General features: G+C 73.4%; 49 protein-coding genes and 2 pseudogenes (1 of these 51 running past the window's edge). 27 read left to right on the top strand and 24 right to left on the bottom strand.

Translation table 11 applies throughout. The annotated features are described in order from the left end of the window. The 3 genes in view from ACFC02_RS17265 to ACFC02_RS17255 are tightly spaced (at most 49 nt apart) and all read left to right on the top strand, a layout consistent with a single transcriptional unit that may run on beyond the window. Nucleotides 1–951: the 3' portion of a nitroreductase family protein gene (locus ACFC02_RS17265; RefSeq protein WP_376357351.1), read on the top strand. 363 nt of this gene lie to the left of the window's left edge; 951 of the gene's 1,314 nt are visible here — the last part of the coding sequence; its start codon lies off the left edge, out of view; its stop codon occupies nt 949–951. Between the two features lie 49 nt (nt 952–1,000). Then, nucleotides 1,001–2,425: a hypothetical protein gene (locus ACFC02_RS17260; protein ID WP_376357349.1), complete on the top strand. Its 1,425-nt coding sequence runs from the start codon at nt 1,001–1,003 to the stop codon at nt 2,423–2,425. Further along, entirely contained in the window at nt 2,418–4,394 is a 1,977-nt protein-coding gene (locus ACFC02_RS17255) for a TOMM precursor leader peptide-binding protein (protein ID WP_376357347.1), read from the top strand. Before ACFC02_RS17260 ends, ACFC02_RS17255 begins: the two co-directional genes overlap by 8 nt. Before the next feature lie 232 nt (nt 4,395–4,626). Here the strand turns inward: ACFC02_RS17255 and ACFC02_RS17250 are convergent, their stop codons facing one another. Continuing rightward, on the bottom strand, nt 4,627–6,081 hold the full coding sequence (locus tag ACFC02_RS17250) for an MFS transporter (RefSeq protein WP_376357345.1): 1,455 nt from the start codon (nt 6,079–6,081) through the stop codon (nt 4,627–4,629). A 105-nt stretch (nt 6,082–6,186) separates the two neighbouring features. Here ACFC02_RS17250 and ACFC02_RS17245 point away from each other — a divergent pair, with 105 nt between their 5' ends. Further along, nucleotides 6,187–6,900: a TetR/AcrR family transcriptional regulator gene (locus ACFC02_RS17245; protein WP_376357343.1), complete on the top strand. Its 714-nt coding sequence runs from the start codon at nt 6,187–6,189 to the stop codon at nt 6,898–6,900. 174 nt (nt 6,901–7,074) lie between these two features. Further along, complete coding sequence (locus tag ACFC02_RS17240; RefSeq protein ID WP_376357341.1) at nt 7,075–7,896, top strand: restriction endonuclease; 822 nt, start codon at nt 7,075–7,077, stop codon at nt 7,894–7,896. 64 nt (nt 7,897–7,960) lie between these two features. On the opposite strand, the gene ACFC02_RS17235 is transcribed toward ACFC02_RS17240, so the two are convergent. The 3 genes from ACFC02_RS17235 to ACFC02_RS17225 form a co-directional block, all read right to left on the bottom strand. Further along, a complete protein-coding gene (locus ACFC02_RS17235) occupies nt 7,961–9,337 on the bottom strand; it encodes a diaminopimelate decarboxylase (protein ID WP_376357340.1) in 1,377 nt (458 codons plus the stop codon). Nucleotides 9,338–9,562: 225 nt separating this feature from the next. After that, entirely contained in the window at nt 9,563–11,239 is a 1,677-nt protein-coding gene (locus tag ACFC02_RS17230; protein WP_376357338.1) for a PucR family transcriptional regulator, read from the bottom strand. 168 nt (nt 11,240–11,407) lie between these two features. Further along, complete coding sequence (locus tag ACFC02_RS17225; protein ID WP_376357337.1) at nt 11,408–11,572, bottom strand: hypothetical protein; 165 nt, start codon at nt 11,570–11,572, stop codon at nt 11,408–11,410. A gap of 124 nt (nt 11,573–11,696) precedes the next feature. On the opposite strand from ACFC02_RS17225, the gene ACFC02_RS17220 reads away from it, so the two are divergent. Both ACFC02_RS17220 and ACFC02_RS17215 read left to right on the top strand, forming a co-directional pair. Next, nucleotides 11,697–12,926, top strand: coding sequence for a cytochrome P450 (locus ACFC02_RS17220; RefSeq protein ID WP_376357336.1), 1,230 nt, complete (start codon nt 11,697–11,699; stop codon nt 12,924–12,926). Nucleotides 12,927–12,955: 29 nt separating this feature from the next. Continuing rightward, nucleotides 12,956–13,150 (top strand): ferredoxin, encoded by a 195-nt coding sequence (locus tag ACFC02_RS17215; RefSeq protein ID WP_360970604.1) that lies wholly within the window; start codon nt 12,956–12,958, stop codon nt 13,148–13,150. 231 nt (nt 13,151–13,381) lie between these two features. Here ACFC02_RS17215 and ACFC02_RS17210 read toward each other — a convergent pair whose 3' ends face one another. Together ACFC02_RS17210 and ACFC02_RS17205 are read right to left on the bottom strand one after the other, a co-directional pair. Next, entirely contained in the window at nt 13,382–14,155 is a 774-nt protein-coding gene (locus tag ACFC02_RS17210) for an HAD family hydrolase (protein ID WP_376357333.1), read from the bottom strand. Nucleotides 14,156–14,412: 257 nt separating this feature from the next. Beyond that, complete coding sequence (locus tag ACFC02_RS17205; protein ID WP_376357331.1) at nt 14,413–15,372, bottom strand: ScbA/BarX family gamma-butyrolactone biosynthesis protein; 960 nt, start codon at nt 15,370–15,372, stop codon at nt 14,413–14,415. A 111-nt stretch (nt 15,373–15,483) separates the two neighbouring features. On the opposite strand from ACFC02_RS17205, the gene ACFC02_RS17200 reads away from it, so the two are divergent. Together ACFC02_RS17200 and ACFC02_RS17195 are read left to right on the top strand one after the other, a co-directional pair. Next, nucleotides 15,484–16,122: a ScbR family autoregulator-binding transcription factor gene (locus tag ACFC02_RS17200; RefSeq protein ID WP_376357329.1), complete on the top strand. Its 639-nt coding sequence runs from the start codon at nt 15,484–15,486 to the stop codon at nt 16,120–16,122. Between the two features lie 120 nt (nt 16,123–16,242). Further along, a complete protein-coding gene (locus ACFC02_RS17195; RefSeq protein WP_376357327.1) occupies nt 16,243–17,145 on the top strand; it encodes an HD domain-containing protein in 903 nt (300 codons plus the stop codon). 281 nt (nt 17,146–17,426) lie between these two features. Here ACFC02_RS17195 and ACFC02_RS17190 read toward each other — a convergent pair whose 3' ends face one another. Together ACFC02_RS17190 and ACFC02_RS17185 are read right to left on the bottom strand one after the other, a co-directional pair. After that, nucleotides 17,427–17,822 (bottom strand): DUF4440 domain-containing protein, encoded by a 396-nt coding sequence (locus tag ACFC02_RS17190; RefSeq protein ID WP_376357325.1) that lies wholly within the window; start codon nt 17,820–17,822, stop codon nt 17,427–17,429. Between the two features lie 319 nt (nt 17,823–18,141). Next, complete coding sequence (locus ACFC02_RS17185) at nt 18,142–18,990, bottom strand: LysR family transcriptional regulator (protein WP_376357323.1); 849 nt, start codon at nt 18,988–18,990, stop codon at nt 18,142–18,144. Nucleotides 18,991–19,094: 104 nt separating this feature from the next. Between ACFC02_RS17185 and ACFC02_RS17180 the strand changes: the two genes are divergently transcribed. Beyond that, nucleotides 19,095–19,898: an SDR family oxidoreductase gene (locus tag ACFC02_RS17180; RefSeq protein ID WP_376357321.1), complete on the top strand. Its 804-nt coding sequence runs from the start codon at nt 19,095–19,097 to the stop codon at nt 19,896–19,898. 372 nt (nt 19,899–20,270) lie between these two features. Here the strand turns inward: ACFC02_RS17180 and ACFC02_RS17175 are convergent, their stop codons facing one another. After that, nucleotides 20,271–21,281 (bottom strand): helix-turn-helix transcriptional regulator, encoded by a 1,011-nt coding sequence (locus ACFC02_RS17175; RefSeq protein ID WP_376357319.1) that lies wholly within the window; start codon nt 21,279–21,281, stop codon nt 20,271–20,273. 141 nt (nt 21,282–21,422) lie between these two features. On the opposite strand from ACFC02_RS17175, the gene ACFC02_RS17170 reads away from it, so the two are divergent. Further along, complete coding sequence (locus tag ACFC02_RS17170) at nt 21,423–21,845, top strand: VOC family protein (protein WP_376357317.1); 423 nt, start codon at nt 21,423–21,425, stop codon at nt 21,843–21,845. Nucleotides 21,846–22,008: 163 nt separating this feature from the next. Next, nucleotides 22,009–23,145: a winged helix DNA-binding domain-containing protein gene (locus ACFC02_RS17165; protein WP_376357315.1), complete on the top strand. Its 1,137-nt coding sequence runs from the start codon at nt 22,009–22,011 to the stop codon at nt 23,143–23,145. Here the strand turns inward: ACFC02_RS17165 and ACFC02_RS17160 are convergent. Further along, nucleotides 23,094–24,140 carry an aldo/keto reductase gene (locus ACFC02_RS17160; RefSeq protein WP_376357313.1) on the bottom strand — a complete coding sequence of 349 codons (1,047 nt, stop codon included), beginning with the start codon at nt 24,138–24,140 and terminating at the stop codon, nt 23,094–23,096. The two genes, ACFC02_RS17165 and ACFC02_RS17160, sit on opposite strands and share 52 nt — an antisense overlap. Nucleotides 24,141–24,243: 103 nt before the next feature. Here ACFC02_RS17160 and ACFC02_RS17155 point away from each other — a divergent pair, with 103 nt between their 5' ends. Beyond that, a complete protein-coding gene (locus tag ACFC02_RS17155) occupies nt 24,244–24,870 on the top strand; it encodes a TetR/AcrR family transcriptional regulator (protein ID WP_376357311.1) in 627 nt (208 codons plus the stop codon). Nucleotides 24,871–24,981: 111 nt separating this feature from the next. Here ACFC02_RS17155 and ACFC02_RS17150 read toward each other — a convergent pair whose 3' ends face one another. Further along, entirely contained in the window at nt 24,982–25,644 is a 663-nt protein-coding gene (locus ACFC02_RS17150; RefSeq protein ID WP_376357309.1) for a response regulator, read from the bottom strand. Then, nucleotides 25,641–26,861: a sensor histidine kinase gene (locus tag ACFC02_RS17145; protein ID WP_376357307.1), complete on the bottom strand. Its 1,221-nt coding sequence runs from the start codon at nt 26,859–26,861 to the stop codon at nt 25,641–25,643. The genes ACFC02_RS17150 and ACFC02_RS17145 overlap by 4 nt, the downstream gene beginning before the upstream one ends. A gap of 145 nt (nt 26,862–27,006) precedes the next feature. On the opposite strand from ACFC02_RS17145, the gene ACFC02_RS17140 reads away from it, so the two are divergent. After that, nucleotides 27,007–27,585: a class I SAM-dependent methyltransferase gene (locus ACFC02_RS17140; RefSeq protein ID WP_376357305.1), complete on the top strand. Its 579-nt coding sequence runs from the start codon at nt 27,007–27,009 to the stop codon at nt 27,583–27,585. A 101-nt stretch (nt 27,586–27,686) separates the two neighbouring features. Further along, nucleotides 27,687–29,450, top strand: coding sequence for an Ig-like domain repeat protein (locus ACFC02_RS17135; protein ID WP_376357303.1), 1,764 nt, complete (start codon nt 27,687–27,689; stop codon nt 29,448–29,450). A gap of 108 nt (nt 29,451–29,558) precedes the next feature. Here the strand turns inward: ACFC02_RS17135 and ACFC02_RS17130 are convergent, their stop codons facing one another. The 5 genes and pseudogenes from ACFC02_RS17130 to ACFC02_RS17110 all read right to left on the bottom strand — a co-directional run. Continuing rightward, a complete protein-coding gene (locus ACFC02_RS17130) occupies nt 29,559–30,464 on the bottom strand; it encodes a class I SAM-dependent methyltransferase (RefSeq protein ID WP_376357301.1) in 906 nt (301 codons plus the stop codon). Between the two features lie 69 nt (nt 30,465–30,533). Further along, entirely contained in the window at nt 30,534–31,637 is a 1,104-nt protein-coding gene (locus ACFC02_RS17125; RefSeq protein WP_376357299.1) for an NAD(P)-dependent alcohol dehydrogenase, read from the bottom strand. Then, complete coding sequence (locus ACFC02_RS17120) at nt 31,634–33,043, bottom strand: aldehyde dehydrogenase family protein (protein WP_376357297.1); 1,410 nt, start codon at nt 33,041–33,043, stop codon at nt 31,634–31,636. The genes ACFC02_RS17125 and ACFC02_RS17120 overlap by 4 nt, the downstream gene beginning before the upstream one ends. 8 nt (nt 33,044–33,051) lie before the next feature. After that, complete coding sequence (locus tag ACFC02_RS17115) at nt 33,052–33,807, bottom strand: (5-formylfuran-3-yl)methyl phosphate synthase (RefSeq protein WP_376357367.1); 756 nt, start codon at nt 33,805–33,807, stop codon at nt 33,052–33,054. A 270-nt stretch (nt 33,808–34,077) separates the two neighbouring features. Continuing rightward, nucleotides 34,078–34,272: pseudogene (locus ACFC02_RS17110) on the bottom strand (MerR family transcriptional regulator); the annotation flags it as partial. A 363-nt stretch (nt 34,273–34,635) separates the two neighbouring features. Between ACFC02_RS17110 and ACFC02_RS17105 the strand changes: the two are divergent. The 4 genes from ACFC02_RS17105 (at nt 34,636) to ACFC02_RS17090 (ending at nt 40,083) form a co-directional block, all read left to right on the top strand. Continuing rightward, the gene (locus ACFC02_RS17105) at nt 34,636–35,562 is read left to right on the top strand and encodes a carbohydrate ABC transporter permease (protein ID WP_376357295.1); all 927 of its coding nucleotides are present in this window, start codon (nt 34,636–34,638) and stop codon (nt 35,560–35,562) included. 5 nt (nt 35,563–35,567) lie between these two features. Beyond that, complete coding sequence (locus tag ACFC02_RS17100) at nt 35,568–36,512, top strand: carbohydrate ABC transporter permease (protein WP_376357293.1); 945 nt, start codon at nt 35,568–35,570, stop codon at nt 36,510–36,512. A 105-nt stretch (nt 36,513–36,617) separates the two neighbouring features. Further along, nucleotides 36,618–37,955 carry an ABC transporter substrate-binding protein gene (locus ACFC02_RS17095; protein ID WP_376357291.1) on the top strand — a complete coding sequence of 446 codons (1,338 nt, stop codon included), beginning with the start codon at nt 36,618–36,620 and terminating at the stop codon, nt 37,953–37,955. A 58-nt stretch (nt 37,956–38,013) separates the two neighbouring features. Then, a complete protein-coding gene (locus tag ACFC02_RS17090; protein ID WP_376357289.1) occupies nt 38,014–40,083 on the top strand; it encodes a beta-galactosidase in 2,070 nt (689 codons plus the stop codon). Here ACFC02_RS17090 and ACFC02_RS17085 read toward each other — a convergent pair whose 3' ends face one another. Beyond that, on the bottom strand, nt 40,084–40,467 hold the full coding sequence (locus tag ACFC02_RS17085) for a VOC family protein (protein WP_360970561.1): 384 nt from the start codon (nt 40,465–40,467) through the stop codon (nt 40,084–40,086). 55 nt (nt 40,468–40,522) lie between these two features. On the opposite strand from ACFC02_RS17085, the gene ACFC02_RS17080 reads away from it, so the two are divergent. Continuing rightward, a complete protein-coding gene (locus ACFC02_RS17080; protein WP_376357287.1) occupies nt 40,523–41,155 on the top strand; it encodes a class I SAM-dependent methyltransferase in 633 nt (210 codons plus the stop codon). Between the two features lie 102 nt (nt 41,156–41,257). Here the strand turns inward: ACFC02_RS17080 and ACFC02_RS17075 are convergent, their stop codons facing one another. After that, nucleotides 41,258–42,220, bottom strand: coding sequence for a zinc-binding dehydrogenase (locus ACFC02_RS17075; protein WP_376357285.1), 963 nt, complete (start codon nt 42,218–42,220; stop codon nt 41,258–41,260). A gap of 223 nt (nt 42,221–42,443) precedes the next feature. Between ACFC02_RS17075 and ACFC02_RS17070 the strand changes: the two are divergent. From ACFC02_RS17070 to ACFC02_RS17055, 4 genes and pseudogenes are all read left to right on the top strand, one after another. After that, nucleotides 42,444–43,082: pseudogene (locus tag ACFC02_RS17070) on the top strand (TetR/AcrR family transcriptional regulator); the annotation flags it as partial. A gap of 2 nt (nt 43,083–43,084) precedes the next feature. After that, nucleotides 43,085–43,933 carry a LysR family transcriptional regulator gene (locus ACFC02_RS17065; RefSeq protein WP_376357283.1) on the top strand — a complete coding sequence of 283 codons (849 nt, stop codon included), beginning with the start codon at nt 43,085–43,087 and terminating at the stop codon, nt 43,931–43,933. Between the two features lie 514 nt (nt 43,934–44,447). Then, nucleotides 44,448–45,626 (top strand): cytochrome P450, encoded by a 1,179-nt coding sequence (locus ACFC02_RS17060; RefSeq protein WP_376357365.1) that lies wholly within the window; start codon nt 44,448–44,450, stop codon nt 45,624–45,626. Between the two features lie 395 nt (nt 45,627–46,021). Next, nucleotides 46,022–46,912, top strand: a complete 891-nt coding sequence (locus tag ACFC02_RS17055) for a CAP domain-containing protein (RefSeq protein ID WP_376357281.1) — start codon at nt 46,022–46,024, stop codon at nt 46,910–46,912. Nucleotides 46,913–46,916: 4 nt separating this feature from the next. Here ACFC02_RS17055 and ACFC02_RS17050 read toward each other — a convergent pair whose 3' ends face one another. Beyond that, nucleotides 46,917–48,170 carry a carboxylesterase family protein gene (locus ACFC02_RS17050; protein WP_376357279.1) on the bottom strand — a complete coding sequence of 418 codons (1,254 nt, stop codon included), beginning with the start codon at nt 48,168–48,170 and terminating at the stop codon, nt 46,917–46,919. 246 nt (nt 48,171–48,416) lie between these two features. After that, the gene (locus ACFC02_RS17045; protein WP_376357277.1) at nt 48,417–49,007 is read right to left on the bottom strand and encodes a TetR/AcrR family transcriptional regulator; all 591 of its coding nucleotides are present in this window, start codon (nt 49,005–49,007) and stop codon (nt 48,417–48,419) included. 162 nt (nt 49,008–49,169) lie between these two features. On the opposite strand from ACFC02_RS17045, the gene ACFC02_RS17040 reads away from it, so the two are divergent. Further along, a complete protein-coding gene (locus ACFC02_RS17040; protein ID WP_376357275.1) occupies nt 49,170–50,219 on the top strand; it encodes an aldo/keto reductase in 1,050 nt (349 codons plus the stop codon). An 86-nt stretch (nt 50,220–50,305) separates the two neighbouring features. On the opposite strand, the gene ACFC02_RS17035 is transcribed toward ACFC02_RS17040, so the two are convergent. Continuing rightward, the gene (locus tag ACFC02_RS17035) at nt 50,306–51,874 is read right to left on the bottom strand and encodes a UbiD family decarboxylase (protein ID WP_376357273.1); all 1,569 of its coding nucleotides are present in this window, start codon (nt 51,872–51,874) and stop codon (nt 50,306–50,308) included. A 104-nt stretch (nt 51,875–51,978) separates the two neighbouring features. Then, nucleotides 51,979–52,584: a non-oxidative hydroxyarylic acid decarboxylases subunit B gene (locus ACFC02_RS17030; protein ID WP_376357271.1), complete on the bottom strand. Its 606-nt coding sequence runs from the start codon at nt 52,582–52,584 to the stop codon at nt 51,979–51,981. A 162-nt stretch (nt 52,585–52,746) separates the two neighbouring features. On the opposite strand from ACFC02_RS17030, the gene ACFC02_RS17025 reads away from it, so the two are divergent. Beyond that, entirely contained in the window at nt 52,747–53,661 is a 915-nt protein-coding gene (locus tag ACFC02_RS17025; RefSeq protein WP_376357269.1) for a helix-turn-helix transcriptional regulator, read from the top strand. A gap of 28 nt (nt 53,662–53,689) precedes the next feature. Here ACFC02_RS17025 and ACFC02_RS17020 read toward each other — a convergent pair whose 3' ends face one another. Beyond that, entirely contained in the window at nt 53,690–54,385 is a 696-nt protein-coding gene (locus ACFC02_RS17020) for a TetR/AcrR family transcriptional regulator (protein ID WP_376357267.1), read from the bottom strand. A 102-nt stretch (nt 54,386–54,487) separates the two neighbouring features. Between ACFC02_RS17020 and ACFC02_RS17015 the strand changes: the two genes are divergently transcribed. Further along, nucleotides 54,488–56,074, top strand: coding sequence for a methylmalonyl-CoA mutase (locus ACFC02_RS17015; RefSeq protein WP_376357265.1), 1,587 nt, complete (start codon nt 54,488–54,490; stop codon nt 56,072–56,074). The last annotated feature ends 130 nt before the right edge of the window (nt 56,075–56,204 follow it).

The raw sequence follows: 56,204 nt of genomic DNA, 5'->3' as shown, positions 1-56,204 counted from the left end.
GCCTTCGGTCTGTGCCACTACCTGCCGACGGCCCACGCCCTGGAACTGCTCACCGGCACCGACCTGCGCGCCGACCTCGCGTGCTCGCTGGCCCTGCCGCCGCGGGAGCGACCGGAGTTGCTGCTGCTGATCAGTACCCGGCTGGAGGCGAACCTGGCCCGCTACGGCCCGTTCGGCCACCGTCTGCAGGCGCTCGACACCGGCGTACTGACCGGGCAGGCGCTCACCCTGCTGGAGCCGGCCGGCGCCGCACCGTGCGCGCACGCGCTCGTCGCGGACGAGGAGTCGGGCCGCCTGCTCGGCCTCGACCCGGAGGCGGAACGCGTCCACGCGGTCGTCACCGCCGGGCCGGTCGGCGCGATCGCGCCCGACGCTCCGCTGCTGCGCCGCCGTACGGCCCGGTCCGGTTTCGAGCCCGCGCCCGTCCCGCTGGCCGCCGTGCTCGCCGTCCTGGACCAGGCGGCCCGGCCGGTGCCCCTGGACCACACCGTGCCCGCCGACCTCGACCTGTACGTGGTCGCCAACCGCGTCACCGGGCTGGCAGCCGGCTGCCACCGGCGCGACCCGCGCTCCGGACACCTGGTCCCGGTCGCCGACGGCGTCGGCGCCCGGCGGCTTTTCCCACCCGGCGGACCGGGTGAGCTGGCCGGTTTCGAGGCCGCCTGCGCGGTGGTGGTGACCGGCGACTACGACTCGGGCTACCCGGTGTACGGGGACCGCTGGTACCGGATGCTCAACCTGCGGGCGGGCGTCCTCGGCCAGCGGATCGGCCTGGCCGCGGCCCGCGCCGGGCTCGGCGCCGGACTCCGCTGCGACGTCGACACCAGGGCCGCCGACGCCGCCCTGCGCGCGCCCCGCGACCGTACGACGCTGCTGGCGGCCCTGATCGGCCCGGAGCGCGGCGCCGGGACACCGGCCCACCAGCTTCTCGGGCCGGGAGGTCCGCGGTGACCTCCCCGGGCCCGTCGACCGCAGCGTCCCCTCCCCGGCCGAGGACACAGTGATCACCTCCGACTCCGTTCCCCTCCTGCGCCCCGACGTCTTCCTCACCCCGAGCGGCAGCGGCACCGTCCACGTGCGCTCCAGTCGCGGCACCGATCTGATCGCCGCCCCCGGCATCGCCGGATGGCTGGACCGGCTCACACCGTTCCTGGACGGCACCCGCACGGTGGAGCAGTTGCTGGGCGGCCTCGACGAGGCCCGTCGCGCGGTGGTCCTGCGCGTCCTGCGGATCGCCGACGCGCACGGACTGCTCGCGGACCTGTCGGCCCCCGGCCCGGGCCCGCGCGCCGCCGCCTACCCGGGGCTGCGGGTCCTGCTCCTCGGCGCCCCGGCCGGCGCCCGCGCGCTGGCGCACGCGCTGCGGCTGACCGGCCTGCCCGGCACCACCGCGGTCGCCGACCACGCGGCGGCCCGCGCCGCCGTGGCGGCCGGCGGGCATGACGCACTGCTGCTGGTCTCGGCGGGCGGCGATCCGCGGTCCGTCGCCCGGCTCGACGAGGACTGCCGCGCGCACGGTCTGTGGTTCGCCGCCGCCGTCCACGGCACCGGCGCCTGGTGGCTGGGCCCGTCCCTCGCGCCGGGCGCCGACCGCACCGCCGGCGGCTGGCTGGGCGCCTGGCTGCGCGTCCACGGCTCCGAGGCCGCCGACCGTGCCGCGGACACCCCTCACTCCATTCAAAGCCTGGCCGACGGCGCCCAGTTGGCCGCCACGCTGCTGGCGTACCGCTTCCAGCAGGCCTTCCTCGACCCGGGCGCGCCCGAACCGCTCGTCCGCCTGGACACGGCGACCCTGACCACCACCCGCCACCGCTACCGTCCCCATCCGGCCGCGCTGCCCGCCGCCCCGCAGTCCGCCGAGCGGTTCCTCGCCGGGATCGCGGCCCTGCGCGACGGTCCGGCGGTGGACGCCGAGGAGTTCTCCCGGCGCGCCGCCGACTGCATCGACCCGCGTGCCGGGCTGCTCGCGGACCTGGACGAGGGCGCGCTGCCGCAGTTCCCCCGCCACGCGTCCGGTGCCCTGGTCCGCGACCCGCGCACCGGCCGGGCCGCGCACCGTGTCCACGCCACCGGAAGCGACTTCACCGCCGCGCGCCTGCGCACGGCGCGGCGCGCGCTCCAGCACTACGCCCAACTCGCCCTCGATGAAAGGCGCTTCGTTGCCACTGCCGACGGCCCCGCGCTGTGGGGCTGGTGCCCGGAGCGTGGCACGGCCCACCTGGTCGCGGTGGCAGCCGTCCGGGCGCGGGACGGACGGGCGCCGCGCGGCCTCGGCTCGGGCGGCACCTTCGAGGAGGCGGTCGCGGCGGCGCTGGGCGACCTGCGCGGTCCCGTACGCCGCGCGCTGATCGTCCCGCTCGACCACGACCCGGCCGCCACCGAGGTCCTGCCCCACCTGCTGAAAGCGGTGCGCTGCGATGACTGAGACCCTCCGGCCGGCCGCGGCACGGCTGCACCACGACGGCGGCCTCGTCGGCCGGGCCGTCGCCCGCCGCCTCGACGCCGTACCACCGCCGCGGGCCGGCACCCGGCTCCTCGCGGCCGACACACCTGACGCCGCGGCGGTTCTCCTGCGGGATCCGGACCTCGGCGAAGGGCCGTTCCTGCCCGTCGTCGCCGAGCTGGACCGCGTGGTCATCGGCCCACTGGTCCACTCCGGCACCCCCGGCTGCCACCGCTGCCTCGCCGCCCGCCGCGCCGGGGCCCGGGCCGACGCGGCCGAACAAGCGGCTCTGCACACCACTTACGGCAGCCGTCTCACGGGCATGGTCTCTCCCCTGCTCACCCCGCTGTCCGCCGACCTCGCCGCCTCCCTCGCCCTGCGCGGGCCGACCGCCGCGGACCGCACCGATCGGGCCGTCACCCTGCTCCGCCTCGCCGACCTGGAGATCACCCGCCACACCTTCCTGCCCGACCCGCACTGCCCCCACTGCGGTGCTCTGCCCGACGACTCCCCCGCGGGCGCGGCGATCGTCCGGGCCGCCCGGCCCAAGCCGGACCCGGCGGTCCTGCGGGTGCGGGACCTGCGGGCGGAGTGGGGGGAGCTGGAGGCGCGTTACGCCGACGACGAGACCGGCGTCCTCAAGGGGCTGCGCTCGCGCGGGCTGCACACGCTGCCGTTCGCCGAGGCCAAGGTCGGCCCGCCCGAGTCGGTCGACGGCGGTTACGGCCGCGCGCTCGACTTCCGGACCGCCAGGGTCACCGCCGTCGCCGAAGCGCTCGAGCGGCTCGGCGGAGGCCGCCCGGGAGGACGGCGCACGGTGGTGCACGGCAGCCACCGCGAACTGTCCGCCCTGCACCCCGGCGGCGTACTGGACCCGGCGACCACCGGCAGCCACGAACCGCACCGCTACCAGGAACCCGGCTTCCCCTTCCAGCCCTACCACCCCGACCTGGAACTGCCCTGGGTGTGGGGCTACTCGCTCACCCGCGAACAGCCGGTCCTCGTCCCCGAACACCTGGCCTACTACCGCCTCGGCCGGCACCGCCCGCAGGCCGCCCGGCCGTTCGTCTCCGAGATCTCCAACGGCTGCGCGCTCGGCGGCTGCGTCGAGGAAGCCGCCCTGTACGGCCTCCTGGAACTCGCCGAACGCGACGCCTTCCTGCTCACCTGGTACGCCCGGCTGCCCGCCCCCGCGCTCGACCTGCGCACCGCGCGCGACCGGCGGATCGGCCTGCTCGCCGACCGGATCCGCGACAGCACCGGCTACCGCGTCGAGGTGTTCGACGTGACCGGGGCCGAGGGCATCCCCAGCTTCTGGGCCACCGCCGTCGACACCCGCCCGGACGCCGCCTCCGGCGCCGGGGCGGCGCAAGCCCGCCCCGGATTGCTGTGCGCCGGCGGCTCCGGGCTCGATCCCGAGCGAGGGATCTTCGGCGCGCTGCACGAACTGGTCACCGCCGTCGAGGCGTACCGGCTGATCTACCCGCAGCGCACGGAAGACGCCGCCCGGATGCGCGAGGACCCCGAGCAGGTCCGCCTGATGGACGATCACGCGCTGCTCTACTGCGACCCCGTCGCCGCCCGCCGCCTCGACTTCCTGCTCGCACCCGGCGGCCGTCCGCCGGACCGCCACGACGTGCGGGAACTCGCCGACCGCCACGCCTGGCCGCGCCACACCGACCTGCGCGCGGACCTCGACGAGCTGGTGGGACGTTTCGCCGCGTCGGGCCTGGAAGCGATCGTCGTCGACCAGACGACCCCGGTCCACACCGCCGCCGGCCTGGCCTGCGTCAAGACCCTCGTCCCGGGCCTGCTGCCGATGACCTTCGGCCACCACCTGCGCAGGATCACCGGCCTGGACCGCGTCCTGACCGTCCCCCACACGCTCGGCCGCACCGCCGCACCGCTCCGTCCCGAGGAGGTCAACCCGTATCCGCACCCCTTCCCGTGAAGGCAGCCGTTCCCGTTCCCCCGACCGCGCCCGCGCGGTGCGCGGGCGCACGCACCCGCCACGCCGCGCGCGGTACATGACGGCTTCTTCAGCGGGTCGGGGCCGGACGCCCCTTCGCACCTGGCCCAGGACGACGCCCTCGCCCGCACGGTCCACACCAGGACCGCGGCCCTCCTGAGGGTGGTGCCCCCTCACGCGCCGGGGCCCCGGCTGACCTGCGCAGGGCAGCGCCTCACCCAGGGGCCTGCTGTGAGCGCCTGGGCAGAAACCCGACGAGCAGCAGGGTCAGGACGTACAGGGTGGCACAGACGGCGAAGATCAGGTGTGCGGCGGTGAAGCAGGACTGCGGGGACGGGTGCCCCAGCCGGGCGAAGAACGCGGTGCCGAGGGCGGCGACGCCGATGGCGTTGGCGAACTGCTGGACGGCGTTGAGCATGCCCGCACCGGTGCCGACCTCCTCGGCGGTGGCGTCGCCGAGGATGAAGTCGAACAGCGGGATGAACACCAGGCCCGCACCGAAGCCGGTCAGGAACAGCGACGGGGCCAGCCTCCACACGGTGATGCCGGTACCCCAGTGGCCGGTGGACCACCACAGGGCGAGCAGGCCGGTCACGGCGATGGACAGCCCGATGCGCAGGGCGGCACGCCCCAGCCTCTCGGCGAGCGCGCCACCGCCGAACAGGACGGCGACGGTGGTGCCGAGGGCCCACGGAACGAGCGTCAGGCCGGTGCGCAGCGGCGTCCAGCCCATGCCGAGTTGCAGCAGCAGGTTGATGACGAGGACGAACGCGCTCAACGCGCCGTAGAAACCGGCGACGACCGTCAGGCCGGCCACGAAGGTGCGCTTGCGGAACAGGGACGGTGCGATGACCGGGTGGCTGCTGCGGCGCTCGGAGACGACGAACAGCGCGATCACCACGACGGAGGCCGCCATCATGGCGTAGCTCCAGGCCGGCCAGCCGAGTTCGCGTCCCTGGACGAGGGGGACGATCAGCAGGGCGGAGCCTGCCGTGAGCAGGCCCACGCCGGTCAGGTCGAGGCGGGCGCCGGGATCCTCCCCGCCGTGTCGGGGCAGCGCGCGCCGCCCGAGCGCGAGGGCGAGTATCCCGAAGGGCACGTTGATCAGGAAGATGGAGCGCCAGCGGCTGCCGAAGAGGTCGAGATGCAGCAGCCAGCCGGCGAGGATCGGGCCGCCGACCGTGGCCAGGCCCATGATCGGGCCGAACGGCATCAGCGCCTTGCGCAGGAGTTCGGGCGGGAAGACGGTCTTCACGAGTGCCATGCCCTGCGGGATCAGCACGGATCCGAACAGCCCCTGCAGGAGCCGGGCGAGGATCAGGAAGGCGGGACCGGGGGCGAGGCCGCAGGCCAGCGAGGTCAGCGTGAACCCGGCCATGCCGATCAGGAACAGCTTGCGGCGGCCGATCAGGTCGCCGAGCCGTCCCGAGGTGATCAGGCCGATCGCGAAGGCGGCGGTGTAGGCGGAGAGCACCCACTGCAAGGTCGTCGGCCCGCCTCCGAGGTCGGCCCGGATGGACGGCCCGGCGAGGTTGGCGACGCTGGAGTCGACGAGATCCATGATCTCGCCGAGCAGGACGACCACCAGCACGAGCCACGCGCTGCGCACAGACAGCACGGCGGGCGCCTCGCGGTGCGAGGAGAGTCGGTCAATAGTCACGAACAGCATTCGACACAGGAACAGCGATCGTGTCAATAGAATAGTGTTCGTTCGACTATAGAACAGTGTTCGTCAGTTCCGGAACGACGTTCGCCGCTCTGCTATGCTCGGGACATGCCACCGACTCCTCAGCAACGGCGCGCAGCGCGGCATCATCAGCCCGTTCCCGGCGCCGGCGCGCCCTCGACGCGAGGGCGGCGGGCGAAACCGATCACGGTGGACGCCATCGTCGACGCGGCGCTCGACATCGTGGCGCGCGAGGGCTACGAGGCCCTGACCATGCGTCGCGTGGCAGCCGCCCTGGAGACCGGACCGGCCTCGCTGTACGCCCACGTCGTCAACAAGGACGACCTGGACGAACTGCTCATCGGCCGCCTGTGCACCGAGATCGACCTGCCCGAGCCGGACCCCGCCGCCTGGCGGGAGCAGATCACCGGCATCTGCATCCAGATGCGCGACCTCTACCTTCGCTACCCCGGCCTCTCCCGGGCCGCGCTCGCCGCCGCTCCGACCAACGAGGACACGCTGCGCCTGAGCGAGAGCATGCTCGCCATCCTGCTGGCCGGCGGCATCGCCCCGCAGACCGCCGCCTGGGGCATCGATTCCCTGACGCTCTACGTCAACGCCTACACCCTTGAGATCTCCCTGGTCAGCCACTCCGGCAACGACTGGGTCGTCAGCCGGGAGGAACTGCTGGACCGGTTCTCCGGGCTGCCCGACAGCTTCCCGCAGACCAGGCGTTACGCCGCCGAACTCACCGCCGGCCACGGCCACGAGCGCTTCGACTTCACCATCGAGCTGCTGCTGGACGGTCTCGCGCGCCGCTGAGCTTCTCCTTCCTCGAAGGCTCGGGCGCATCGCCGGGAGGCGGCCGCCCGGGAACCGGGAGTACCGATTCCCGGGCGGTCGGCTGATGCGCGTTCCGCTGCCACGGCAGGCGCGGCCCCCACCGCTGACGCGCCTCGCGGTGGTGAACGCGGGGATCGGGGGCAGAGGACGAGAGTGATCTTCATACCCGTGGAGGAGGGGGACCCGCCCGCCGTGAGCACGTCCACCACCCGCCGCATACGCGGCAGCAGACGCCGGCGCTCCTTCGATCTCCGCGCGACCGCTGTGTTCTTCGCCCTGCTCGCACTCCTCCTGGTAGTGCTGGGGTTCGTTGTGCGCGCGGCCGGTGCCGTCGCCGAGCGGCGCCCGGTCTGGACCGCCGTCCTGTGTCTGGTCGCCGCCTCGGCCGCCGTGCTCGCGCTACGGGGCCGGCGCCGTCGGCACCTGGCCGAACATGCCGCCCAGCAGGCCGCCGCCGCGCTCCAGGAGGCCACGCGGACGGCGCTCGACGCGCTGGAGGCCCCGGCCGAGGAGTGCCCTCGCTGCCGCGTCCCCACGGACGGCACGCCCGCCGACGACCGAGCGCCTGTCGACTACGAGGCTCTGGATCCCGACGAGTTCGAGCAGGCCGTGGCGGCTCTGTGCGAGCGGGACGGCTGCTCGTCGGTGGAGGTGGTCGGCGGGGCCGGGGATCTCGGCGCCGACGTCGTTGCCGTGGACCCGCAGGGTCGGCGCGTGATCGTCCAGTGCAAGCGCTACGGCGAGGGCAACCGCGTCGGCTCCCAGGAACTGCAACGCTTCGGCGGCACCTGCTTCACCGTCCACGAGGCCGATGTCGCGGCCGTCGTCACCACGAGCGAATTCACCGCACCGGCCGTCGAGTACGCCGCGCAGTGCGGGATCGTCTGCGTGGACGGGCAGGCGCTGCGGGCGTGGAGCGAGGGCACCGGCCCGACGCCCTGGAGCCTCGGTCACCAGACGCCGGCAGCGCCCTGAAACCCCGCCGGACGGCCCGACGCCGGTCAGGCAGCCGTTGCAGGGGCCGCCGCATGCGCAGGGGTCATACCGCGGTCCCGTCCGCGTTTCCCGGGCCGCCCGCGGCGAGCAGGCCGACGAGGGCGTCGGCGTGCGCGGCGCCGCTCTCCTCGACCACTTGGCGCACGCTCTGCGCCTCCCGTACCAGGGCGAAGCGGATCTGCCCGTCGGCGTCCGTGCGGTAACCGTGGACTGCGGGCCGGGGCAGTGAGTTGTAGGCGAAGTGGGTCGAGAAGTAGTAGGCACCGGTGTCGTAGAGGGCCACGATGTCACCGGGTTCGACGGCCGGGAGTTCGCGTCCCACGGCGGTGAGGTCACCGGCGAAACAGCAGGGACCCGCGATGTCGACGACCTCCGTCGCCCCCTGCTTGGGACGGCCCGCGGCGTCGTACAGCCCGGTCCGCAGGGGCCAGGAGTCCGGCATGAACACGGTACGGGTGGCGACCTGGGCGCCCGCGTGGGTGACGGCGATGCGCCGTCCGCCGGCGGACTTGGTGTACTCGACGAGGGAGGCGATCGTGCCGCTCTTGGCGAGCAGCGAGCGGCCGAACTCGGTGACCAGGCTGTAGCGGCCGTCGAGCAACTCGGGTACGGCGGCGCGCAGTTCGGTGACGTAGTCGGCGTAGCCGGGCCGGTCCTCGTCGCTGTCGAAGTCCACCGGCAGGCCGCCGCCGATGTCCAGTCCGGTGACCTGGCGGCGGCCGAGCGCCGCGTTGACGTGGTCCGCCAGTTCGTGGGCCGCGCGGATGCCCTGGGCGATGAGCGGCAGCGGGCAGCCCTGGGAGCCCACGTGGGCGTGGAGCCGGGACAGCCAGGGGCGGGCCGCGAAGGCGTCGACCACGGCCCGCACGGCTCCCTCGTCGCGCAGGGCGATGCCGAACTTGGAGGTGCTGGTCGCGGTGCTCATCGCGCCGATGGCACCGGCTCCCACCTGCGGGTTCACCCGCAGACCGACCGGGCCTGCCGGTGAGTGCCCCGCCAGCAGGGCGTCGACGCGGGCGAGTTCCTGGAAGTTGTCGAGGTTGACGGCGATACCGTGGTCGAGCGCGAACCGCAGTTCCGCGACCGTCTTCGCCGGGCTGTCGAACACCAGCCGGCCGGGAGGGAAGCCGGCCTCCAGCGCCAGCTCCAGTTCGCCGGGCGAGGCCACCTCGCAGCCCATGCCGGCCCTGGCGAGCAGGCGCAGCACCGGCACGAGTGAGCACGCCTTGGCCGCGAACGTGTGCTGCACGGTGGCCGGACCGGAGAAGGCGTGGTGCAGGTTGTCGACGGCGGCGAGGACGCCGTCCACGTCCAGCAGGCCGATCAGGGGCGACCGGGCGTCGAGCAGCCCTTCCTCGACAGCCGCGGCCAGCGCCGCCTCGCGCGCCGTACGCCGTCGCTGGGCCGAAGCGGAAGTCACGTCGGATCACACCTCACACATCCGTGGGAAGACAAGGCCCGGGCCGTGGGCCACACCTCGCTCAAGTGCACCGGGCGGTGCGGGACCGCAAGGACAGCTTCGGGTGCCGGTGCGGGGCACGTCTTCGTCCGCAGAGACCACGACTCACCCCGGGTGCTGTCCGCTCGCACAGAAAAACGATCACGACGTGGACGCCACTCGCTCCTCGCACGCACCGCACCGCTGTCAGCCGCCTCGCCGGGCGATGCGGAGGCCGAGGCCCGCCAGCAGGCGGCTCACGGGGTCGCCCATGTCGACGCCGAACAGGTCGCGGGCGCGGCGCAGCCGGTAGCGCAGGGTGTTGGGGTGCACGTTCAGCCTGAGCGCCGCGGCACGGGTGTCACCGAAGGCGTCCAGGTACGCGGCGACGGACTCGCCGTACGCGGAGCCGTGCTCGCGGTCGTGCGCGACCATCGCGTGCACCGGCCCGGACATGGCCTGCCAGGTGGGTTCGACGCTGTCGAGCACCCTGAGCAGGGCGGCCTCGGAGACGACGTCCCGGTACACCGCCGAGGCGGAGGCCAGGGGCCCGGCGGGCGCCGTGGTCGCCCGCTCGCGCAGGACCCGTACCACCAGTTCGGCGGATTCGCGGGAGGCGGCCAGCTCCGACAGGTCCGCCGCCTGCTGCCCGACTCCGGCGAAGACCACGCTGTGCGGCACCGAGCGGACGGCGGCGACCATGCGGCGGGCCGGGTCGGCCCCGGCGCCACCGGCGGGGATCAGGACGTACAGCCGGCTGCCCGAGCGGGCGGTCACGCAGCCCGGCAGGCAGGCGGCGGCCTGGAGGGCGAGCATGTCCAGGACGCGGTGTTCGGTGGTGTCCGTCCCCGGTGCGCCGGAGGGGCCGGGCGGCCCGGGGTCGCCGGGGCGGCGGGTGTCGTGGGCCTCGGCGACGAGGACGGTGTACGGCCGGTCCGCCGCCACTCCGAGTCCGCGTGCCGCCTCTTGTGCGCCGGGGCGGCCTTCGAGCAGGTCCCGCACCGCCCGTTCGCGGCGCCCGGCCTCCTCCCTCCCCCGCGCCTCGTGGTGCACGAGGTGCGGTACGGCGGCCCGGGCGGCGGAGCGCAGGGCCGTGGCGGCGTCCTCGGCGAGCGGCCGCCCGTCGGCGGCGGCCCAGATCGATCCGAGTACCTCGCCACCGTGCCGTACCGCGATGGCCAGCCGCTCGGCGTAGCGGTCGTCGGCGGCCAGGCGCACCACGTCGTCGCTGCTCCACAGCGCCTGGAAGAAGCCGCGTTCGCGGAGTTCGGCGACCCTCCAACGGGGCACTTCCTGGCCGAGGATGGTCAGCATGCGCAGCGGGTCGGCCGGGTGCTCCAGCCGGGAGTAGGCCAGCACCCGGGAGCGGGGGTCCTCGATGGTGATGGCACCGCCGACCAGGCCGGCCACGGCGTTGGCCAGTTGCGCCAGGTCGCCGAGGCGCAATCCCTCCACTCCGGCCGCGGCGGGGGCGACGCTGTGCGCCAGTGCCGTGCGCAGCCGGCCGAGCACTTCGGTCCAGTCGGTGTCCGGGGCGCGCAGCAGCAGGGCGGTACGACCCCGGGCGGCGGCCTCGACCAGGTCCGCGCGCTGCCTGCGGGGGCCGGTGCGCAGGACCACGGCGCCGGCCCCGGCCCGGTCGGCGGCACGCAGGACGTCCACCGCCTCCGGGCAGTCGGCGGATGTCCCGAGGGTGAGCAGTACGTGACCGGGCGCCGTCCAGTCGTCGCCGCGGTCCTCGCCGACGTCGTGGACCGCCACGTCGGCCACCGGGACGTCGGTGCCGAGCGGCGCGGCCACCACGTCGAGCAGCCCGGGCCCGGCCAGCGCGAGGAGGTGGGCCAGTGTGGGACCGCCGGGGTGCGGGGTCGGCTCGGACTCCATACCTTCATTATGTTGCGCGCGCGGGCGCGACTTGCGTTGCGCGAGCGACCATGCCCGGGAGCGCCGCCGGTCCCGGGCGCCGCGCTCACCGTGCGTGTGCGGTCGGCGTAGGGCGCAGCCGGGGCGGTGACCGGCGCTCGGGGCGTGGGAGGCGGCGCTCGCGGCGTGTCACGCGGACCGTTCGGCGCAGGTGGGCGCCCTGCCGGATGCCGAGGAGGGCGCCAGGCCGCTGTGGTCCGCTCCGCACGGGATCGTGGCCGTCGCCATGGCGTGGCCCATCGAGGTCGACAGGGAGGGGATCGCGCAACGGGCGGGCGCGCTGGTTGTTCCCATGGTGGCCGGATAGCTACGGCGAACCGTTCGCGGCGTTGACGTCGAGAAACCTCTCCATATAGTTGCCCTGAGCACCTAACACTGCAAGGAGTGTTGGACGGCTCCCTCTGCCGAGGAGGCAGGTATGACCGACACGCTGACGGACACGCCGGCCCAGTTGCCCGAGCACCCGATGCCCCGGGCGTCCGGCTGCCCCTTCGACCCACCGCCCGGGCTCCGGGACCTGCAGGCCGGGGAGCCGGTGTCCCGGGTGCGCATCTGGGACGGCAGCAGTCCGTGGCTGATCACCCGCCACGAGGACGTGCGCGCCCTGCTCGGCGACCCGCGCATCAGCGCCGACCCCACCCTGCCCGGCTATCCGCACCGCACGGCGGGGATGAAGGTGCGCGACCAGGCCCGGCGCACCTTCCTCACCATGGACGACCCCGAGCACGCCCGGCTGCGCCGCATGGTGACGGCGCCCTTCGCCATCCGCAAGGTCGAGGCCCTGCGGCCCGCGATCCAGAAGATCGTCGACGACCTGATCGACGCCATGCTCGCCGGGCCCCGGCCGACGGACCTGGTCGAGTCCTTCGCGCTGCCGCTCCCCAGCCTCGTGATCTGCGAACTGCTCGGCGTGCCCTACGAGAAGCACGACTTCTTCCAGCGCAACACCAGGGTCATCGTGAATCGCACCTCCACACCGCAGGAGTTGCTGGCGGCGTCCGAGGCGCTCACCGACTACCTGGACGACCTCCTGACCGCCAAGCTCGCCGATCCCGAGGACGACCTGCTCTCCCGGCTCGCGGTGGACCGGGTCGCCACGGGCGAGATGACACAGCGTCAAGCCGCGGAAACAGGTGTCCTGTTGCTCGGCGCGGGCCACGAGACCACCGCGAACATGATCGCGCTGGGCACCCTGGCGCTGCTGCGCCGTCCGGACCAACTGGCCCTGCTCCGCGACGCAGACGATCCGGGCGTCGTCGCCGGAGCCGTGGAGGAACTGCTGCGCTATCTCACCATCACGCACTCCGGACGCCGTCGCGTCGCGCTGGAGGACATCGAGTTCGGCGGGCAGGTGATCCGGGCCGGCGACGGCGTCGTCTTCGCCACCGACATCGCCAACCGGGACCCGGAGGCCTTCCCCGACCCCGACCGCCTCGACCTCACCCGTGACGCCCGCCGCCACGTGGCCTTCGGGTACGGCGTGCACCAGTGCCTCGGCCAGCCGCTGGCCCGCGTCGAGCTCCAGGTCGTCTACAGCACCCTGTACTCCCGTATCCCCACCCTCGCGCCGGCCACCGACACGGACCGGCTGGAGTTCAAACACGACGGCCTCGTCTACGGCGTCTACGAACTCCCCGTCACCTGGTAGCAGCAGCCTCCGAGCGGAACGAGAAACACATGCGTGTGGAAGTGGACCAGCCCAAGTGTGTCGCCTCCGGACAGTGCGTCCTGATGGCCCCTGAAGTCTTCGACCAGGACGACGACGGCATCGTACGGCTTCTGAGCAGTACACCGGAGCCCGTGCACGAGGAGGAGGTACGGGAGTCCGCGGCGGTCTGCCCGGCAGCCGCGATCCGGCTCCTGGAGGAGTGAGGGTCCGGCGCACCGGGACTCCGCCCGCGTCCGGGGCAGGAGACCGGTGGACGGACCGGGGCGCCCGTGCGGTGCGCGAGTCCGTCGCGCGGTCGCGGGCGCCGGGCGCCCCGCGGGCGGTCGGATCCGCAGGGCGCCCGGGCGGCCCCGGGCCCCCGGTGGCGGCGGGCCGGTGGCCCCGTCGTCGGCCGGCCGGAACGTGGGCGGGTGCCCGGGGCGGCGCCGGCCGCTTCAGCTCGGGGCGGCTGCCGAGCCCGTGTGGGGCGGGCCGCCCGGCGGTGGCACGTTCGGCGCGCACGCGCCGCCGGGCCGCCTGTGCGCGGCGGGGGGCAGGCCGCTCGCCCAGGCCAGGAGGGCCGGGTCCTCCAGGTCGCGGACCCACAGCGAGGACAGGTCGAGGGCGTCCGGACTGGGGCGGGACCCGACCCCGACCACGCGCAGCCCGGCTCGCTTGGCCGCCCGTAGCCCGTTGACCGAGTCCTCGACGGCCAGCGCGTTCTCGCCGTTCGAGCCGAGGCGCCGTACGGCTTCCGCGTAGGTGTCCGGGTACGGCTTGGGCCGGATCGGGCCCTCGGGGACCACCACGTGCTGGAAGTGGTGGCGCAGGCCGACCGATTCGAGGCTGAACTCCACGAGGTCGGCAGGGCAGTTGCTGGCCACGGCGAGCGGTGCCGTACGGCTCAGCGCGGCGACCAGCTCCCGCGCGCCCGACATGGGCGCCGGGTCGCGTGCGACCAGGGAGCGGTAGGCCGCCAGGAGTTGTTCCGCCAGCTCCTGCGCGCAGTCGGGCCTGCCGATCAGATCGGCCATCAGGGCCCCGCACTCGGTGTAGTGCAGGCCCTTGGTCCGCTCGGCGAACTCCGGGCCGGGGGCGTGGCCGAAGCCCCGCAGGACCACGCCGCGGGCGCGCTCCCAGTGCCGTTCGGAGTCCACGAGCGTGCCGTCGCAGTCGAAGACGACGGCTTCGGGTGCCCAGTCGGGGTCGAGGGTGTGCTGTCTCGTCATGTGCTTCGCCGTTCCTGGCGTGAGGTGCCATCGGGGTGGTGGACGCCCGTCAGCGGCACGGACTCGGCCGCTGCGGCGCTTCGCTGGGCAAGAAGTGCGAAGCACGGGCGAACACGGCCGGCCGGCAGGCGCAGACGGGCAGTCGGCGCGGTGGACAAGCGCCGTCCGGTATCCGCAACCGGAACATAACGAACGTTACGCTCGACTGACTCATCCGTAGTCGTTTGCCCGCGCAATACGCACATGTGGGTGACGTCTCACTGGTATCGGAGTACGCCTCTGGCCGTCACCGCGCCGTCCTGGCGGAAGCGGAAGACAGCGGTACGGCCGTACGGCGTGCCCTCCACGACGGCCGGCGGCGCGTGTTCCGTGAACCGCGACGCGGTCATCCGCCCGGCGACCGGACGGACGAGGCGTCCGCCGCTGCGCAGGGCGATGGCCTGTCGCGCGGCCTCCAGCAGCGCCATGCCGGGTACGTGGTCCGTCTCGTGGTCGAACAGGAACGGGTGGTGGGGGTCGGCGGGGTCCACCACCAGGGCGCCGTCGTGCAGCGCGACCAGCGCGTCCTCCTGCGACCACGTGCCGAGCAGGGCGGGCTGGGGCCGCGGGCGGCCGGCGTCGGCGTACGGCGGCGGACCGGGGCGCGGCGCGCGACGGATCGCCGCGTAGCGTTCGGCCGTCAGGAATCGTGCCCCGCCGTCCGCACGTGCGAACACCTCTCGCCCGGCGAGGAAATCGGCTCGCAGCCGCATCCGTGCCGTCCGCCCGGACTCGGGCGCCTCGACCAGGTCGGTGACCGAGACCCGGCAGGAGATCTCGGTGCCGCCGTGGGGCGCTCGCGGTTCACGGGCGGGGTCGATCCGGTACGAGACGTCGTCGATCAGGAACCTGTCGGTGGCGGGGGCGCCGAAGTGGCACCGCGGGAGGTAGATGCCGAGCTGCCGCACGGTCTCGACGACCATCCACGGGCTGTGCCGGCCGTCGTGCCGGCGGGGGAACGTCGGATGCGAGCGCGGCCACACCGCGGCGGCGCAGAAGGTCCAGCGGCCGCAGTGCCGTACGTCGGTCAGCAGCACTTCGGCCACCGAGACGCGGTGGACGAGTTCGCGGGGGACGGTGCGGGACCAGCTGGACGGGGTCAGGCACGTCTCACCAGCGCCGGTGCCCTGCAGCCCGTCCGAGATGTGCGGCGCGCGCGCATTGCGCCCAGAGCCCATGGCAGGATGCTAATAAGCCTATTCTCGACGGTGCATGTCGAGCCTTCCCGGCGTTACGGCAAACGGGCTATATTCCCTTTCCCGATCTCCCCACAGGGCAAGGAACACCACGTGCACGAACGGGCGGAAGACACCCGCAGGGCGGTATTGCAGGCAGCCGCGCACCTGTTCTTCGAACGGGGTTACGCGGCGACCAGTATCTCCGACATCAGTGAACGGTCCGCCCGGACCAGCGGCGCCATCTATTTCCATTACTCCGGCAAGGAGCAGTTGGCCCGCGCGGTGGTCGAAGCGCATTTCGCCGCCTGGCCGGCCCTGATCGCCCGCCACGAGGACGCGGGCGCGCCGGCGCTCGAGAACCTCGTGCGCCTCAGTTTCGCGGTCGCGCGGGCGTTCCGTGACGACGTCTTCGTGCGGGCGGGCGCGCGCCTGTGGGCCGAACGCCGGTCGATCGACGTGAAGATGCCGCCGCCTTTCCTGGACTGGATCGCCACGGTGGAACGGCTGCTCGCCGAGGCCCGTACGGAAGGGGCGCTCGGTCCCGGGGCCGAACCGGGCCGGGACGCCGCGACCCTGGTGTCCGGCTTCTTCGGACTGCACACGCTCTCCGACGCGCTCGACGAGCGGCGCCTGATCGAGGAGCGGCTGACCGCGTTCTGGCACCTGGTGCTCCCGGGCCTCCAACGCGTCCCCGCCCCCGAAGCCCTGCTCGCTCGCGCCAGGGAGGAATCCCCGTCCCTGCCACGGTGAGAAACGGCCCCCCTGGCGAGAATCCGGGGATCGTCGGCATTTTCGCCTCTGTCGGCCGTGCGGCGCCCTTCATAGGCTCTTCGCATCAGTCGCTCCACCGCCGAGCAGAAGGTGACGCACGTGTCCGACACGAAGAACGCCGGGAAGAACGCCGGGAAGAAAGCCGAGGAGAACGCCGGGAAGAACCAAGAGATGAACGACGCCGGGAACAGCGAGAAGAACGTCACCCGGCGCGCGGCACTGGGCCGCGGCGTCGGGGCCGGATTCGGGCTCGCCGCGATCGGGGTGACCTCCGCGCTCGCCACGGCGGTGTCCGCTCCGTCCGCGGCCGCGGCTTCGCGGGCGAGTGCGGGCGGCGACGGCACGCCGTGGACCGCCGAACTCCTGCCGCGCACAGTGGCGGGGATCTCCATTCCCCGGAGTGAAGTGGCCCAGAAGGCAGCGACGTTCGCACGGCGTGCCTCCTCCGAGACCCTCTTCAACCATGTCATGCGGACATACCTCTACGGCTGTGTCCTGTTCGACCGACGCGGTGTGCGGTACGACCGTGAACTCGCGTTCGTCGCCGCTGTCCTCCACGACCTCGGACTGGTCGAGGCGTACCAGAGCCCGGCCGAGCGCTTCGAGGTCGACGGCGCCGACGCCGCGCAGCGGTTCCTCCAGGGGCAGCGCGTGCCGGCCGACCGTGTGGCGGTCGTCTGGGACGCGATCGCCCTGCACACCAACACCGGCATCGCTACGCGGAAGCGGCCGGAGATCGCCATGGTCTCCATCGGCTCCGGGCTGGACTTCGCCGGGAACGACCTGCCGAAGATCCCTTCCGACACCCTTGAGGAGATACTTGCCGCCTTCCCCAGGAAGGGCTTCAAGCAAGAGGCAGTCGACACGATGCTGTCGCTGTGCCGCACCAAGCCCATGTCGGTCCTGATGCACCCCTTCGCCGAGGTCGGCCGCCGCCACATCCCCGGCTTCCCGGTGCCCACCGTGGAGGACCTCGTGCTGGCGGCACCGTTCGCGGAGTGACCGGGGAGCCGGGGCATGGACGCCGCGCGTCCGACCGGGTCGGCTCGGGCCCCGCTCGATCAGTGCGGCCAGGCTGCACCCGCCGGCCTTCTCCCCGATCAGCCCGGGCGCCGCGTAGTTGGCGATCCGGTCGGGAGGCAAGCTCCGCGCGGCACGGAGAGACTGTTCGGCGCGCAGAGCGCGGGGCCGCTTACGCGGCATCGGCCTTTCGGTAAGGGTGCATGAGCACCATCATGCCAGTGGCTTCGCCCCGGTCGCCGGCCCGAAAGCCGCCTCCGGTTTCAGCTCTCCCCCGGGGGCGGCTCCGGCGTTCCACTGATCGGCGTGCCCTGGTGGAAGTACATGCGCCAGCCCGTGTCCGTCAGGCGCCACAGAGAGCTTCGCCATGTGCGACGGCCCTGGTCGGTGGCGCGGTATGTCAGGTGGACCACTCCCGGTGCGAGGACGGCACCGGACATCTCGCTGACCTCGACCGGCGACTCGGGGCACACCGAGCCGCCGCTCGTCACCGTGAGGATCGACTCCGCGTCCCAGCGGCGGCCGGAGGCCCCGAATTCGGTGAACTCCGGGTCGAGCAGCTCCCGTACCCGGGGCGGGGAAGCACGCACCTCGGGATCGAGGAGCCGCATTTCTCCGCCGATGGCTGCCTGTACGGCCCGCTCGTGCTCATCCGTCATGGGGGAAACCTACGACGTCTCGGTGGTCGGCACACGGGGAGCCGGGCGGGTGAGTGCCACACGGGGCGGCGCCGACTCGGGGCGTGGCCGAAGAAGCGGGAGTCCTGAGTGCGGGCCGCGTCGCGCCGGGCGACCGGCGAGCCGGCGGGCGCCCGTCTGCCGGCCCCGGCCCCGGACCCGACGCCTGCGCGCGCATCGGGCGGCACCGGATCGCCGGGCAGGGCGGAGACACGCTGACCGGCCAGGCCGGGTCAGGCCGTCGTCGGCCGCCCCCGCCGGGCCGGGGGCTGCGGCCGGTCGTGCCCTTCCCCGCCGCAGGTCACAGTGCCGTGGCGGCGCGGACCAGCCCCGCCACCGCCGGCGAGCGGCTGTGCGGGGGCCAGGCGATGACCGTGGTGACGTGGGGAGCGTCGGGGACCGGTACGGCGGTGAGACCGTCACCGAGGCCGGTCCCTCCCGACTCCGGTACGACCGCGCACGCGCGGCCGAGGGCGATCAACTGGGTGAGCTGGGTGTGGTCGCGCACCAGCGGGCCGGGCCCGTCCGGACAGGTGCCGTCCGGGCGCGGCCAGCGCGGCAGGGGCAGGTCGGGAAGGCCGGTGACCTCGGCGAGCCGGAGGTGGGAGCGGGCGCCGAGAGGGTGGGCCGCCGGGAGGATCGCGACCTGGGCCTCGGTGTGCAGGTCCTCGGTGTCGAAGCCGGTCGTGTCGTCGAACGGCCGGTGCAGCAGGGCCACGTCGGCCCGGCCGTCGCTCAGTACCCGGGACTGCTCGCCCGGCCCGCACAGCAGGACGTCCACGGCGACGGCGCCGGGCTCGGCGGCGTAGGCGTCCAGGAGTTTCGCCAGGAGTTCGCCGGACGCGCCCGCCTTCGCGGCGAGGACCACGGCGGGACGGCCGGTCGCGGCCAGGGCCGCCCTGCGGGTGCGCCGCTCGGCGGCCTCGACGGCGTCCAGCGCCGCCCGCGCCTCCCGTAGCAGCACCGCCCCGGCCTCGGTCAGGGCTACGCCCCGGCTGCCGCGCTCCAAGAGGGCGACGCCCAGGCGCCGTTCGAGCCCGCCGATCGCGCGCGACAGCGGGGGCTGCGCGATCCCGAGTCGCTGCGCGGCCCGGCCGAAGTGCAGTTCCTCGGCGACCGTGACGAAGTACCGCAGCTCACGTGTCTCCACCACGCCAGCGTAACCGGGCAGGCCATGAGCGATACCCGGGCGGTATCGCCGCCCACCCGATCGGTCTTGGACGCCCCGCCGGGCGCGGGAGAAACATGGAGGCCATGAGCGAAACACGCAGCGAGACATACCGTGAGACACACAGCGAGACGGACAGCCGGACCGACGGCGGCCCCGACGTCGCGGACCGGCAGAAGGTCGTGTTGGTGACCGGGGCCAACAAGGGCATCGGATACGAGATCGCCGCGGGGCTCGGTGCCCTCGGCTGGTCCGTCGGGGTGGGTGCGCGCAACGAGGAGCGGCGCGAGAGTGCCGTGGAGAAACTGCGGGCCGCCGGGGTCGACGCGTTCGGCGTACCGCTGGACGTGACCGACGACGCGAGCGTGACCGCGGCGGCCCGGCTGGTCGAGGAGCGGGCCGGACGGCTCGACGCACTCGTCAACAACGCGGGGATCACGGGCGGGGGCCCGCAGGAGCCCACCACGGTCGACGTGGACCGGGTGCGGGCGGCCGTCGAGACCAACGTGATCGGTGTCATCCGCGTCACCAACGCGCTGCTGCCGCTGCTGCGCCGCTCGCCGTCGCCGCGGATCGTGAACGTCTCCAGCACGGTCGGTTCCCTCACGCGCCAGACCACGCCCGGCGCCGAGACGGGGCCGATCTCCGTCGCCTACGCGCCGTCGAAGACGTTCCTCAACGCCGTCACCGTGCAGTACGCCAAGGAACTGGCCGACACGAACGTCCTGGTGAACGCCGTCTGCCCCGGCTTCACGGCGACCGACCTCAACGGCTTCCGCGGAGTGCGCACCCCGCAGCAGGGGGCGGCCTCCGCGATCCGGCTGGCGACCGTGCCGGACGACGGCCCGACGGGCCGCTTCTTCGACGACGAGGGCGAGCTGCCCTGGTGAGGGGAGCGGCTCCCGGCAGTTCGTGTCCGGGGCCGCCACACCCCGGTCCAGGTAGCCACGCCCGCAAGCCGGCGGTGACCGTCCCCGGCGTCGCCCACGATCGGTCCGTGATGACCGACGCGGGCGGGCCGCGCGGGCCCGGTGTGCCCGGCGGCCGGGGCGCGGTCGCGCTTCGAGGAGGAACCACGCGAGAGCGGGGGCGGGCCGGGGCGCAGGTTGCTCGTGGCCGGCGGCGGACCCGCCTGCGAACTCACCTCCTCGTGCGGGACCTGCCCGTTCCTGTTCCCCGGTTGGCGACCGCCCGGCAGGCCAGGTCGCGGGCGGGCATGCGCGAGCGGCTCGTCGGCCCGCTCGCCGAACCGGACCGGTCGGTCACGCGCTGCCCGTGGCCGCACGTGCCGCGCGCCCACAGCGTTCCGCGAGGCGGGCGAACGCGGCGGTGAGCTGGGGTGGGCCGACGTGGTCGATCTCGGCGTCGAAGCGGCCGAGGGCGGCGGCCAGCCCGGTCCATGACCAGGAGCCGAGGACGAGGCGGCAGCGGTGGGGGCCGAGTGCCTCCACGACGGCGTCGGGGGCGAACGGGGCGACGGCGTGGGCCGGCAGGTGGAGGACGGCCTCGCCGCGGCACGGCCAGTCGGTCGTGGTGCCGTCCGTTCCGCGGAAACGGCCGGTGAGGAAGGCGGACGCGTCGTCGCCGGGCAGTGGTCTGGGTGTGAAGCGCGGCCCGTTGGGCGTGCGGATGGCGCTGATGCGGTCGGCGCGGAAGGTACGCCAGTCACACCGGTCCGGGTCCCAGGCGAGGAGATACCAGTGGCCGCGCCAGGTGAGGAGGCGATGCGGCTCGGCCCGCCGCCGCTGGGTGCCGTCACCGTCCGTGCCGTGGGTGCCCGCACCGGCCGGGCCGCGGTAGTCGAAGCGCAGTTCCTCCCGGGCCCGGATGATCTCGCTCAGGGCGAGCAGGAGGTGCGGTTCGGCCGTCGCGGGGGTGTGCGTGCCGGCGGGCCGCACCGCGGTGACCTGGAGTGCGTCGATACGGTGGCGCAGGCGCGGGGGCATGACCTGGCGCAGGGTCGCCAGGGCGCGGGTGGCGTCCTCGCCGATGGCCGGGTCGGCGGCCGCCGTGTGCAGAGCGAGGGCCAGGGCGACGGCCTGCCCGTCGTCGAAGAGCAGCGGGGGCAGTCGCGTGCCGGCGCTCAGCCGGTAGCCGCCCGCGGGGCCCTTGGCGGTGTGAATGGGGTAGCCCAGCTCGCGCAGACGGTCGATGTCGCGGCGCACGGTGCGCGCGGTGACACTGAGGCGTTCGGCGAGGTCGTCGCCCGACCAGTCGCGGTGCGTCTGCAGCAGCGAGAGCAGGGCCAGCAGCCGGGAGGACGTTTTCTGCATGACAGCATTGTGGAGCCAGTAGAGGACACATCCTGTCCGCTACCGGTGGAATGGTTCTCGCGTCGGGGCCGGAGCGACGGCTTTGGCCCAGGGCCGCGGCCACCCGGCCGCGCCCCGTCATCGATCGCGAGGAGAAGCGCCATGTCCGTCACGACCACCACCCACCTGAACTTCCGGGGCCAGGCGCGCGAGGCCCTGGCGTTCTACCGGTCCGTGTTCGGCGGCCGGTCCGTCGCCGTGACCTACAAGGACGCGGGTGCCGTACAGAACGAGGCCGAGGCGGACTGGGTGATGTGGGGCGAGGTGGCCGGGGACGGCGGGTTCCACGTCATGGCCTACGACGTGCCCTCCCAACTGCCCTGGGACCAGGGGCAGAACCCGTTCTTCGTCTCGGTGCGCGGGGACGACGCCGAGGAGATCCGCTCCCTGTGGGACAGGCTCGCCCAGGGTTCCGCCGTCGTGCGCCCGCTGGCGCAGGCCCCGTGGGCCCCGCTGTACGGGATGCTCACCGACCCCTTCGGCGTGACGTGGGTTCTGGACGTCACCGCGCCCTACAACGGCTGACCCTCCCCCGCCGGCACCGTCCCGGGCCGCACACGCACCGCCCACGGCCCGGGGCGGGCCCCTCATGCGAAAGTGACGATCACAGCATGCTCACGCGACAGCTCGACGGCCCGCACGCCGCAGCCGGAGCCGGGACCGGCGTGCCGCGGCGCAGGCGGTCGCCATGACCGTTCTCACCTCACGCGGACTCAACCGGGCCACCCTCGCCCGCCAGTACCTGCTCGAACGCAGCGCCGCGACGGTCACCGACACGGTGGCGCACCTGTGCGGCCTCCAGGCACAGGAACCGCAGGAGCCGTTCGTCGGACTGTGGTCGCGGATGCGGGAGTTCACCCCCGACCGGCTCGACGACGCGCTGACGCGACGGCAGGTCGTGCGCACCCACCTGATGCGGCGCACCCTCCACCTGGTCACCGCCGCGGACGCGCTCCACTGGCGCCCGCGCCACGACACGATGCTGCGCCGGCGGGTGCTGGGCACCTACCGCCGCGAGCTGGCGGGCATCGACCTGGACGAACTCACCGCCGCGGGGCTGGCCGTCATGGCCGACGGCCGGCCCCGAACGATGGTCGAACTCGTGTCCGCCCTGGAGGGCCGCGGGCCCCAGCCGCCCCGCCGCGTACTGGGCGAACTGCTCGTCGCCGCGCTGATCCCCATGGCTCAACTGCCGCCGCGCGGCCTGTGGAGGAGAACCGCGGGGGTCCGCAACCTGCCGCTGGCCATGTGGCTCGGCAGGAGCGGCACGAGCCTCGCGCCCCCTGCCGGGGACGACGCCGACGCCGTCGGGCGGGACCTGGTGCGCCGCTACCTCGCCGCCTACGGCCCCGCCGCCACCGCCGACATCCGCGCCTGGAGCGGGCTGGCCGGACTGCCCGGGGCGGTCAAGGCGCTGCGCGGGGAACTCGTCGGCTTCCGGGACGAACGCGGACGCGAACTGCTCGACCTGCCCGACGCCCCGCGGCCGGACGCCGACACCCCCGCGCCCGTACGCTTCCTGCCGGCCTTCGACAACGCGATCCTCGGCTACCACGACCGCAGCCGCATCATCGACGACGCACACCTCGGCCTCTCCGTGGCCGGCCGGCGCGTCGTACTCGTCGACGGACGGGTCGCGGCGACCTGGGTCACGGAGGGCGAACGCGTAGGGGTCACACCGCTGAGGACCCTGTCGGCCCAGGAGAAGAGGCTCGTTCGGCAGGAGGCCGGCCTGCTGGCGGAATTCCTCGGACGCCCTCCAGGGGACGGTCCTCAGCAGGGCGCGGGGAACAGCGGCGGGTTCAGGCGGGCGAACCCTTCCTGACGTTCGTAGGGGAAGTAGGGGTAGGGCGCCGGGCGGTGGCCGGCCGCGTCGAGCCTCGCCGTCTGCTCGGGGGTGAGGTTCCAGCCGACGGCGCCGAGGTTCTGGCGCAACTGCTCCTCGTTCCGGGCGCCGATGATGACCGAGGACACCGTCGGCCGCTGGAGCAGCCAGTTGAGGGCGATCTGCGGGACCGCCTTGCCCGTCTCCTCGGCGATCTCCTCCAGCGCGTCGGTCACCCGGTAGAGGTGCTCGTCGGTGACCGGCGGCCCGTAGTCGGCGGTGCGGTGCAGTCGGCTGCCGGGCGGCAGCGGCGCGCCGCGGCGGATCCTGCCGGTGAGGCGGCCCCAGCCGAGCGGGCTCCAGACGATCGCACCGAGGCCCTGGTCGAGGGCGAGCGGCATGAGTTCCCACTCGTAGTCACGGCCGAGGAGGGAGTAGTACACCTGGTGGGCGACATAGCGCGGGTATCCGTGTCTCTCGGCGGTCGCGAGGGACTTCATCACCTGCCAGCCGGAGAAGTTGGAGACGCCGACGTAGCGCACCTTTCCCGCCTGTACGAGGGTGTCGAGTGTGGACAGCACCTCTTCGAGCGGTGTTCCGGCGTCGAAGGCGTGGAGCTGGAACAGGTCGAGACGGTCGGTGCCCAGCCTGCGCAGGGCGTCTTCGCACGCGGTGATCAGCCGGGAGCGGGAGGAGCCCGCGTCGCCCGGCCGGTCCCCCATCGGCAGGCTGGTCTTGGTGGAGATGATCACCTGGTCGCGGCGGCCCTTGATCGCTTTGCCCAGCACCTCCTCGGAGGCGCCGGCGGAGTAGACGTCGGCGGTGTCGAACATCGTGATCCCGGCGTCCAGGCAGATGTCCACGAGGCGGCGTGCCTCCTGTGCGTCGGTCGTGCCCCACGCGCCGAAGAGCGGGCCCTGCCCGCCGAAGGTACCGGCGCCGAAGCTCAGCGCGGGGACCATGAGTCCGGATGCGCCCAGTCTTCTGTGTTCCATGTCTGACCCCTTCCACGGACAGCCCTCGCTAACGGGTCTATAGTTTCGTTAGCTGTCGACCAAGGTAGCAGGGTCGGCCGATTAATGGAACTGGAGTGCCGTTATGACGGATGAGGTCGAGCCGGGAACCGTACGGCCCGGAGGGCGCACGGCCCGGGTGCGCGAGGCGGTGCTGCGGGCCGCCGAGGACGCCCTGACCGAACAGGGCTTCGCCGGCCTGGACCTCGCCGACATCGCGCGCCGCGCCGGGGTGGGCAAGACGACCGTCTACCGCCGCTGGTCGACGGTCACGGGACTGCTGGCCGACCTGCTGCAGGACATGGCCGAGCAGTCCGTGCCGCGCACCGAGACCGGCTCCCTTCTCGGCGACCTGAAGGCCAACGCCCTCCTGGTGCAGCGCACCCTGACGGACCCGCGGCAAGGGGCGCTGTTCCAGGCACTGGTCGCCGCCGCCACCTGCGACGCCAGGACGGCCGCCGCCCTGCACCGCTTCTACGACGTCCGCGTCAGGGAATGGGCCCCCTGCGTCCAGCAGGCCGCCGCCCGGGGCGAGGTACCCGCGGACACCGATGCCCAGGAGGTGATCCGCGCCGTCTCCGCCCCCCTCTACTACCGGCTGCTGATCAGCGGCGGCCCCCTCGACGAGACCGCCGCCGTCCGGGCCGCCGAGGCCGCCGCGACCGCGGCACGCGCAGGCGCGTACACCCCGGACGGACGGCAGTCCGGGTGACCGGTCCGGCCCGGTCCGCGATGCGCGGCGCGGGGCCGCGAACCGTACGGGCTACGGCGCGGCCGGCCCCCACGTCGCGCTGGCACGTACGGGGTACGGCAGCCGGCCGTGTCACGCCCCCACGCGGACCAGCCCGCTCTCGTAGGCGAAGATCACGGCCTGCACCCGGTCCCGCAGGTCCAGCTTGGTCAGGGTCCGGCCCAGGTGGGTCTTGACCGTCGTCTCGCCCAGGTGGAGCCGCCCGGCGATCTCCTGGTTGCTCAGACCGCGCGCGACCAGCGTGAGCACCTCCCGCTCCCGCTCCGTCAGCAGGCCGAGCCGGCCGATGTGCGCGAGCGAGGGTTCCGGCAGCACGAAGCGTTCCACCAGGCGGCGGATCACCGAGGGCGCCATCACCACGTCGCCGCGCAGGACCGCGCGGACGGTCACCAGGATCTCCTCGCCCAGCGCGTCCTTCACCAGGAAGCCGGCGGCCCCGGCGCGCAGCGCTCCGTACGCGTACTCGTCGAGGTCGAACGTCGTCACCACCAGCACCTTGGGCGCGGCCGGGCCGGCCAGCAGCCGGCGCGTGGCGGTGAGGCCGTCCACGCCGGGCATGCGGACGTCCATCAGGACCAGGTCGGGGCGGAGTTGTGCGCTGCGTTCGAGCGCCGTCCGCCCGTCCGCCGCCTCGCCGACCACCGTCAGGTCGGGCTGGCTGTCGAGGACCATGCGCAGACCCATCCGGATCAGTTGCTGGTCGTCGCAGAGCAGGATCCGGGCCGGGGCGCTCACCGCGCCACCGCCGGGACCCGTGCCGCGACCGCCGCCGTCACCGGCAGGGGCCGCAGGGTCGCGGTCACGCGCCAGCCGCCCCCGGGCACGGCGCCGGCGTCGACGGTGCCGCCGTGGCGGGCGGCGCGCTCGCGCATGCCGGTGAGACCGCGCCCGCCGGCGGGCGGTGCGGGGCGCGCGGCGGCGGTGCGGCCGGGTGTGTTGTCGACGCGGACCCGGATCCACCGGTCCGGGCCCGGCACGCCGAGGTCCACGCGGACCCGTGCCCGCGCCCCCGGTGCGGCGTGCTTCGCCACGTTCGTCAGCGCCTCCTGCACGATGCGGTACGTCTCCTCGACCACCTCCTCGGGCAACTCCTGCCTCCCGCCGGTCAGCCGGAAGGTGGTCTCGGCGGGACAGCGGGCGGCCAGGGAAGCGAGGTCGTCCAGGGTGTGCGCCGGGGTCTCCTCGCCGCGCAGCACGTCGAGCAGGCGCCGCAGCTCACCGAGCGCGTCCCGGCCGGCGGCGCCGATCACCTCCAGCGCCCGGTCGGCGGCAGTGGGGTCCGCGGCCCGGGCCATCCGGGCGCCCTCCGCGTTGAGGACCATCACCGTGACTCCGTGCGCGAGGACGTCGTGGAGGTCCCGGGCGATACGGGCCCGTTCCTCGGCGACGGCGGCTCGGGCGAGCGCCGCCCGCGTCGACTCGGCGAGTTCGGCACGCCGGGCGAACTCGCCGAGACAGGCACGGCGGGCCCGGACGTACGCGCCGCACATCCAGGCCCCCGCCAGCCAGAACAGCACGGACAGCGGGGTGAACCAGACCGCGCGGTCGCGCGCCGCGGAGGCCGCGAGCCAGTCCGGCACCCACAGCACCATGCACGAGGCAGCGCACACCGTCAGCACGGCGGCCTCCCGGCGCAGCCCGCGCACCACCAGCGTGTAGAGGACCGCGGCCAGCGCGATGAGTCCGCGCCCCGGCTCCTGGTCCCAGACACGCCACAGGTACTGCGCCCAGAAGGCGGCCGTGACGACGGTGGCGGCCGCCACCGGCCGGCTGCGCCGCACCAGCAGGGGCGCGACGAAGGCGGCGTACACGACGGCCTGCACCCACACCGGCCGCCAGCCGGGCCGTTCGCCGATCACCGGCGGTACGGCGACGAGGACGACGAGGACGGCGTCGGTCAGCCAGGGGTGACGCAGCCGCCGGCGCGACAGGGACTCGATCAGACGAAGCACCGGTTCACGCTACGGCGGCAAAGGGCCGCCCGGCGTCGTTCCCCGGGCGTCACCCGGGTCCGCCCACAGGACTACGCGAACCGGCCCGAAGGACCATCCTGCCGGGCCCCGGACACGACGCGGGGCCACGCGGCGGTTGCCGAACATGGCCGCCGTGTCCCTCACCTTCCAGTTCCTCAGGCGCCCTCTCATGACCGGCGCGATGGCCCCCAGCTCACGTCGGCCGGCCCGGGCCATGACCCGGCACATCGGCCTGGACGAAGCCAGGCTCGTCGTCGAACTCGGCCCCGGTACCGAGGTGTTCACCGACGCCGTCCTCGAACTGCTGGCGCCGCGGGCCCGGCTCGTCGCCATCGAACTCAACCCCCTCCTGGCCGAGCGGCTCGCGGCCACCCGCCGGGACCCCCGGCTCACCGTGGTGCACGGTGCCGCCGCCGAACTCGCGGCGGCGGCGGACGGTCCGGTCGACGCAGTGGTCTCGGGGCTGCCGTGGACGGTGATGCCACCGGCCGGGCGGCGGCGCACCCTGGACGCCGTCGTGCGTGCCCTCGCTCCGGGCGGCCGGTTCACCACCTTCGCCTATCCGCACGCGGCCTGGACCCCGCCCGGCCGCAGGCTCGCCGCCGACCTCCGGGCGCGTTTCCGCACGGTGGAGCGTACTTCCGTGGTGTGGCCCAACGTGCCACCCGCCTTCGTGTACCGGGCGGTGTCGCCCAGGCGTTGATCAACCGCCCGCAAAGCCCTCGCACAAGCCCTGACGGCCTGTTACGTTCCGAGCGTCGCCGCGCGGTGGCGAGCGTTCCGACGACAGTGGGGGGAAGCCACATGAGACGAAACAGCCGTACCCGTTCCAGACGCGCGAGAGGGCTGCTCGCCGCGCTCGCGGTGTGCGCCGTCACGCTGGTCACCGGCGTACCGGCCGCACAGGCGGCCGAACCGGGCGAACCGTCCGACCTCACGGTCAGGCTGCCGACCGGCTCCTACTCGCGCATGCTGGTGGACCAGGCCCGCCGGCGGGTGTACGTGACCACGGGCGGGCTCACGGCGTCCGTCGGCGAAGTGCTGGTGTACGACTTCGACGGGCAGTTGCTCCAGACGGTCCGCACCGGCTCCACGGACGGCGCGAGTGCCATGATGCTCTCCGCGGACGGCGGCATCCTCTACGTGACCACGTCCAGTTACGTGCTGGTCTTCAACGCCGACACCTTCGCCTACGTGGGCGGCGGCTGGGTGAGCAACGACTTCTTCCGGGGACTGTGCCCCGGCGACATCGGGACCGCGGGCGGCCGGCTGTGGTTCACCAGGATGAGCAGCCAGTACCGGCCCAAGGACTGCGCCACCGAGCCGCAGGCGCTGCACAGCGGCGGCCTCCTGGGCGGGTCCCACGACCAGGCGGGCGACTCGCTGGTGGACGCGAAGTTCACCACCTCCCCGGGGATCCCCGACAAGATCGTCGAGGCCTACGCGACCTACGGCACGCCCAAGCTGGTCGTCGGTGTCTACGACGCCTCGACCGCCGCCGCCAGGCAGCTGGCCCTGCGGACGTACACCGCCTCCACCGATCCGGCGGCCTGGCCCAAGGACATCGCGGTCAGTCCCGACGGTGCCCTGACGGCGGTGGCGGCCGGCACGTCGGGCGTCAGGACACTGTCCACCGACGACCTCACCGACGCCGCGTCCGGTTACGGGCCGCTGCCCGCGGGCACCGACTCGACCGCGGTCGCCTTCAGCCCGGACGGCTCGCTCGTCGCCCGCGGTGGAGCGGTCGACGGCACCTCGGCCGACCTGCTGGTGCAGCAGGCCGATCCCACGCGGGGAGAGGCGGCGCGGGGGTACGCCTTCACGGACGCGGCGGCGGGCGGTGACCGGGTGGCCGAACGCGGTCTCGCCTTCAGCGCGGACGGTTCGCGGCTGTTCGCGATGACCACCGACGCCGCCGGGGACGCGTACTGGCTGCACATCATCTCCCACCCCGACGCGCGCTACCACTCCGCCTTCGACGGCCCACTGACCGTGCGGCCCGGCACCCCCTTCGCGGGCCAGGCGGTACGGGTCTCCGGCACCCTGCGCCGCAACGGTCCGGCGCCCGCCGACGCCGTGCGGGTGACCGCGGTACGCCATGACGCGGACGGCGACCACACGGTGCCGGCGGCGGCCGTCGGCCCGGACGGCGGCTTCACCCTGGAGGACGCTCCGGCCACCACCGGGAAGGCCACGTACACCGTCTCGTTCGCCGGTGACGCCGCGCACGATCCCGCCCCGGACGCCACGGTGACCGTGGACGTGGTCAAGGCGCCCACCGACCTGGTGATCGGGGCGCCCTCCGGGACGAGCACCTCGGGTGTCGTTCTGCACGGCACCCTGAGCACGGCCGGGGCGCCCCTGCCGGCCGGGACCGTCGTCGACGTCCAGCGGCTGACGAAGAAGGGTGCCGTCGACCTGCCGGCCGCCGCCGTCGGGCCCGACGGCGGCTTCACCGTGAACGACGTGCCGCCCGCCGCGGGCAGCACCCTCTACACGGTTTCCTACGCCGGTGACGCCCTGCACGAAGCCTCGGCCGACTGGGTGACGGTCCAGGTCACCGACTGAGCGGGCAGCCACGGGCACGTTGCGGCGGACACCGGGCCGGGCCTGTCCCGGTTCCGCCGCCACGCCGGCCGCCCCGCCCGGCTCGACGCGAACCGGGCGGGGCGGGCCTCAGGACCGTGTCTTGCGCGCGAAGAACCACCGGTTGCCCTCCAGCGCGTCGTTCGGTTCGGGGAGCGGGCCGCGCCCGTGGTGACGGGTGAAGTCGAAGGGGGTGTGCACCTCCGTGGACCAGCCCCTGCCCTCCAGCCGACCCGCGGAATCGGGCCGTGGTCCCGGGTCGAAGAGACGGAGCAGGTCGATGCCGATCTTCTGCCGCGTCGCCGTGTAGAGCGGGCTGTCGCGGTACTCCAGGAGGTCCTTCTCCAGCTTGGCCTCGAAGGCCAGGGAGCTTCCCCGGGTGCTCAGCAGGTCCACGGAGTCCATGAGGTACGTCTCGGCGGCGCTCGGCAGGTAGAACAGCAGCCCCTCGGCCAGCCAGGTGCTCGGCGCGGCCGGGTCGAAGCCGGCGCCGGTCAGCGCTGTGACCCAGTCGGCGCGCAGATCGACCGGTACCGTCACGCGCGTCGCCCTCGGGGTGGCCGGCAGGTCCGCGAGCACCTTGTGCTTGAACTCCAGCACGCCTTCCCTGTCGATCTCGTAGATCACGCAGCCGGGCGGCCAGTCCAGCCGGAAGGCGCGCGTGTCCAACCCCGCCCCGAACAGCACCACTTGGCGGGCGCCCGCGTGGACCGACCGGAGGAGGAAGTCGTCGAGGACCCTCGTGCGCAGACCGAAGTAGCGTGCGAAGCGCCCCCACAGCGGGTCCGCGTCCCCGTCCGGGACCTGCCGTATGCGCACCGGCCAGTTGGCGGACGCCGGGGCGGCGCGCACGAAGTGCTCCGCGTAGACGTCCTGGGCGAGGCTGTCGTCGCGGTGGGTCTCGATGGCCCGTGCGGCGGCGACCAGCAGGGCGGTCACGCCCACGCCTCCGTCCACGCCTTCCACGCCGGTGTTCCGCGGCTCCGTGCCGACCATGTTTCCTCCGTTGGCGAGAGTAGGGATCCTTCGGATCGATCGGCCGCTCCGCGGGGCTCCGCGCCCGGCTCAGCGGCTCGTGCCCTTGGGGATCAGGACGGGTTTGACCACGCGGCCCGCCTCGCAGTCGCGTTCGGCCTCGTTGATGCCGGCCAGCGGGTAGGTGCGGATCAGCTGGTCGAAGGGGAACCGTCCGGCCTGCCACAGTCCGATCAGCCGGGGGATCAGCAGTGCGGGGACCGCGTCGCCCTCGCAGATGTGCAGGATGCCGCGGCCCCGGTCCAGCGTCCCCGGTTCGAGGGACAGCGCGGTGTGCAGCCGTGCCACGAGGCCGAGGCGGCCGGTGGGGCGCAGCGCGCGGAGCGCGTCGTTGATCAGCTGGGGGGAGGCCGTGGTGTCCAGCGCGTACTGTGCGCCGCCGTCGGTCAGCCGCTGTACGCGCTCGGGCAGGCCGGCCGATGCGGCGTGCAGCGGGATCGCGCCGAACCGCTCGGCCAGGGCCAGGCGTTCGGGGTGGCGGTCGACGGCCACGGTCACCGCCCCGGCGGCGGTGGCCGCCATCACCGCGGCCAGGCCCACCGCTCCCGCCCCGTAGACCGCGAGGGTGTCGCCCGGACCGGTGCCGAAGGAGTTCAGGACCGCTCCGGCGCCGGTCAGGAAGCCGCAGCCGAGCGGCCCGAGCAGTTCGACGGGCAGGGCGGGGTCGACCCGGACGGCGTTGCGGGCCGGGACGAGCGCGTACCCGGCGAACGACGACTGGCCGAACCACCGGGGTGCCAGTGCTCCCCCGGCCGCGTCGGTGAACCGGGCCTTCTTCTCCTCGCGCCCGCCGAAGAGGTTGAGGGAGGCGAAGGAGTCGCAGTAGGCGGGGGCCGCGCCCCGGCAGTTGCGGCACTGACCGCAGGAGTCGAAGCCGAGGACGACATGGTCGCCGACGCTCAGTACGGTGACCGCGCGGCCGGTGCGCACCACGACACCGGCGCCTTCGTGGCCCAGGACCGCCGGCAGCGGGCTGCGGCCCGCCGAACGCCGGACCGCCAGATCGGTCCGGCACATCCCGCAGCCCGCGATCCTCACCAGGATCTCGCCGTCGGCCGGCTCTCCGTGCAGGATCACCTCCTCGGCCGTGAACCGGCCCTCGTACGTGCGCAGTACGGCCGCCTCGAACCTCATCCCCGGTCCTTTCGCGGGCGGTGCACGACGAACGGCCGGAGGTTCCCGTACAGGCCCCATGGGCCGCCCGCGACGCCGACACCGCTGTCCTTGGCGCCCGCGAAGGGCTGGGCGAGGGAGAGTTCGGCGTGGTGGTTGATCCAGGCGGTCCCGCACTCCAGCCGGTCGGCCACCGCCTCGGCACGGTCGAGGTCGGTCCCCCAGACCGATCCGCCGAGCCCGAAGCCGGTGCCGTTGGCCGCCTCGACGGCCTCGTCCACGCTGCGGTACGCCAGCACCGGCAGGACGGGGCCGAACTGCTCCTCGGTCACCACCGCACTGGTGGGCGGGGCGTCGGCGAGGATCGTGGGGGCGAAGAAGTAGCCCGGCCGGTCCAGCCGGTGGCCGCCCGCCACGGCGCGGGCGCCGTCCGCCAGGGCCTGTGCGGTGCAGCGTTCGACGCGGGCCAGCTGGGGTGCGTTGTTGACCGGTCCCAGCCGCGAGTCCGGGTCGAGGCCGGGGCCGACGACGACGGTCCTGGCGCGCTGGGCGAGGGCTTCGGCCACCTCCGCGCAGAGCCGGGCCGGGGCGTAGACGCGTTTGACCGCCATGCAGACCTGCCCGCAGTTGCGGAAGGCGGCCCAGAACAGCCGGTCCGCGATCCGCTCCACCTCCACGTCCTCCAGCAGGATCGCCGCGTCGTTGCCGCCCAGTTCCAGGGTGACCCGGGCGAGCGAGGCCGCCGCACCCTCGGCGACGGCCCGCCCGGTGGCGACCGAACCGGTGAAGGTGACGTGGCGCACGCCCGGGTGGGACGCGAGGCGGGCGCCCAGCGGTTCACGACCGGTGATGACGGTCAGTACGTTCTCGGGCAGGGCGGCGGCGAGGACGGAGCCCAGCAGCCGGGTGGCCAGGGGCGTGAACGGGGAGGGCTTGAGCACCATCGTGTTGCCCGCGGCGAGCGCGGGGGCGAACTTCGCCGCGGCGAGCTGGAGCGGGAAGTTCCACGGCACGATCGCGGCGACGGGCCCGAGCGGGCGCCAGCGGATCTCGCTGTGCACGGGCCGGCCGTCGGCGATCGACTGCGGTACGGGGGTCAGTTCGGCGAAGTAGCGCAGCCGGGCCGCCGTACGGTCGATCTCCGCGAACGACTCGGCCAGGGGCTTTCCCTGTTCCCGGGTGAGCAGGCGGGCGAGGGCGTCGCCGGCCGCTTGCACGGCGTCGGCCGCGGCGTGCAGCGCGAAGGTACGGGCCACGGGGTCGGCACGCCAGTCCAGCCAGGCCCGGTGAGCCCGGCCGACGACGGCGTCCAACTCGTCCGGCCGCTGGTCGGGGACGTCGTCGAAGGCCTCGCCGGTGGCCGGGTCGACGACGGCGAAGCGCTCGCCGCGGTGTCCGGGAAGGCGGTCGGGTCGTGAGGTCGCCATGCCGGCGCTCAGCCGGCGGCGGCGACGGCCGCCGCGTGCTCCCGGGCCTGCCGGTCCATCTCCGCCCGGAAGGCGGCCACCAGGTGCGGCTGGATCCTTCCGGCGTTGCGGTCGCCGCCCTCGCAGACCGCTCCGCGCACCCCCACGATGTCCGTGCCGATGCGGGTCAGCGGGCCGAGGTCTCCCTGCTTGACACTGCCCGCGAGGGCGGCGAGCAGACCGGCGTCGTGGGCCAGCCGGACGAACTCGGCGCAGACGTCCGGCGGGACGTGGTCGAACAGCCGGCTCCCGTCCTTGATCGCGGTGTCCAGCATGGCCGCGTCGGCGCCGGAGCGCCGTGCGATGTCGGGCAGGGCGAGCGGGTTGACGCAGCCGATCCGGTGGGCGTCGGCGTAACCCGAGGCGACGACGAGTGCGTCGGGCCGGTGGTCCTTCACCGCCCGCACCACCGCGCGCATGACCTCCACGCCCTGCTCGGGCGTGGTGCATCCGTAGAGGCCGACCTTGATGTACGTGGCGCCCGAGACGACCGCGCCGAGCGCCGCCTGGGCCACCGTGCCGGGCTTGTACGGTACGTCGCCGACGGTGGCGGAGACCGGTTTGTCCGCCGGGACGGCGTCGCGGATCTCTCTGATGACCCACGGGAAGTTGGCGCCGAGCGAGCCCTCGTCGGGCTTCTTGACGTCGACGATGTCGAGGTGTTCCGCCGCCTTCGCGCAGTCGAGGGCTTCCTCGACGCCGTCCGGGGAGACGAGAAGCAACACGGTGGGCTCCTTCCGCCGCAGGCCCGCCCGCCCTTGGGGCAGGGGGTGCGGATACGCGGGGTTCACGTGCGGTGTGCTCATCATTTCCGGCGCTCGTGGGCGCCGGTAGGGCGTGCGGAGTCCCCGCGGGGCGCTCCGGCCCGCCCGCGGTGCGCCGCGCGCACCGGCCGGAACCAGCCATGCGGGTCGGAGCGGCAACCTACCGAGAGATGCGCGTCGCGGCCGGCCCGGGCCGGCAGGACCTGCCGCTCCTCGCCCTGGGGGGGCGGGGTCGGCGTCGAGGCGGTCGGTGGCGTCCAGCAGGTCGCGCATCTGGTCCAGGCTGAAGCCGAGCGGCTTCATGCGGCGGATCACCATGAGGCGGGCGACGCCGGTCTCGGTGCAGAGGCGGAAGCCGCCCTGGGAGCGGGCCGAGGGGATGACGAGTCCGGTCTCCTCGGAGTGGCGGATCGTGCGCAGGGACAGGGGGCTCGGGGCAGCCCGGCGTGGGCGCGGTGCGGGTCCGGACGGTGCCGCGCGTCCCGCCCTCGCGCGCGTCGAGATCGGCGCGGTGTGCGCCCCCGGCTCCTCGCCCCGCGCCCGCCTCGACCCCGGGCGCTCTCCGCCCTCCCCGGCCCCCACCTGCTCCGTCTTCCCGTTCCGCCGTCCGTCGGCCTCCTTTCGCCGGCGACCCTTGACCGTCCGTCCGGCGGCGGTGTAGACATGCCGCCACCGGATGTTTACGTAAACATGTCGCCTGTCCGGCGGCCTCATCGACCGCTCCCCCGGCCCGGGACGCGTGCGTGAACTCCGGCTCCACTTGGGCGAAGCACGAGCGAGGGACGCGAGATGACCACGCTGCAAGCGCCGGCGACCGCAGGGGTCCGCCCGGCCGGACCACCCCTACGGCGGGCGCGCCGCGCCTGGACGGGATGGGGATTCATCGGCCCCTTCGTGCTGGTCTTCGCACTGGTCTTCCTGGCGCCCCTGGGTTACTCCCTCTACCTGAGCCTCTTCCGGACCCGACTCATCGGCGGCACCCGTTTCGTGGGGCTCGACAACTACCGGCAGGCCCTCCAGGACGGCCAGTTCTGGGAGGGCGTCGCCCGCGTCGGCCTGTTCCTGCTCGTCCAGGTGCCGATCATGCTGGGTATCGCCCTGTTCGTCGCGCTCGCCATCGACAGCGGCCGCCTCTACGGCAAGGACTTCTTCCGGATATCGGTGTTCCTGCCGTACGCCGTGCCCTCCGTCGTCGCGACCCTGATGTGGGGCTTCATGTACGGGCCGCGTTTCGGCCTGGTCGGTGACATCGGCGACGCGCTCGGCACGCACCTGCCCGACCCGCTCTCCTCCGGCCTGGTCCTGGCGTCGATCGGCAACATCGTCACCTGGGAGTTCGTGGGCTACAACATGCTCATCTTCTACTCCGCGCTGCGGGTGATCCCGCACTCGCTGTACGAAGCAGCCGAGATCGACGGCGCCGGTCAGTGGCGGGTCATCGCGGCGATCAAGCTCCCGGCGATCCGCGGCGCCCTGGTCATCGCCACGATCTTCTCGATCATCGGCAGCTTCCAGCTCTTCAACGAGCCCGCCATCCTCCAGAAGCTCGCACCCAACGCGATCACCACCGACTACACCCCCAACTACTACACGTACTCGCTGTCCTTCTCGGGCCAGCAGCACAACTACTCGGCGACGGTCGCCATCGTCATGGGCGTGCTCACCATGATCGTCGCCTACGTCGTCCAGCTGCGCGGCATGCGCAAGGGAGCGTGAGCCCGATGACGAGCAGCACCACCGACGCCCCGCGCACCGCCGCCGCGCCCCGGCCCGCGCCCGCACCGCGCCTGCGGACACCGGCCCGGCGCCCGCACACCCCGGGCCGCCCGAAGCGCAGCGTCCCGCTGACCCTGCTCACCGGCATCGTCCTGGTCTACAGCCTGCTGCCGCTGCTGTGGCTGGTGATCAGCGCCACGAAGTCCCAGGCAGGGCTGGCCCGTTCCTTCGGGCTCTGGTTCGACCACGACTTCGCCCTGTGGGACAACGTCCGCGAGACGTTCACGTACCAGGACGGCGTCTTCGGCCGCTGGCTGCTGAACACCCTGCTGTACGTGGTGCTGGGCGCGGGGGGCGCCACGTTCCTCGCGGTCCTCGGCGGCTACGCCCTCGCCAAGTTCGACTTCCCCGGCAAGCGCGGTGTGTTCGCCGTCGTCATCGGAGCGGTCGCCGTGCCCACCACGGCCCTCGCCGTCCCGACCTTCCTGATGTTCAGCAAGATGGGCCTGACCGACACCCCGTGGGCCGTCGTCCTCCCCTCGCTGATCTCGCCGTTCGGCCTCTACCTGATGTGGGTGTTCGCGGCCGAGGCGATCCCCACGGAGCTGATGGAGGCCGCCCGCATCGACGGCGCGGGCGAGCTGCGCACCTTCTTCCGGGTCGCCCTCCCGCTGCTCGCCCCCGGCACGGTGACGGTGCTGCTGTTCACCACGGTCGCCACCTGGAACAACTTCTTCCTGCCGCTGATCATGCTGAAGGACCCCGACTGGTACCCGCTCACCCTCGGCCTCGACGCCTGGAACAAGCAGGCGGCCACGGCGGGCGGCGAGGCGGTGTTCAACCTGGTCGTCACCGGCTCGCTGCTCACCATCGTGCCGCTGATCGCCGCCTTCCTGCTGCTCCAGAAGTACTGGCGGTCCGGTCTCGCCGCCGGAAGCGTCAAGGAGTAGCAGCCGGGCGCGCGTCCTCCCCGCCCCCCGGCGCCGCCCGCCCTCGTCCCCGTCGGCCTCTCCTCCGCCCGTCCTGTCGAACCACGTCGAAGTGGAAGTACCGTCATGCCCAAGCACTCCCGCCGCCTGCTGCGCGGCCTCGGTCTCGTCACCGTTCTCGCCCTCGGGGCGACCGCCTGCGGTTCGGGCGACGAGGACTCCGGCCAGAAGCAGGTGGGCGCCGCCGACGTCCAGGCCGCACTGAAGAAGGGCGGCACCGTCACCGTCTGGGCCTGGGAGCCCACCTTGAAGCAGGTGGCCGCCGACTTCGAGAAGAAGTACCCGAAGGTCCACGTCAAGCTCGTCAACGCCGGTACGAACAACGACGAGTACAAGGCCCTGCAGAACGCCATCTCGGCGCAGAAGGGCGTCCCGGACGTCGCGCAGATCGAGTACTACGCGCTCGGCCAGTACGCGCTGACGAAGTCGGTCGCCGACCTCGGGCCCTACGGCGCAGGCAAGCTGGAGGGGTCCTACTCGCCGGGCCCGTGGAACGCGGTGAAGTCCGGTGACGGCATCTACGGTCTGCCGATGGACTCCGGGCCGATGGCGCTGTTCTACAACAAGAAGGTCTTCGACAAGTACAAGATCGCCGTGCCGGCGACATGGGACGAGTACGTGGACGCGGCCCGCAAGCTGCACAAGGCGGACCCGAAGGCCTACATCACCAGTGACATCGGCGACGCCGGACTGACCACCAGCCTGCTGTGGCAGGCCGGCTCCCACCCGTACAAGGCCGACGGCACCAAGGTCGGCATCGACTTCACCGACGCCGGGGCGAGGAAGTACACCGCCACCTGGCAGAAGCTCCTGGACGAAAAGCTCGTCTCGCCCGTCGCGGGCTGGAGCGACGACTGGTACAAGGGCCTGGGCGACGGCACCATCGCCACCCTGCCCATCGGTGCGTGGATGCCCGCCAACTTCGCCTCGGGCGTGAAGAACGCCGCCGGTGACTGGCGCGTGGCGCCGCTGCCGCAGTGGACGGCGGGCGCGCACACCTCCGCCGAGAACGGCGGCAGCTCGCTCGCCCTTCCCGAACTCGGCGGGAACAAGGAACTCGCCTACGCCTTCGTCGAGTACGCCGACTCCGGGGACGGCGTGGCGACGCGGATCAAGAACGGCGCGTTCCCGGCCACCGTGAAGGACCTGAACTCCCAGGAGTTCCAGAACACCCCCTTCCCGTACTTCGGCGGGCAGCAGGCCAACAAGATCTTCGCCGACTCCGCGAAGTCCGTACCGACCGGCTGGAAGTACCTGCCCTACCAGGTGTACGCCAACTCGATCTTCAACGACACCGTGGGCAAGGCGTACGTCTCCGGCACGAAGCTGTCCGAGGGCCTGAAGTCCTGGCAGGACAAGTCCCTCGCGTACGGCAAGGAGCAGGGGTTCACCGTCGAGCAGTGACACCTCGCGTACCGAACTCTTCTCCTCCCCTGTGACACCGGCCCTGGAAAGGACCTGTATGACCTCCCCCCGCACCCCTCGTTTCCCCTACCCGGTGGGCCCCGACGGCTCCCGGCGGCTCGTCTACGGCGCGGACTACAACCCCGAGCAGTGGCCGCGGGAGGTGTGGGAGGAGGACGTCCGGCTGATGCGCGAGGCCGGCGTCAACGTCGTCTCGCTGGCGATCTTCTCCTGGGCCCGTCTGCAACCCACCGCCGACAGCTGGGACTTCACCTGGCTCGACGAGGTGATGGACCTGCTGCACGCCGCCGGTGTCGGCGTCGACCTGGCCACCGCCACCGCGTCCCCGCCGCCGTGGCTCACCACCGCGCACCCGGAGATCCTTCCGGTGACCGCCACCGGCGAGACGCTGTGGCCGGGCGCGCGGCAGCACTGGCGGCCCACTTCCCCCGTCTTCCGCGCCCACGCGCTGCGGCTGGTGCGCGCACTGGCGACGCGCTACGCGGACCATCCGGCGCTGGTCGCCTGGCACATCAACAACGAGCTGGGCTGCCACAACATCTACGACCACTCCGACGACGCCGCCCGCGCCTTCCGCGCCTGGCTGCGCCGCCGCTACACCTCGCTCGACGCCCTCAACCAAGCCTGGGGAACGGCGTTCTGGTCGCAGCACTACAGCGCCTGGGACCAGATCCTGCCCCCGCGCCTGGCCGCCTCCCACCCCAACCCCACCCAGCAGCTGGACTTCAAGCGCTTCTCCTCCGACGCGTTGAAGGACCACCTGCTCGCCGAGCGCGAGGTCCTGCGCGAACTCACCCCGCACACGCCCGTCACCACCAACTTCATGGTGATGAGCGGCATCAAGGGCATGAACTACGCCGACTGGGCGCAGGCGGTGGACTTCGTCTCCAACGACCACTACGTCGTCCCCGGGCCGCAGGACCGCGACGAGCTGTCCTTCTGCGCCAACCTCACCAGCGGCATCGCGGGTCACCGGCCCTGGTTCCTGATGGAACACTCCACCGGCGCCGTCAACTGGCAGCCCGTCAACGTGCCCAAGCGGCCCGGTGAGCTGGCCCGCGACTCGCTGCTGCACGTCGCCCACGGCGCGGACGCGGTCTGCTTCTTCCAGTGGCGTCAGTCCGCGGCCGGCGCGGAGAAGTACCACTCCGCGATGGTGCCGCACGCCGGTGCCGACAGCGACGTCTTCCGCGACGTCGTCGGCCTGGGCGGCACCCTGCGGTCCCTGGCCGCGGTCGGCGGCACCGAGCGGGAGAAGGCCCGCGTGGCGATCCTGTTCGACTGGGACTCGCGGTGGGCGGCCGAGCAGGACTCCCACCCCACCGCCCTGCTCGACTACCACCGTGAAGCCCTCGACTGGTACTCGGCACTGCTGCGCCTCGGTGTCCGGGCCGACGTCGTCCCCGTCCCGCAGAGCGACTTCTCCGCCTACGACGTCGTGATCGCGCCCGTGCTGCACATGGTGCCGCAGACCCTCGCCAAGGAACTCACCCGGTACGTCGAGGGCGGTGGCCACCTCGTCACCACGTACTTCTCAGGAGTGGTCGACGAGAACGACCACGTCTGGCTCGGCGGCTACCCCGGCGCGCTACGGGAGTTGCTGGGGATCCGCATCGAGGAGTTCGGCCCGCTGCCCGAGGGTGACAGCGTCGAACTCGACCTCGACGGCACCCCGGCCGGCACGTTGTGGACCGACCGGATCTCCCTCACCGACGGCGACACGCAGGTGCTGGCACGCTACCGCACCGGCGCCTTCGCCACCCGTCCCGCGGTCACCCGCCGCACGACGGGCCACGGCTCGGCCGCCTACGTGTCGACGCGACTCGGCGCCCAGGGCCTCGCCGGGCTGCTGCCCGCACTCCTCGCCCCGGCCGGGGTGAGCAGCGAACTGCCCGAGCACGCACGGGGCGTGGTCGAGCAGGCCGTACGCCGTGACGCGGACAACCGCTACGTGTTCCTGGTCAACCGCGGTGACGAGGCCGTCGCACTGCCCGGCGTGAGCGGCGAAGTACTCACCGGTCACACCGACGACGGCGTGCTCGCCCTGCCCCCGCACGGCGTGGCGGTGCTGCGCCAGGCCGTACGACCGGGGCCGGCACACATGTGATCACAGGGGCTTGAGCCGGGTGTGCAGGAGGCAGAACTCGTTGCCTTCCGGGTCGCACAGGACGTGCCAGTTCTCGGTGCCGGTCTGGCCGACGTCGGCGGGTCTGGCGCCGAGGGCGAGCAGCCGCTCCAACTCGGCCTCCTGGTCGCGGTCGGTGGCGTTGACGTCCAGGTGCAGCCGGAGCTTCTCGGGCCGCGGGTCGCTGCTGGGGCTCAGGACCAGGACGGGCAGCGGGCCTCCGAACCCGGTGCCCGGCGGCCCGATCTCGATGCTGCCGTCGTCCTCCCGGCCGAGTTCGACGTAACCGAGGACGTCGCTCCAGAACGCGGCGAGCCGTTCCGGGTCGGCGCAGTCGATGACCAGCTCACTGATGCGGCATGCCATGCCGGTGAGTGTACGTCGACGCCCTGGGCGCGCGACGGGTGCGTAGGATCGCCCGGTGACGCAGAGCGCCGCCCTGGCCGGGGTCTTCGACGACCTCGCCCCCGCGTACGACCACGAGCACCACGAGGAGGTCGCGCGGGCCCTGCTGGCCCTGACCGGCCCGGCCCCGATGGACGCCGTGGCCGACGTGGCCTGCGGTGCGGGCGCCGTGTCCCTGCGCCTCGCGCGTCACCGCCCCGCGGGCGCACCACCCGTCCTCGCCGTCGACGTGTCGCCCCGCATGATCGAGACCGGACGGGCACGTGCCGCGTCGTCGGGGGTGCGGAGGTCCGCGATCGACTGGCGTCTCGCGGACGCCGTGCCGCTGCCGGTCGCCGACCACTGTCTCGACGTCGTCCTGTGCGCCTCCTCGCTGCACTTCCTGGGCGGCCGGGCGGTGGCCGACTGGCGGCGCGCACTGCGCCCGGGCGGCCGGGTGGGGTTCACCCTGCCGTCGGCCACGCACTTCCGGCCGTCCGCACGCTTCCGCGCGCTGCTGGCGGCGGACGTACCGCTGCCAGGAAGCGCCGAGGAGGCCTGCGCCTGGGCGGCCGCGGGCGGTTTCACCGACGCCGTCTCCCGCGTCCACGTCCTCGGTGGCCGCCGTGTGATCGTCACCTCGGCCGTGAGACCGGCCGGGCGGCCCTGACCCGACGCTCCGGACCCGTAAGGCGGTCCGGCGGGGCGCGGCGCACGGCGCCCGTCACCCCTGCGGCTGCTCCGGGCTCACCTAGCGGAAACGCTGCCGTGTTCAGGGGACCAGCACGATCCTGCCGAACACCTCCCCCGCGTCCATCGCCCGGTGGGCCGACGCCGCCTGGCCCAACGGCAGCACCTCGTGCACGACCGTGCGCAGGTCCCCGCGCGCGGCAGCGGCGAACTGGGAGGACCGCACGGCCTGCCGGTCGGGGCCGGGCACGGTGTCGAGGCTGAAGGCGGCGAACGACAGGGACTTGCGGAAGGCGTCCATCAAGCGCATGCCGAAGTCCGCCGGCGGCGGACCGCCGACCACGCCGAGGGCCACGTACCGCCCGTTGGAGTTCAGCATCGTCAGGAACCGGGGGAGCTGGGGACCCCCCACGACGTCGATGACCACGTCGAAGCCCGAGGGAGTTCGCGGACCGCCCTCCCCCGAGCGGTCGAGCACGTGGGTCGCGCCCAGGTCCCGCAGGCGGGCACCACGCTCCACCGATGAGGTGGTGACCGCCACCGCGCCCGCGCCGCTCCCGACCGCGAGCTGGACCGCCGCGACTCCGATACTGCCCGCCGCGCCGCGCACGAGCACCGACTCGCCGGGCGCGAGACGAGCTCGGTCGAGGGCGAAGTGGGCGACCACGCCGGAACCGCCGAGCGTCACCGCGTCGGCGCAGGTCAGTCCTTCGGGCAGCGGAAGGACGTCCTCGACCGCGGCGACGGCCTGCTCGGCGTACCCCCCGGACGGGCCGGTGAACGCCCACACTCGCCGCCCGGTCCACGCGGCGTCCACGCCCTCCCCCACCGCGACGACTCGCCCCGCCACCTCGCTGCCGAGGTGATGGCCCTCCCGGAAGCCGTACGCGGCGAGCACGCCCCGGCGGATCACGGCGTCCACGCCGCCCACCCCGATCGCCTCCGTGGCGATCAGCACCTGTCCCGGGGCGGCGCCGGGGGTGGGCACGTCGACGACCTCCAGACCATCAGGATCTCCGAACTCCCTGATCACGACGGCTTTCATCGCTGCTCCTCACTTCGGTGAACGGACGGATCACAGCCGCGGCACACGTTCGGCGCGGCCGGTGCGGCGAGCCGGGACACGCGGTCCGGGGTCACCGGAAAGCTGCCGGCCGGCACGGGGCGGCACCATGCGGACGGGACTCCACGGCTCCCGCCCGACCGTCACCGACCGCCGCCATCGGACCGTATGGGACGGCCCGGCCCGTTTGGCTAAAGTGAGAGCGATGACCAGCCGATTGCCTCAGTCCGTGCGCTCCGACGTCCGTGACAACCGGGCCCGCATCCTCGACGCCGCCCGCGCGGTGTTCGGCGAGGACGGGCTGGGCGCGCCCGTGCGCGAGGTCGCCCGCCGGGCAGGCGTAGGCCCCGCCACGCTGTACCGGCACTTCCCGACCAAGCAGGCCCTGCTCGTGCAGACCTTCGCCGAGCAGCGGCGGGCCTGTCGTGCCGCCGTCGACGACGCCCTGGCGGACACGGACCCGTGGCACGGCTTCCGGGGCATGGTCGAGCGTATCTGTGAACTGCACGCGCACAGCCGGGGGTTCGCGGACGCCTTCATGACGGCCTTCCCCGAGATCCTGGACTTCACCGCCGACCGGGAGCGGTCCCTGCGCGCGGTCACCGTCCTGGCCCGCCGCGCCCAGCAGGCCGGCCGGCTGCGCCCCGGCTTCGTCGTCGACGACCTGGTCCTGATGCTCATGGCCCACCGGGGCGTCCAGGACGCGCCGCTCGCCACCCGGATCACGGCCTCCCGCCGCTTCGCCGCCTACGTGATCGAGGCGTTCAGCGCCGTACCGGAGGCGGGAACGCCGAGCCCGCTCCCACCGGCCGCCCGCCTGCGGTTCGCGCACGCGCCCGCCACACCGTGGACCGGAGCAGTTGCCGGGAGGAGGGCGCGGCCGCGGCGCTGCACGTCGCCCAGCCCTCCCTGCGCCGCCAGATCCAGCGGCTGGAGGACACCCTCGGGGTGCGGCTGCTGGAGCGCACGCCGCAGGGCAGCACCCTCACCGCGGCCGGCGCGGCCTTCCTCCCGCAGGCCCAGACGCTCCTGCACACCGCGCACCGGGCGGTGCTCACCGCGCACGCCGCCGCGCCGTCGCGCACGATCACCGTCGGATCCGTCGAGGATCTCGTCGTCACCCCCGCGGTCCGGGACCTGCGGCGCCGCCACCCCGGCGCGCACGTCCGCACGCGGCACCTGGACCGGGACGAGGCACGCGCCCTGCCCGACCGCCGGGTCGACGCCCTCGTCATCCGGACGCCGCTCCCGATCCCGGCCGATGGGCTGGAGGTGACCGTCCTCTACGACGAGCCGCGCGCACTCCTGGTGCCCGTCTTCCACCGGCTCGCCGGAAAGGAGTCCGTCCACCCGGACGACTTCGCCGACGAACCACTCGTGGCCTGCGCGGGCATGGCCGCGCTGTGGACCGGCTTCTGGCGGCTGGATCCGCGTCCGGACGGCAGCCCGGCCCCGCTCGGTCCCCTGCTCGTCGACACCTTCGAGGACAAGCTGGAAGCCGTCGCCGACGGCCGCGCCACCGCCCTGGTGCCCGCCGACGACCGCCGCTGTGCGCTCCGTTCGGACCTCGTCACCGTGCCCGTCGAGGGGATCGAGCCCTGCCAAGTGGTCGTCGCGCAGCGCCGGGACGACCGCAGTCCGCTCGTCGCCCACTTCCGCGAGTCGGCGGTGAGCCTCCTGGCGCGCGGGGCCTGACGCGGCCGTCCGCTCCGTCGGGAGATACGTGTGTGGTGGTGGTCCGGCGGTTCATGCCGCTCGCCCTGCCGGACACCGACGAGTCAACAGCCGCCCGCGGACGGTGTCCAAGACCTCTTCCGCACCCCGTCATGCAGCATCTGCATGACGGGGTGCGGGCGGAGGGGCGGGCGCGCCGGCACGACCTCCTGAACACCTGAGCCGCCTCGGTTCCCGAGCCACCGAGGTCCTGAGCCCCTGAGGCGGGCCCGGTTCGTACAGCCGGGGCGCGGCATCGTGCCGCGCCCCTCCCGCTCCCGGGGAGCCCCGCCGCCCCGCGCGGCACCGGCGGCACCCTGTCACTGACGGGCCGATCGCCCTAACCTACAAGGCGGCCCGGAGAACGAAGTCCGCTGCACCCTCGCACACCCGTCTGTGGAAGCCAGCCGCCCCCACCCGCAGAAGGAGACACTCCGTGAACGAGCAGCAGCCCCTGATCGTCCTCGACCCCACCGGCGCCGACCACCACGCCGAGATGCGGGCGTTACGCGCCCGCGGGGCCGCCGCGCGCGTGGACATCCTCGGGGTGACCGCGTGGGCCGTGACCGACCCCGCCGTCCTCAAACGCCTGTTGACCAGCCCTGACGTCTCCAAGGACGCCGTGAGGCACTGGCCCGCCTACGCAGCGACCGCCTCCACCTGGCCGCTCGCCCTCTGGATCACGGCGGACAACATGTTCACCGCCTACGGCGACGAACACCGCCGGCTGCGCCGTATGATCGCGCCCGCCTTCAGTGCCCGCCGCGTCGAAGCCCTGCGCCCCACCGTCGAGGCGACGGTCACCGCCCTCCTCGACGCGCTCTCCGCTCTGCCCGCCGCGGGCGGCGTCGACCTGCGCGCACGCCTCGCCCACCCGCTGCCGATCGCCGCGATCAGCCGTCTCATGGGCGTGCCCGAGGACCAGCGCGACGGGTTTCGCACCATGGTCGACGGCATCTTCGACACCACCCTCACCACCGAGCAGGCCCTCGCGAACACGGCCGCCGTCTTCCAGGCTCTGGACCGGCTGATCGCCGTCAAGCGAGCCGAGCCCGGCGACGACATGACCTCTCTCCTGGTCGCCGCCCGCGACGAGGAGGGCGACGGCGACGGTCTGTCCGACACCGAACTGCGCGACACCCTGCTGCTGATGATCTCCGCCGGGTACGAGACCACCGTCAACGTCATCGACCAGGCGGTCACCGCCCTGCTCACCGACCCCGCCCAACTCGCCCTGGTCCGGGCCGGGCACGCGGACTGGTCCGACGTCGTCGAGGAGACGCTGCGGCACGAACCCGCCGTCAAGCACCTTCCGCTGCGCTACGCCGTGCGGGACATTCCCCTGCCCGACGGACAGGTCATCCCGCGGGGCGACGCCATCCTCACCTCCTACGCCGCCGCCAACCGCCACCCCGGCTGGCACGGCGCCACCGCCGACCGCTTCGACGTCACCCGGCCGGCCAAGGACCACATGGCCTTCGGATACGGCGTGCACTTCTGCCTCGGTGCCCCGCTGGCCCGGCTGGAGGTCACCACCGCGCTGCGGCTGCTCTTCGACCGGTTCCCCGACATCCGACTCGCCGCTCCCGCCGACCAGTTGCCACCGCTTCCCTCCCTCATCAGCAACGGGCACCAGACGATCCCCGTACGCCTGCGGCCGACCACCACGCCGTGACATCAGTCACAGCGCATTACGGTATTAGGCCCCGCCGATAGTAGGTGCCGCTCTGCCGACATGGGGGACTTGTCCGGCTTGGTGAGGGCGCGCCGGGCGGCGGGCGGGGTGACGCTCCGCGGCCGGGCACCCCCGCGCCCTCTCGCCCGCCGCTGACCGACTTCTGACGCACGGCCAGCCCTTCGCGCAGGCCGGACACACGTGATCAAGCACGTTCCCCTCGGCGCCGCAAGACCGCTCCGGTCTACGAGGGTCGGTAGTAGCGAGGCCCTTTGCGGTCCCGCTCGCCGCCGTCCCAAGATGACGAACCGCAGGCATCGCCGCAGTTCACAGGACGGACTCCCGAAGAGCCGCCCGGTTGAAGGGCGCTCGGCGACTACCGAGTGAGGTCACGCATGGGCAAGCACCGCAAGCATCAGCATCACCGGCGGATAGCCATAGCCGCCGTAGCCGTCGGCGCCGTCGGCATCCCGTCCGCCGCTCTGGCCTGCGGTGGCTGGCCGGGCAGCGGGTCGCACCCGTCGCACGGGGTGGCCAGGCGGACGACCCCGGTCCAGTGGAACCCCGCGGCGTGGGACGACTCCGGCGCCCGCGCCGGAAGCGGCGAGCGGACCCCGGCCGCGTCACCGACCGCGTCCGCCCGCACGAGTACGCCCCGGCCCACCGTGACCGCGCCCGGCACCAGGAGTCCGAGGACCACTGCTCCGCCGCGCCCGCGGAGCACCCCGGCCCGGCACACCGTGGGGCCGCTCTCCTCCAGCGCCACGTGGAAGGCCACCGCCACCGCCGCCCCCTCGACCGCCGCCGCGAGCACCCCCGCGCGCCCGCACACCACCCCGGCCGCCACCGCCTCCACCACCCCTGCCCCGGCGGCCTCCAGCAGCCCGCAGACGGGTGCGACCGCGTCCACGGCTGTCGTCGCCCGCGTTCTGGAACTGGTCAACGCCCAGCGCGCGCAGGCCGGCTGCTCAGCCCTGACCGCCAACCCGACGCTGGCCGAGGCGGCCCAGGCGCACAGCGAGGACATGGCGGCCCACCAGAACATGTCGCACACCGGCTCCGACGGGTCCGCCCCGGGCGACCGCATCACCCGTGCGGGCTATGTCTGGAGCACCTACGGCGAGAACGTCGCCTACGGTTACTCCACCCCGGAGAAGGTCATGGCGGCCTGGATGGCGAGCCCCGGTCACAAGGCCAACATCCTCAACTGCTCCTTCAAGGAGATCGGTGTCGGGCTGGCCCAGCCCGGCGCCTACTGGACGCAGGACTTCGCCACCAGCCGCTGAGGCGTCAGCGAGCGAGCGCCGTGAGAGGCGCCGGCAGAGGGCCCGGGTCGCCCGTCCGGGCGAAGGAGGCCCAGGCCTCGCGCACGCCCCGGCCCACGGCGTCCACCTCCGCCCAGTCGAGCCGGCCCAGCATCGGCGCGTCCCGCCAGGCGTCCGCCGCCCCGAGCAGCAGGGGGATCTCCACGCAGTGGGTGGCGCCGTAGGGAGAGCCCGGTGGGCGCCAGTCGAGGCGGTAACCGTGGACGCGGGCGCCGGCCCGCTCCAGTTCCGCGCGCAGGGCGCTCAGCGGTGCCTCGTAGGTGCGCCGGGTGCGTTCCGCGGTGCCTCCCGTGTCCCGGGGGCCTTCGGGGAACGCTGACATGTCGTCGGCGTTCCAGCCGTACAGCACGTCCGGGGCGCCGTCGTCGAAGGTGAGCGGTGTGCCCGCGCCGGGGAGCAGGTCGGTGCCTTCGACCGGGCCGAACGGCGGCACCAGGAAGCTGCCGGTACGACGCTGCTGCTCCGCGGCGGTACGGGCCTGGACGGCCAGCAGGTCGGCGGGTGGGGCGGTCCGGGGGTCGCCGCCGAGGTGGGCGGCGAAGACCCGGCCGGTCTCCCGTGCCTCGGCGCGCGGACGGGTCGCGAGGGACAGCGGCGCGCTCTGCAGCACCGCCCGGCGGAACAGGCCGCGCGCCTCGGGCATCCGCATGAGCAGCAGGATGGACACGGCGCCGGCCGACTGGCCGACGAGCGTGATGTTTCCGGGGTCGCCGCCGTACCGGGCGATGTTGTCGCGCGTCCAGCGCAGCGCCGCCAATTGGTCGCGCAGGCCGAGGTTGCCCTCGCTGACGCCGTCGAGGACGAGGTACCCCAGCGCGCCGAGCCGGTAGCCGGCGCTGACGACGACCACGTCCTGCTCCGCGGCGAGCGAACCGCCGTCGTACCAGTCGAGGATGCCGGCCCCGCTGCTGAAGCCGCCGCCGTGGAACCACAGCAGCACCGGGCGACCGGCCTCGCGGGCGTTCCCGGCCGCACCCACGTTCCAGGTCTCCGACACGGGGGCGGCCGGGGAGGTGACCGTCAGGTGGAGGCAGTCCTCGCCCTGCGGGCGGCGGTCGTGGGGCGGGCCCATCACCGCGTCGAGCCGGGACGGCGGCTGCGGACAGATGGCGCCGTCCGGCACGGCCGCCCCGCCGCCGGGCACGGGTCGGGGCGGGGCGAAGCGTTCGGCGGTGGCGAAGCGGAGGGGGCCGGTGCGGAAGACGGTCGCGTCGCTCATGTTTCTCCTCCGGGTTCGGGGTTGCGGGGCGCCCGGCCGACCGCCTGCGCCCGCGCAGGTGCGGGCACGGCCGGTCACGACGGCCTCCCCCATGGTGACGGCTGGTCGCCCGTTCGTGGGCGCGGGCACCGTCGACCCGTCGGCAGCGGTGGCTGCCCCGGGACGTGAGGAGGTGCCGGCCGAGGACAGGTCAGGCCGAGGTCGGCGCGGAGGCGGCGGGAGAGGATGCCGCCGAAGCGGCAGGGGTCAGTCTCCTGCACCCCATCTGTCCGGGCGGGTGATGCCGTCCATGAGCAGGTCGAGCAGCCGCTCGGCCTGGGCTCGCTGGGCGACGGCCCCGGCCACGAGGGTGACACCCGCCAGGGACATGAGGATGTCGGGCGCGGAGACGTCCGCTCGGAAGGCCCCCTGGGCGACGGCGGCGAGGCGGAACTCCTCGACCGCGCCGGTCAGTTGCTCACGCGTCTGCGACCCCAGCCGCTCGTCGTCCCGCAGGAGTGCCTTGAGCGTGTCCGCCATGCCGTGCTTGGCGGCCAGGTAGTCCAGCACCTCGGACATCCACACCCGCAGGGCCCGGTCGGCGGGCAGTTCGCGCAGGAGGGGGGAGGTCCGGGCGCCGAGCCGGGCCGTCTCGTAGCGGTAGGTGGCGTCGACGAGTTGCTCGCGGGTGGGAAAGCGCCGGTACAAGGTGGCGATGCCGACACCGGCGTCCTTGGCGATCTGCTTCAGGGTCGCGGCGGCGCCGTCCCGCGCGAACGCCAGGGCGGCGGCGGCGAGCAGCTTGTCCTCGTTGGCCCGCGCGTCGGCCCTGACGGGGCGGCCGGACGGATCAGGCATGCGGTTCTTCCTCTCGGTCTGCTGTGCGGTCTGTTTGCTATGCGGAGCCGACTCCGCTTACGGTGACGGTCAAGCGGAGTCGGCTCCGCTTGACCCGGACGGTAGCAGCTCGCCGCCGTCCGTCCGTCGCACCGCCGCGACCACGGAAGGGGCGCCCACGCCATGCGGTACCGCACGCTGGGTAGTACAGGAGTCCAGGTCAGCACGCTCTGCCTGGGCGCGATGATGTTCGGGAAGTGGGGAAACCCCGATCACGACGACTCGGTCGGCATCATCCGCACGGCGCTCGACGCGGGCGTCAACATCATCGACACGGCCGACGTGTACGCGGACGGCGAGTCCGAGACCATCGTCGGGAAGGCGATCGCCGGACGGCGCGACGAGGTCGTCCTGGCGACCAAGGTGTCGAGCCCGATGGGCCCCGGTCCCAACCAGCGCGGTGCCTCGCGGCGCTGGATCGTGCGGGCCTGCGAGGAGAGCCTGCGCCGCCTGGGCACCGATCACATCGACCTGTACCAGGTGCACCGGCCCGACCCCGCCACCGACCTCGACGAGACCCTGGGCGCGCTCTCCGACCTCGTCCGCGCGGGCAAGATCCGCTACGCGGGGTCCTCGACGTTCGCGCCCTCGGCGATCGTGCGGGCCCAGTGGACCGCCGAACGGCGCAGCAGCGAGCGCTTCGTGTGCGAACAGCCGCCGTACTCGCTCCTGGCCCGGGGCGTGGAGGGTGATGTGCTGCCCACCTGTGAGACGTACCGGATGGGCGTGCTGGCCTGGAGCCCGCTGGCCGGGGGGTGGCTCTCCGGCCGCTGGCGCCGCGACGCGGCCGGCCCGTCCAGCCACCGCACCCGGACGATGCCCTTCCGTACCACGCTCTCCCACTACGACCTCGACGTTCCGGGCAACCAGGCCAAGCTCGACGCCGCCACCGAACTCGCCCGCACGGCCGACGAGGCGGGCCTGACGCTGATCCAGCTGGCACTGGCGTTCGTCACCATGCACCCCGCGGTCACCGCGGCGATCATCGGCCCCCGTACGGCCGCGCACCTGCGCGACCATCTGAGCGCCGCGGACATCGTCCTGGAGCCCGCCGTGCTGGACCGGATCGACCGCATCGTGGCACCGGGCACCGACCTCAACCCCGAGGACACGGGCTACCACGCGGACGTACTGGCCGACCCGGGACGCCGCCGCCGCGCCGCCGCCGGGTGAGCCGGGCGGGGCTGCCTGCTCCGCCCCGCCTTCGCCCCGCTCCCCCCTCTGCCTCGTCCCGTCCTCGCCCGGCCCGGTCCGGCCCGTCAGGCGCTGTAGCCGTAGCCGGTCCAGTTCGCCAGGACGTGCTCCCGCAGGTCGCGGGGGTAGGACGTGCGGAAGGAGGCGGTGGTGCCCCGGAAGGTGTCCGGCAGCAGGCAGTCCGTGACCGACTTGCCGCCCCGGGCGGCGCCGGCCTCCTCGGGGGTGAGGTAGGGGACCATCGGAATGCCCGGGGCCTCGGGGAAGGTGTGGTGGCCGGTGTCGGGGTGGCCGCGCGTCGCCAGGGCCCAGACGAGCTGCCGGATGTCGGTGACGTCGATGTCGTCGTCGACGACGATCACCTTGGGCACCAGCCAGCCGGCGTGCGAGGCGAACAGCACGTCGGCGATCGCCCGGATCAACTCCGCGCGTTCCAGGCCAAGTCGGACGCGCCGGGCACGGTCGACGGAGACGGCGAGCCAGCAGGTGGCGGCCTCGTACGGGCACCAGGCCAGGGTGACCGGCAGCCCCGCGGCGCGCAGCGCGTCGAGGGCGGCTGCCGCGATCATGGTGCCCCAGATCGTGTGGTTCTCCTCCGGCGGCACCCCGGCCGCGCAGACCGGCAGGATCGGATCGTCGCGGTAGGTGACGGCCTCGACGTGGAAGACGGGCTGCTTCCTGCCGTCCGGGAAGGAGTACCCGTGGTACTCCCCCATCGGCCCCTCGTCGGCGGTCTCGTCGCTGCTGAGGTAGCCCTCCAGGACGATCTCGGCGTTCGCGGGCACGTGCAGCCCGTTCGTCTCGGTGCGGACCACCTCGACGGGCCGCCCGGTGAGCGCGCCGACATAGCCGTCCTCGTCGACGTGTGCCGGCAGCGGCATCCCGGCGGCGGCGAGCGCCGCGGGCGGCGCGCCGAGGACCATCGCCCAGGGTGTGTGCTGCCCCCTCTCACGCCACGCCTCCCGGATCATTCCGACGTGTTGCTGCGGCATCGCGGGACCGACCAGGGTCCTGCGGTCGTGCAGCATGGTGCGGGCCACCGACCAGCTCGTCCACGACCCGTCCGGGGTACGGACCACGTGGAAGCCGTACGTGCCGAAGTACCGCCCGCCGTCCTCCTGGTGGAGCAGGGGAACGGGGAAGGCCTCCAGGTCGACGGCGTCGCCGGTGCGGACGTTCTGCTTGCACGGGCCGGTGGTGACCTCGACGGGCGGGACGGGGTCCGCGTGCATGGCGGCGACGAGGTGCTCCACGATCCGGCGCGGCCCGGCGGTACGGGGCAGCCCGACATGTGCGGCGAGCCGTGCGTGGGCGGCGCCCGAACGCGGGTCACCGAGACCGGCCGGAGCGCCCAGGACGCGGTGGCCGGGGGCGGTGCCGGTGAGCGAGGTGAACAAGGGGGCGGGGGCGCCCGTCTCGTACGCACGGCGGGTCACGGCACCCACTTCGAGGTGCGGATCGACACTCCGTACGACTTCCACCGCATCGCCGTCGGCCAGCAGCCGCTCGACGAAGGCCCGGAAGTCCAGCGCGGGGGCGGGGTCGGTGTCCAGGGCGGTCGGTTCGGGGTCATGGCTGCCGTGGGGAGTGGGGAGGCCGGTGACCGGATGCCGGTCGGGGGTGGACGGGGTCATGGTTCGGTCGTGCTCCTGTTCGTCTTGGCCGGCCGCTGCGTCTTCGCCGGCCGGCTCGTGTCTGCCGTTCGGTGCGTCTTTGCAGTTCGGCGCGTCGCTGCCGGTCAGGCGGTGCGGGTGGGGCCGGCGGTCCGCTCGGCCCGCGCGGGCCGCATCCCGGTCCATCGCCCCTGGTGCGGTGTCTGGACGCCGAGCTGGTCGAGGACGCGTACCACCAGGTGGTCGACGAGGTCGTCGATGGTGCGCGGACGGTTGTAGAAGGCGGGCATCGGAGGAACGATGCGTACGCCCGTCCGGGCGAGGGCGAGCATGTTCTCCAGGTGGATCTCGTTGAGCGGGGTCTCGCGCGGGACCAGGACGAGAGGCCGGCCCTCCTTGAGCACGACGTCCGCCGCGCGCCCCACGAGCCCGTCGGCGTGGCCCGCGCGGATCCCCGCCAGCGTCTTCATGCTGCACGGCACGATCACCATGCCGTCGGTGCGGAAGGACCCGGAGGACAAGGGCGCTCCCTGGTCCTCCGGACGGTGGACGACGTCGGCCAGCGCGCTCACCTCGCCGACGGTGCGGCCCGTCTCCAGCTCGATCGTGGCGCGTGCCCAGCGGCTGATCACCAGGTGGGTCTCGATCTGCGGGTCGGCGGCGAGCCGCTCCAGCAGCCGCACTCCGAACACGGCCCCGGTCGCCCCGGTCATTGCCACGATCAGCCGCATCCGCCGTTCCTCCTCCACTCGGCGCACGGCCCGGTTGCACGTGCGCAGAATCAGTCATCCGGGCAGGGGGACAGGCGGTCATCACCGTGCCCGTTCCACGGCCCTTGCACAGTTCACGCTAGGGACGCCTCGGCGGGCTTCGGCGATAGACTCGGGCACGCGATGAGCAGAAACGGACAGGATCGCGGCCCCGTCGCCTTCCCCTTCCCCACCACTCCTGGCGGTCCGCCCGGCGTGGAGGTGACCGGCCTGCCCGGGCTGCTCACCCGGATCGGGCGTCTGGGGGTGGCGGCCGACGCGCCCGTACGGCTGGAGTTCCACCTGCTGCTGGCCGTGCGCTCGGGGCTGCTGCGCTGCGTGGTGGACACCACCGACTGCGCGGTGCCGGCCGGGGGTTGGCTGTGGGTCCGGCCCGGCCAGTTCGTCCGGTTCCCCGGCGGGAGCGGCGGCGGGGCGGCCGACGCGGAAGCCTCGGTGGTCCTGTTCCAGGCGAGCTTCCTCGATGCGGCCACCGTCGCCGGGGCGCATCTGGACCGCAGGGCCTGGCGGCTGCCGATGTCACCCGCGCCCGAGGCCGCACGGCCCCTGGAGCGGACGCTGGAGCAGTTGGAGAGCGAGTACCACCACTTGCGCGACCTGCCGCTGGAGGTCCATGTCGCCGTCGTCCGGCATCTCCTGGCCGTCCTCCTGCTGCGCCTGGCGAACCTGCCGGGCGGGCAGCGCAGGCATGCGGGCGACGCGGCCTTCCGCCGCTTCCGCGACGCGGTCGAAGAGGACTTCACCCGTGACCACCAGGTCGAGGCGTACGCGGCCCGGCTCGGCTACAGCGTGCGCTCGCTGACCCGGGCCACGAACGCGGCGGTCGGGCGCGGGGCCAAGGCGTTCATCGACGACCGGCTGGTCCTGGAGGCCAAGCGGCTGCTGCTGCACACACACCTGCCGGCGTCCGCGATCGCGGACCGGCTCGGTTTCTCCAGCACGACGGTCTTCACCCGCTTCTTCCGCCTCCGCACCACGGAGACACCCCTCGGCTTCCGCCGCCGGGCGCGCACGGACACGTCCCACGGAGCGCCCTGACGGGCGGGGACCGTTCCGGGCGCGGGAGTCAGCCGCCGGGGACGCCTTCGATGAACCGCCGCAGCGACGGGAGCAGGGCGTCCAGGTCCTGCCCGGTGCGGAAGGCGACGACGGTGGTGCCGCCGCCCTGGCCCGCCGCGCGGCCCGAGGCCTCCGCGGGCGCCGGGAAGAGGGCGAGCACCTCGCGCATCGCCTCGTCGACCTCTTCGACGGGATCGCGGGACTCGCCGCGCAGCCACCGCCGCAGCACATGGTTGTGTGCCGCGACGACGGCCGCGGCCATGAGTTCGGCCCGCAGTGACGCCGTCGCCGTCGGGTCGCCCATCCAGTCCGCGATGAATTCGCGGAACAGCCGCTGGTAGCGGGCCACACTGGCGATCTCCCGGTCGCGCAGGACCGCGACCTTGCTGGTGAGCGCGTAGCGCCGTCGCGCGAGGTCCCCCTCCTCGATGTAGTGGAGCAGGACGAGGCGCACCGCGTCCGACACGGCGACCAGGGCGGTGCTGTTGCTGGAGGTCGCCAGCCGGTCCCTGATCAGCTCAAGCAGCCGGTCGTGGTCGGGGAAGATCACCGCTTCCTTCGACCGGTAGTGGCGGAAGAACGTCGTGCGTCCCACTCCGGCCCGTTCCGCGATGTCGTCGACGGTCGTCTGCTCGTATCCGCGCTCGTCGAAGAGGGCGAAGGCGGCGTCGGCCAGCCGGATCCGCGTGGGTGTCTTGCTCATGACCGCCCATCCTTCCCTGTTCCGGCTCCCGGAGACCACTTGCTCAGTACAACGGTACTGAGTACCGTTGTACTGAGATCGAGTACCAGAGAGAGGTCGGGCGTGGAATCCGTTGCACGGAGCGAGTCCGGACTGCCGATCCAGCCGGTCTACGACGGCTGGGCACCGGCGGACTCCGGCCCGGACGCCGCACTGGGCGCACCGGGGCGGTTCCCGTTCACGCGGGGCGTGTACCCGTCGATGTACACCGGCCGGCCGTGGACGATGCGGCAGTACGCCGGGTTCGGCACCGCCAAGGAGTCGAACGAGCGCTACCACGAGCTGGTCCGCGCGGGGACGGGCGGCCTGAGTGTCGCCTTCGACCTGCCGACGCAGATGGGCTACGACTCCGACGAGGCCATCGCCCGCGGCGAGGTGGGCAAGGTCGGCGTGGCGATCGACTCGATCGAGGACATGCGGACGCTGTTCCAGGGACTGCCGCTGGACAAGGTGTCGACGTCGATGACGATCAACGCCCCCGCCTCGACGCTGCTCCTCCTCTACCAGCTGGTCGCGGCCGAACAGGGCGTGGCGGGCGACCGGTTGACCGGCACGATCCAGAACGACGTGCTCAAGGAGTACATCGCCCGCGGCACCTATATCTTCCCGCCGCAGCAGTCCCTGCGCCTGATCAGCGACATCTTCGCCTACTGCCGGCGGGAGCTGCCGCGCTGGAACACCATCTCCATCTCCGGGTACCACATGGCCGAGGCCGGTGCGACGCCCGCGCAGGAGATCGCGTTCACGCTCGCCAACGCCAAGGAGTACGTCCGCACGGCGCTCGCCGCGGGCCTGGACGTCGACGACTTCGCACCGCGCCTGTCGTTCTTCTTCGTCGCCCGCACCACGCTGCTGGAGGAGATCGCCAAGTTCCGCGTCGCCCGCCGCATCTGGGCGCGCATCATGCGCGACGAGTTCAAGGCCGAGAACCCCAAGTCGCAGATGCTGCGTTTCCACACCCAGACCGCGGGTGTCCAGCTCACCGCGCAGCAGCCCGAGGTCAACCTCGTCCGGGTCGCCCTCCAGGGCCTGGGCGCGGTCCTCGGCGGCACGCAGTCCCTGCACACCAACTCCTACGACGAGGCGATCGCCCTGCCCACGCAGAAGGCGGCCCGGCTCGCCCTGCGCACCCAGCAGGTCATCGCCTACGAGACCGACGTGACCAAGACCGTCGACCCGTTCGCCGGGTCCTACGTCATGGAGTCCATGACCGACGAGCTGGAAGCGGCCGTCCTGGAACTGATCCGGGCCGTCGAGGACCGCGGCGGCGCGGTGGCGGCGATCGAGCAGGGCTTCCAGAAGGGCGAGATCGAGAAGTCCGCCTACCGCACCGCGCTGGAGATCGACCACCGGGAGCGGACCGTCGTCGGGGTCAACAAGTACGTGCTCGACGAGGAGGAACCCTACGAGCCGCTGCGGGTCGACCCGCAGATCGAGACCGACCAGCGCGAACGGCTGGCCGCCCTGCGCGCCGAACGGGACGCCCGGGCCGTCGGGCGCGCCCTGGACGCCCTGCGCGCCGCCGCGCAGGGCACCGACAACGTCCTGCACCCGATGCGCGAGGCCCTGCGCCTGCGCGCCACGGTCGGCGAGGTCTCCCACGCCCTGCGCGACGTATGGGGCGTGTACGTCCCCCATGACACCTTCTGACGACGAGACACCGGGTGGAGCAAGCAGTGACCGACATCGACATCCACACGACCGCGGGCAAGCTCGCGGATCTGCGACGGCGTATCGAGGAAGCCACGCACGCCGGCTCGGACCGCGCGGTCGCCAAGCA

Origin of the sequence: Streptomyces sp. NPDC056160 (assembly GCF_042268205.1) — a bacterium.
Lineage (GTDB): Bacteria > Actinomycetota > Actinomycetes > Streptomycetales > Streptomycetaceae > Streptomyces.
This window is presented reverse-complemented; position numbering and strand designations above follow the sequence as displayed.

Excerpts from the sequence above, each read along its gene's own strand:
- ACFC02_RS17060 (WP_376357365.1), top strand. The coding sequence starts at position 44,448 with ATGCGGGCGTTACGCGCCCGCGGGGCCGCCGCGCGCGTGGACATCCTC.
- ACFC02_RS17090 (WP_376357289.1), top strand. The coding sequence starts at position 38,014 with ATGACCTCCCCCCGCACCCCTCGTTTCCCCTACCCGGTGGGCCCCGAC.
- ACFC02_RS17120 (WP_376357297.1), bottom strand. The coding sequence starts at position 33,043 with ATGGCGACCTCACGACCCGACCGCCTTCCCGGACACCGCGGCGAGCGC.
- ACFC02_RS17175 (WP_376357319.1), bottom strand. The coding sequence starts at position 21,281 with ATGCAGAAAACGTCCTCCCGGCTGCTGGCCCTGCTCTCGCTGCTGCAG.
- ACFC02_RS17180 (WP_376357321.1), top strand. The coding sequence starts at position 19,095 with ATGAGCGAAACACGCAGCGAGACATACCGTGAGACACACAGCGAGACG.
- ACFC02_RS17140 (WP_376357305.1), top strand. The coding sequence starts at position 27,007 with ATGGCCGCCGTGTCCCTCACCTTCCAGTTCCTCAGGCGCCCTCTCATG.
- ACFC02_RS17165 (WP_376357315.1), top strand. The coding sequence starts at position 22,009 with ATGACCGTTCTCACCTCACGCGGACTCAACCGGGCCACCCTCGCCCGC.
- ACFC02_RS17190 (WP_376357325.1), bottom strand. The coding sequence starts at position 17,822 with ATGACGGATGAGCACGAGCGGGCCGTACAGGCAGCCATCGGCGGAGAA.
- ACFC02_RS17225 (WP_376357337.1), bottom strand. The coding sequence starts at position 11,572 with ATGGGAACAACCAGCGCGCCCGCCCGTTGCGCGATCCCCTCCCTGTCG.
- ACFC02_RS17170 (WP_376357317.1), top strand. The coding sequence starts at position 21,423 with ATGTCCGTCACGACCACCACCCACCTGAACTTCCGGGGCCAGGCGCGC.
- ACFC02_RS17035 (WP_376357273.1), bottom strand. The coding sequence starts at position 51,874 with ATGACCCCGTCCACCCCCGACCGGCATCCGGTCACCGGCCTCCCCACT.
- ACFC02_RS17050 (WP_376357279.1), bottom strand. The coding sequence starts at position 48,170 with ATGAGCGACGCGACCGTCTTCCGCACCGGCCCCCTCCGCTTCGCCACC.
- ACFC02_RS17210 (WP_376357333.1), bottom strand. The coding sequence starts at position 14,155 with ATGACGAGACAGCACACCCTCGACCCCGACTGGGCACCCGAAGCCGTC.
- ACFC02_RS17230 (WP_376357338.1), bottom strand. The coding sequence starts at position 11,239 with ATGGAGTCCGAGCCGACCCCGCACCCCGGCGGTCCCACACTGGCCCAC.
- ACFC02_RS17220 (WP_376357336.1), top strand. The coding sequence starts at position 11,697 with ATGACCGACACGCTGACGGACACGCCGGCCCAGTTGCCCGAGCACCCG.
- ACFC02_RS17245 (WP_376357343.1), top strand. The coding sequence starts at position 6,187 with ATGCCACCGACTCCTCAGCAACGGCGCGCAGCGCGGCATCATCAGCCC.
- ACFC02_RS17095 (WP_376357291.1), top strand. The coding sequence starts at position 36,618 with ATGCCCAAGCACTCCCGCCGCCTGCTGCGCGGCCTCGGTCTCGTCACC.
- ACFC02_RS17025 (WP_376357269.1), top strand. The coding sequence starts at position 52,747 with ATGAGCAGAAACGGACAGGATCGCGGCCCCGTCGCCTTCCCCTTCCCC.
- ACFC02_RS17215 (WP_360970604.1), top strand. The coding sequence starts at position 12,956 with ATGCGTGTGGAAGTGGACCAGCCCAAGTGTGTCGCCTCCGGACAGTGC.
- ACFC02_RS17100 (WP_376357293.1), top strand. The coding sequence starts at position 35,568 with ATGACGAGCAGCACCACCGACGCCCCGCGCACCGCCGCCGCGCCCCGG.
- ACFC02_RS17125 (WP_376357299.1), bottom strand. The coding sequence starts at position 31,637 with ATGAGGTTCGAGGCGGCCGTACTGCGCACGTACGAGGGCCGGTTCACG.
- ACFC02_RS17075 (WP_376357285.1), bottom strand. The coding sequence starts at position 42,220 with ATGAAAGCCGTCGTGATCAGGGAGTTCGGAGATCCTGATGGTCTGGAG.
- ACFC02_RS17020 (WP_376357267.1), bottom strand. The coding sequence starts at position 54,385 with ATGAGCAAGACACCCACGCGGATCCGGCTGGCCGACGCCGCCTTCGCC.
- ACFC02_RS17155 (WP_376357311.1), top strand. The coding sequence starts at position 24,244 with ATGACGGATGAGGTCGAGCCGGGAACCGTACGGCCCGGAGGGCGCACG.
- ACFC02_RS17205 (WP_376357331.1), bottom strand. The coding sequence starts at position 15,372 with ATGGGCTCTGGGCGCAATGCGCGCGCGCCGCACATCTCGGACGGGCTG.
- ACFC02_RS17085 (WP_360970561.1), bottom strand. The coding sequence starts at position 40,467 with ATGGCATGCCGCATCAGTGAGCTGGTCATCGACTGCGCCGACCCGGAA.
- ACFC02_RS17130 (WP_376357301.1), bottom strand. The coding sequence starts at position 30,464 with ATGGTCGGCACGGAGCCGCGGAACACCGGCGTGGAAGGCGTGGACGGA.
- ACFC02_RS17250 (WP_376357345.1), bottom strand. The coding sequence starts at position 6,081 with ATGCTGTTCGTGACTATTGACCGACTCTCCTCGCACCGCGAGGCGCCC.
- ACFC02_RS17045 (WP_376357277.1), bottom strand. The coding sequence starts at position 49,007 with ATGCCTGATCCGTCCGGCCGCCCCGTCAGGGCCGACGCGCGGGCCAAC.
- ACFC02_RS17030 (WP_376357271.1), bottom strand. The coding sequence starts at position 52,584 with ATGCGGCTGATCGTGGCAATGACCGGGGCGACCGGGGCCGTGTTCGGA.
- ACFC02_RS17255 (WP_376357347.1), top strand. The coding sequence starts at position 2,418 with ATGACTGAGACCCTCCGGCCGGCCGCGGCACGGCTGCACCACGACGGC.
- ACFC02_RS17160 (WP_376357313.1), bottom strand. The coding sequence starts at position 24,140 with ATGGAACACAGAAGACTGGGCGCATCCGGACTCATGGTCCCCGCGCTG.
- ACFC02_RS17135 (WP_376357303.1), top strand. The coding sequence starts at position 27,687 with ATGAGACGAAACAGCCGTACCCGTTCCAGACGCGCGAGAGGGCTGCTC.
- ACFC02_RS17105 (WP_376357295.1), top strand. The coding sequence starts at position 34,636 with ATGACCACGCTGCAAGCGCCGGCGACCGCAGGGGTCCGCCCGGCCGGA.
- ACFC02_RS17040 (WP_376357275.1), top strand. The coding sequence starts at position 49,170 with ATGCGGTACCGCACGCTGGGTAGTACAGGAGTCCAGGTCAGCACGCTC.
- ACFC02_RS17055 (WP_376357281.1), top strand. The coding sequence starts at position 46,022 with ATGGGCAAGCACCGCAAGCATCAGCATCACCGGCGGATAGCCATAGCC.